The sequence below is a fragment of the Pannonibacter anstelovis genome, from assembly GCF_036881715.1.
In the GTDB taxonomy this organism is placed as follows: Bacteria; Pseudomonadota; Alphaproteobacteria; order Rhizobiales; family Stappiaceae; genus Pannonibacter; species Pannonibacter anstelovis.
On sequence record NZ_JBAKBF010000009.1, the window covers coordinates 56,803 to 113,327 of the forward strand.

Sequence of the window (56,525 nt, forward strand, 5' to 3'; positions counted from 1 at the left end):
GATAGATTTCCGGCGGCGGGGTGAGCACGGTCACAACGCCCAGTTTGCGCATCACGTCGCCGCCCAGACCGGCAATGCGCATCTTGAGGCCGGCCAGATCATCCAGCTTGGTGACCGGATTCTTGAACCAGCCACCAGCCTGCGCACCCGAACCGCCCGCATAGAACGGCTTCACGCCGAAGGGGGCATAAGCCTCGTCCCACAGCGCCTGCCCGCCGCCATAGGCAATCCAGCCCGACAGTTCGGTCTGCTCCAGACCGTAGGGCACGGTGGTGTAGTACATCGCGGCGCGTACCTTGCCCGCGTGGTAATAGGACGCCGTATGGCCCATGTCAGCCGCGCCGCTGGATACGGCACCGAACACCTCGAAGGGAGGCACCAGTTCACCGCCGCCGTAATAGGTAATCTTCACCTTGCCATCGCTCATCGCCTCAATGCGCTTGGCAAGCTTTTCGGCCCCGGTGCCCACACCGGGGAAGCCGCGCGGAAAACCGCCAACGAGCTTGAGGTTCAGCGTTGCCTGCGCAAGGGCGGGTGCAGCAAGGGCAGGTGCAGCCGCAGCCGCAAGCGCGCCCGTTTTCAGAAAATCACGGCGTTTCATTGATTAACCTCCCGGCGGGCTCTGAGCCCGAAGCAGAATTTCCACCTCTGATCGTAGACTGCATCAAGGCCGGTTGACCAGATGGCCCTGATCTTTTTACCGGCTCTTTCAGGGTGCATGGGTCATGCAGGCCCTCACCTCAGTTCTGTTTCAGGCGGGTCTTCTGGGCGTGTTCGATGTGGCGGCGGGCGGCGGTCTCGGCTGCATCCAGATCGCGCGAGGCTATGGCCCGCACGATGGCGGCGTGCTCTTCAATGGCCGTTTCACGCCGTTCGGGCGTATCCAGCGTCGAGCCCGCCATCAGGATCATCGACAGGCGCAGGTGGTCGATCTGGCCGACGAGATAACGGTTGTGTGAGGCGAGATAGATGCGCCGGTGGAACTCCCGGTTGGAGCGCACCATGGATCTTTCGTCGGCCACCCGCTGCCGGTCCGCCTCGACCAGTTCGGTCAGGATCTCGATTTCGGCGTTGGAGGCGTGCTGGGCGGCAAGGCGGGCGGCTGTGCCTTCCAGCACCTCGCGCATGTAATAGACCTCGGAAATCTGCCGGTGGTCCAGAGTCGGGATCACCATGCCCCGGTTCGGCTCGTGAATGGCAAGCCCTTGTGCTTCCAGCCGCTTCAGACCTTCGCGGATCGGAGTGCGGCTGACGCCGAAAATCTCGGCAAGCTCTGCCTCGCGCAGGCGGTCTCCGGGCTTCAGCGTCCGGTCCTCGATGGCTTCCACCAGCCGGCGGTAGATTTCAGCACCGTTCAGCCGCTCATCCTGCCGCTCGCGGTTTCCGAAGACCTCGTCTTCGTCAATGGGTCTGCTCTTGTCCATGTATCTTCATGCGCCTCAGGCTGAGGGGCGGTAGAGGCGTCCGCCGATCACCGGCTCGCGCGCCCCCGTCGTATGCGGATAGCTGGTGGGAAGACCTGCCATGAACCGGGCGCCAAGGAAAGCCATTGCCTGCGCTTCCAGGGCATCGCCGTCAATGCCATGCACATCAGAGCTCACGACTTCCGCATCCAGCCGCTGCGCCAGTTCCGCCATGATGGTCAGATTGCGCCGCCCGCCGCCGCAGACGATCCAGCTTTTCGGCGTGCGCGGCAGCAGCGCGGCGGACCGGGCCACAGCCTCTGCCGTGATGGCTGCGAGCGTTGCCGCGCCATCCAGCCAGGACAGACCCTCGACCCATTTCAGCGAGAAGGCATTGCGGTCCAGCGACTTGGGAGCCGGCTGGGCGAAATAGGGATGGCGCAGGGCGATTTCCACCCGTGAGGCTTCCACATGCCCTGCCCCGGACCATCGTCCGTCCCGGTCGAAATCACCGAGACCGGACAGCCGGATCCAGTCGTCCAGCAGCGCATTTCCCGGCCCGATGTCAAAGGCCATCAGATGCTCACCGCCGATATAGGTGAGATTGGACACTCCGCCGATGTTGAGGAAGCAGAGCGGCTGCTTCAGGCCTGCGGCCAGTGCCCGGTGATAGACAGGCACCAGCGGCGCGCCCTGCCCGCCTGCTTCCATATCCGCCTGGCGCACATCGCCCACGACCGGCAGCCCCAGCACATCGGCCAGCTTCTGCGGGTTGCCGAGCTGCACGGTCTCACCTGCAGCCGGATCATGCCAGACAGTCTGGCCATGGAAGACGACCAGATCCGGCTTGCGCTCCAGCCGCGCCAGAAAGGTAGCAATGGCAACCGCATGATCGCGCGTCACGGCCTCGGCCAGCCCCGGCCAAAGATCCCGGCGGGATGGGCCTGCCGCGATGGTCGCTAGAATGGCGGCGCGGGTTTCGGGAGCATAGGCTTCGGTCTCTGCTGGCCCTGCCGACAGCAGCCGCTCACCATCTGTCGTGATCAGGGCCATGTCGATGCCATCAGCAGACGTGCCGCTGATCGTGCCAAGCACTGTAATCGGATCCATGGCTGAAACTCCGGTTTGCCGGCGCGGGGGCGGCACCACCGAAAGCTGCCGTTCTGCGCGCCGCTCAGGCTGCGCGGTATTCCGCGCTCGCAATCATGATGTCGGACAACGTTGCATAGGCCGCCATCCACGCCGACCGTACCTCAGGTGTGAAGGCTTCGCCAAGGTGGCTCTCAAGTGTCCACATCAAAGCCTCCCCTGCATCAAGATAATGAACAGCGCAGACACCATAGGTTACGTGACGCTTGGCGAGGGCCTCCAGCTCAGGCAACAGCATCTGCAGGTTGGAGAGCATGGCAACCACCGCAGAAAGTGCTTCCAGCAAATGCACCTCCTGCAAAGGCAGCGCAGTGCGGAACAAGGGGCGCAAGGAGGGCGAAAGTTCAAAGAACCGGCAATAGAAACCCGAGATAACGGCAGGCCCCTGAGGACGCAGCCGGTCGAAGCTTTCCTGCACGAGCTGTATCTGCTCAGGCGACACCTCAACCTCCCGGAATTGCGCGCGCACAGCATGCATCATAACGGCGCCGTTTGCGCGTAATGGTATTACCCCATTATCAATATTAAAAACCTTGCCCGCAAACAAGCGGCGGAACCGCAAAATTGGCACCACCGCCGCAAATTAGTATTTTCAGCTTTAGCTTATCACATCAGGCGTAGGCATTGCCCACGTAACGCCGCACGAGGGCAAAAGCCCGCTTGGCATGAGCAATCACCCGTGCCTCGTCTTCCGGAGGCAGCGCAATGGCATCAAGCGCAGCGGTGAACGTGCGCCAGTGCAGCCCGCGCCCTTCCGGATGGCCTGCAAGATGGCGGGCGCCATGGCTTTCCGACAGACCAAGCTTTGCGGCAGCCTTCAACAGGAAGGCCGCGCCAAGGTTGGAGCCTTCAGCCACATAAAGCCAGCCCATGGCAGCAGGTATGTCATCCCCCGGCCCAGCCTCGTCCGCGTCCCGTTTCACCTGCGGCAGCGGGGCGCCGAGATCGGCCAGATCCCGCGCCACGAGATGCAGGCGGCGGCGGCCGTCCAGATCCGGCAGCAGCTGGGCAAGGGCGGGCATGCGGTAGATGCCGTCCATCACCGAGTGAAACCGGTACTGCACCTCGAGAAAACGGATGTAATTGCCGATACTGCCGAAGGGATCGCGGCTCATGATGTCCTTGTCGAGGCCATCGTGAATGTCGTGCGTTGCCTGCTTCAGCATCTTCGCCCGGCTGCCGGGTTCGATGGAGGCGGGTTCGATATTCTCAGGAACATCGTGGGTATGCGCGTCCATGTGTTTCTCCTGGGGTTTGATCAGGCGCCTTCAGTCCTCTCTGAAGGCCCGGGCGATCTGGTCGTTGAGGGGTTTCAGGAAATAGGAAAGCGCCGTGCGCTCTCCGGTCTGGATGAAGGCCTCCGCCGGCATGCCGGGGACGAGGCCCAGCCCGTCAAGGCGTGCAAGTTCCGCACGCGGGATGCGTATGCGCACGAGGTAATAGGTCTGGCCCGTGCGCTCATCCTCGCTGAGATCTGCAGCGACACGGTCCACCTCGCCATTGAGCTCCGGTGTCGTGCGCTGATTGAAGGCGGTCAGGCGGAGCAGGGCTTTCTGGCCAAGCACGATCTGATCGATGTCAGGCGGATTGACCCGCGCTTCCACTGTCAGCTCGTCATTGCCGGGTACGATCAGCATGATCTTGTCGGCCGGGGACACGACACCGCCGACCGTATGCATCGCCAGCTGATGCACCGTGCCGGACTGGGGCGCCTTCAGTTCGATGCGCGCCAGCTTGTCTTCCGCCGCGATTTTGCGCTCCACCAGTTCGCCAACCTGCACGTCGATGTCGCGCAGTTCGTTGCCCGCTTCCGCCCGGAGATCCTGCTCAAGCTGCAGGATCTGCAGCCGCGTCTCGGCAATGCGCCCGGCCGCCTGCGCCTGATAGGCCACGGCCTCGGCCCTGTCGGCGCTGACGGTTGCCGCTTCCCGCTCCAGAGCGTTGAGCCTCTGGGCTGAAACAAGCCGCTGATCATAGAGGCCCTGGAGCTTGGCAATCTCGTCCGCCAGGATGGCAAGGGACCGGTCAAAGGCCTCCTGCTGGCTGCGGAAACCGCTGACCTCATGCTCCAGCTGGGCGATCCTCTCTTGCAGCTGGGCCCTGTTGCCATCCCGCGCCTGCCTGCGAATGGCAAAGAGGCGCATTTCGCTGGCCATTGCTTCGGCGGCCAGCGGCTCGTGCGCACGGGCGAGAAGCTCGGGCGGGAACTGGAGTTCAGGTAAGCCATCGCGCTCGGCCACCAGCCGGGCCTGGCGGGCGGTCAGTTCGTCAAGGCGCTTGGACACGATGGCAAGCGCTGCACGCTCCTGCGTTGCATCCAGCCGCAGCACGGTCTCACCGGCCTCGACATAGGCCCCTTCGGTCACCAGAAGCTCGCCCACGACGCCGCCGGTCGGATGCTGCACCGCCTTCACATAGCTGCCGACAACAAAGGTTCCCGGAGCCACCACAGCGCCTGCAAGGGTGGAGGCCGTGGCCCAGCTGCCAACCCCGGCAGCCAGCAGCACGGCGACAGCTCCACTTGCCAGCATATGGCGGCGCAGCGACCGGGCGAGCGAATAGGACGATGCCGCACTCATTCCGCCGCCTCCTTGTCTTCGCCCGCCTCAGCAGGCGCTTCTGCCTGCACGCTGGCCTGAACGCTGGCCTGTGCGGCCACCACTTTCAGCGGCGGTTGCAGGCGGGCAGACATGCTGCCGAAACCGGCGCCCGGCTGCTTGGCGGCTGGAGCGCCCTTGAGCACACGGGAAAGCACCTCGTCACGCGGGCCGAGGGCCTTCATCCGGCCTGCCTCCATCATCAGCACCTGATCCACGGCACCCAGCGCGCTGGGGCGGTGAGCCACGACAATGGCGATGCCGCCGCGCTCGCGCTGGCGCTTCATCACCTCCACCACGGCGGCCTCGCCCTCCGCATCGAGATTGGCGTTCGGTTCGTCCAGCACCAGCAGGAACGGGTTGCCATAGAGCGCCCGCGCAAGGCCGATGCGCTGGCGCTGGCCACCGGAGAGCCCGGCGCCGTCATGTCCGATGCGGGTCTGGTAGCCCTGCGGCAGGCTTGTGACGAAGCCATGCACCCCGGCAGCTTCCGCCGCTGCGATGATCGCTTCCGGCGCGGCATCGGGATCAAACCGGGCAATATTCTCCGCCACCGTGCCCTCAAACAGCTCGGCCTGCTGCGGCAGATAGCCGGTGTGCCGGCCAAGCGCCTCCAGGCCGTATTGATCGAGTGCTGCCCCGTCCAGCCGCACATGGCCGCGCAGCAGCGGCCACACGCCGGTGAGGGCGCGTACCAGCGTGCTCTTGCCGGAACCGGAAGCCCCGATAATGCCCAGCGCGCTGCCTGCCGCCAGCCGGAACGAGATGTCCGTCACGGTTGGCAAAGTCCCGCCGCCTGCTGCGGAAGGCGGCGCGATGACGAGCCCCTCGGCTCGCAGTTCACGGCTGGGCGCAGGCAGATCAAGCACCGGCGCCGCTTCCTGAAAGACCGGCTCCAGCTTGCGCAGGCGTGCCCAGCCCTGACGTGCTGCCACAAAACTGCGCCAGCTGCCAATCGCCGAATCCACCGGAGCCATGGTGCGGCCCATCATGATGGACGAGGCGATCATCACGCCGGCCGAGGCTTCCTGCTGGATCACCAGCCACGCCCCAACCGCAAGGATGGCCGATTGCAGCGCCTGCCGGACAGCGCGGGATATGGCGCTCATGGTGCCGCTGGTGTCACCAGCGCTGCGGTTGGCGGCAAGGTAGGCAGCGTTCTCCACTTGCCAGCGGTCAGAGATGCGGTGGGCAAAGCCCATGGCCTGGAGGCTTTCGGCGTTGCGGCGGGTCTGTTCGGCAAGGCTGGAGCGGGCAGCACCGCGTTCGGCAGCAACCCGGGAGGGCTGGCGCGCTGACACATCGGCAAAGACGGTGATCGCCACCATGATCATGGTACCGGCCAGCGCAGTTACCCCAATCCAGAAGTGAAAGAGAAAGCAGATGGTGAGATAGACCGGGATCCACGGCAGATCGAACAGGGCTGCCGGGCCGGGCGTTGCGAAGAAGGAGCGGACCGTGTCGAGATCCCGCAAGGGCTGCAGGCCATCCCCCTGCCCGCGCGACATCAGCGGCAGCCGCGCAATGGCGCGCATCACACAAGCAGAAAGGCGCGCATCGGCGCTTTCGCCAAGGCGTAGCAGCAGCCGGGCGCGCAGGCTGTCCAGCAGCGCCTGAAAGCCGAAGAGACCGGCGGACAGCACGCACAGGGCAACCAGCGTCGGGATGCTGCGGCTGGCAAGCACCCGGTCATAGACCTGCAGCATGAACAGCGAGCCGTTGAGGGCGAGCAGGTTGAGGACGGCACTGGCGCAGAACAGCGCCACCACCACCCCTCTCAACGGAAGGCCAGCGGCCCCGGCATTGCGCCGGGGCCGCAAGCCATGCTGGCAGGATGCCAACATGGGGGTCAACCGGTCAGGCGAACAGGAAGTCGGATGCGTCGATGACGCTCGAACTCACGCCCGCCAGCGTCACCGAGTTGCCGCCGTAGGAAATGACGGTATCGGAACCGGAAGCGGCCACAGCCAGGTCGCTGTAGGCCGTGGCCCCCCAGACAGACACATCCAGCGTGTCCGTACCATCCTGATAGCCATAGGTGCCGGTACCGCCCGCGGTCACAGTGTCATTGCCGCCAAGGAAAATGAACGTGTCGGCGCCGCTGAAGCCAACGAGGACATCATCCCCCGTGGTATCGATGATTTCGGTGCCAACGGCACCCAGGTAGTTGTAGATCCCAGAGAGGGAATCCTTCGAGAAATAGTAGATGGCGTAGTCAAAGAGATCCCGACTGCCAGCCAGCGAGTAGTCCGGGTCTGCATAGATCGTCAGCTCCGCATCAACAGCAAAGCCGCTTGCGGAGGATTCACTGTAGTTGGAGCCGAGGACCACGGTATCGACCGTCCCGGTCAGGTTGCCCTGGCTGTACTGCATGTCACCGCTCATGACGACGCCGGAGCCACCGGTTGCACCGCTGCCCCACTGGTCGTAAACAGCCGTGCTGGACGGAGCGGTGGTGATGCCGGACGAGGCGGACCAGAAAGAACCGTAGCTTGGGGTGAAACTTGCAAGCCAGTCGGCAAAGAAGCTCACCATGTCGAAAGACGTTCCGTTCAGTTCGATAGTCGCAGCCATTTCAATCTCCTTGGTTGGCTGTGGCGTGCCGCCCGTTGCGGGAGCGGCGGTTTCCTGGCCGGGCTGCCACCCGGCCAGGAATGACGGGCGGAAGGGATGCCTTCCGCAAAAAGTCAGAACTTCACATTGAACCGCGCCTGCAGGGTGCGCCCGGCCGCTGCCATGGAACTGTTGGCCGGGACGTAGGCCACATCCGTGACGTTGTTGGCTGAAAGATGCAGCGTGGCGTTCTTGTTGACCTTGTAGGAGCCGTAAAGATCCAGCGTGGTGTAGCTATCGCTGTATTCGGTGAGCATGCCGGTATCCACGTCCAGCACCGCCGTCTGGCTGGGCGTCACATGGGTGACACGCGCACCAAGGCTGAGCTTCTCCTCAAAGAAGCGCAGTCCCGCGTCACCCGTCACCTTGAAGCGCGGCGGGATGTTGCCGTTCCAGGCGAAAACGCTGCCACTGGTCACATCCGTGCCGTTGCTGAAGACTTCGGTCTTGCCCGGCCAGTTGGTGGACAGGAAGGTCGCCGAACCGCCAAACCAGAAACGGCCGGCATCATAATTGGCTTCCACCTCCACACCACGGGTGCGGGTGATGCCATCCATGTTGACGAAGCTCGTATAGGTCCTGGCAGTCTCCTGCGAGGCATAGATGGTGCCGAGGACGATGTAGTCGTCGATTTCCCGGTAGAAGGCGGCCGCCTTGATCCGCAGCCGGTCACGCTCCGTGATCAGGCCGTTCGTTATGATATTGGCGCCGATTTCATAGGTTTCCGCCGTTTCCGGGCGTAGCCATGGATTGGGCGCAGTCTGAGCCGGCTGACCATCGCCAGGCTGAAAACCGCCGCTCATGAAGGCTTCGGTGATGGTGGGCGGACGGTAGGTCTGATTATAGCTGGCATAGGGCTTGAACCAGTCAACCGGAACGAATTCCAACGTCACCGAGGGCAGCAGCTTGCCGCCGGAACGGTCGATCTCCTCGTCGTAAATGACGTCCTCGCGGACGGCTGCAGTCGAGGATAGAACCGAACCCTCCTGAACCCAGGTTCCGCTGGAATTGTATGCGCCACAGGGATTGGAATTCCATGTGGCAAACCATTCGGTTCCCCGGCGCCTTAGGGCTGAGTTCCTGGAATTCCGCAATCTAAGATAAGTATCATAAGTCGACGATCCGACAGGGTAAGCTTGCTGAAAAGTAGCAACGCACCCTGCACGCACAACCGCCGCCGGAGTTATAAGCTTGCCGAAGTTATAGTAGCGGGCGGTACCTTTCAGCCGGTACCAGTCATAGCGCAGGCCGCCGGACACGTTGAACCAGCGGACGGGTTCAAGCTTGCCATTGAGGAAGATGCTGGCCATGTCGCGGCGGCCCGGCGGGTTGAACACGCCATAATTGTCCGCATAGTAAGGCGTCTGCGAGATCGACGTGCTTGAGGCAGACTTGTTGGCCACATCACGGAAGGCCTCGACGCCATAATTGAGGGCAAGGCCACCAAGAGGTGTGTTGGCCGTGCTGGTGTTCTGCAGGGTGATGCCGAAACTGGTCAGGCTCTTGTCGATTTCCGTTTCGGGAGACAGGTTGCCACGGGCATCACGAGTTTCCAGAACGGAAGAATCGTTGAGCCAGAGGTTGGCCTTGAAGTCGACCCACTCGCTGTCCGGATCCCAGCCGAAGTTCAGGGAGCCGCTGTCATTGGTGTTCTCGAACCGGCTGATATCGCTATACGCACCGCCGGCGTTGCCGCCGACGCTGTAGGCATAATCATTTTGCTGATGCATCCAGGATGCCGAGGCCCTGATGTCCTCATGCTCCATTTCCAGCTTCAGCATGGAGCCCCAGGTGTCCCGCCCGCGCAAGTCCTTGCGGATGCCATTGGAATCGACCGTTGAGGTTGCTTCGCCCATCCGGCCGGCGCGGTATTCATTCAGTTCTGTCTTGCTGAGGCCCATGGTCAGGGCAAAGACGTCCGACAGCCGGGCGGAGCCGATGACAGATGACTGAAGATTATACCCATTGCTGCCGGTGGCCACATCGGCCTCCGCCCCCCACGACTTGCCGTCCTGAATGATGTCAGCGGCGCCAACCGTACGGAAATCGACGGAACCGGCCAGCGTGCCCGTGTTACCAGCCGTTGCACCAGGGTTCTTGTCGATTTCAACCTGGCGGATGAAAGCGCCATCGACAACGGCCGTACCGCCTGCGCCGATGCTGGAGGAGCCGTAACGCCCGCCGTCCTGCGCATTCTGCCGCGCCCCATCAATGGAGACGGCAACGCGCCCGGAATCCTGTACGCCGCGCAGGTTAGGGGAAACCGTTGGGAAACTGGCAACGCCCTCGCCTGCATAGGCACCGGCAACAGCATTGAACGCCTCCCGGATATCGCGCACGCCCGCATCGCGGATGGCCTCCCCCGAGACCACGGCAACACTCGACGGCGTGTCGTAGACCCAGTCGGGCGCGCCCATGTAGCCGCTGGAGCCCTCGCCCGTCAGCGTCACCGTCTCAAGCTGCGTGGCGCCACCTGCCCCATCCCCGGCAGCACCGGAAGAGGTCCGCGCCGCACCGATCACCGCTGTGCCGTCAGCCGTTATGCGGAAGGGAACACCGGTCTCCTGCAGCATCCGGCCCAGCGCCTCCCGGGGCGTCATGGCACCCTGCACGGCCCGCGTCGTCACTCCATTCGAAGCGCTGGCGGCGAGCGTCACCTGCAGCCCGGACTGGCGGCCAAAGGCACTGACTGCACTGGCCAGCCCCTGCGCGGGAATGCTGAAGTTCCGCACCGCAGCCGTCTGCGCCTGTGCCGCCCCTTGCGGCACCAGCAAGCTCACACCCGCAGTTGCCAGCGGTATCACGGCGATGGTGGCCAGAAGCCTTGCACGATACTGGGAAACGGCTCTGTTCCTGAGAACAGCAGCCCCGAACTCTCTACTCGAAAACATGCCTGCCCTGTCTTTTGTCGTCCCGGCGCAGCCCCTCCGGCGCTGCGCTCCCGACCCTAAAGACGAACAGGCTTGTCAAATTTCTCAGGATTTCACGCCCTCAGGCAAAAATATGAGAATAAAATTCATATTTCTTTTTCAACGGCCGGAAATCAGCCGGATATAAGGGGAAACGGAGACCACTTCGCCGTCAAACGGCTCCACCAGTGCACGCAGGGCACGGTCCGGGTCGCGCAGGTCATAGAAGCCCGTGACGTGCTGGCGTCCGAGCGCCTCATCGGTGAGCCTGACCCAGCCGGGATGATAACGGGCAATTTCCTCCAGCACCGAGCTGACGGTGGCATCCACCACATAAAGGCGGCCCTGACGCCAGGAGCCGATATCTTCCGGTGCGATCTGTCGGGTGACGAGCTGCCCCGTGGCCCTGTCTATGCTCAGCATCTCGCCCGGCACGAGCATCTGCTCCTGCACCCTGCCGCCCACGCTGACCTTTGCCCGGACAGACCCTTCGGCAAGGCTGACATCAATCATGCCGGTGGTGACACGCACATCGAAGGATGTGCCAAGCACCGTTATCCTGACTTCTCCGGCAGCAACGGTGAAAGGCCTTGAAGGGTCTTTCACGACGTCGAAATAGGCATCGCCTGCCAGCAGTTCCACGCCCCGGTCACCGGCGCTGAAGCCGGTGGCAATGGCGCTGGCGGCGGCCAGGGTCACCTGCGAGCCATCCTCCAGCATGACGGCACGCTGCTCGGTCTTCGCCGTGTAATGGTCTGCTTCAAGACGCAGCAGCAGCACCGGCCCAGCCGCAATGGCAAGGCAGGCTGCCATGGCCCCGGCCACGGCAGACAGCATGGCCCGGCGCCAGCGGCGTGGTTCGCCGGCGCGGCGCGCCTGCGGCCCGCTTCGGCGAGGAGAGGCAGTGACCGCTGCGATAGGGGAAGGGGCGGCTTCAGCGACGACGGTTTCTTCGGCAGCAGAAACCGCTACAGCTTGAGATCCATCCAAGGATCCGGCCAATGATCCAGTCTGTTCTGCCGCATGGCCCAGAAGATCCCAGGCGCGGCTCACACGCTGAAAGGCAGCTGCATGCGCAGGAGCTTGCGAGCACCAGAGTTGAAAGGCCTGCCGAAGGGCCTCGTCTTCAGGCGCCTCCCGCAAGCGCACGAGCCAATCCGCCGCCGCTTCAAGCAGTGCTGGTTCCCTGATGTCCCCGGTCTGGTTCACTGGCATGTTGCGCGCGTCTCTTCCCGGAACGGCACTGCCTGCCGCGCCGGATGCCCCTTACTCCTACCAAGACGAGCGAGCCGCAAGAATTTTTCAGAATGACTCCAAAAAATCACGTTTCAGGCTCCAGCAGGGCTGCCAGAGCCGCCAGTGTCCGGGTGACATGGCGGTGCACAGTGGCAGTGGACAGGCCCAGATGAGAGCCGATCTCATCCAGCGTGTAGCCGCCAAAGCGGTGCATTTCCAGCGAGGTACGCACCTCGGGCGGCAGCGTGGCTAGATACTCCGAGATGCGGCGCAGATTCTCGCAGAACAGGGCGTCCTGCTCCGGCGTCTGCACATCCTGCGGCTTCGTCCAGTGCGGCAGGTCCGCCGGTTCCTCACGTGATTCGAGCTGGCGGCGGCGGCGGATGTCGAAGGCAAGATTGCGGACAATGCGGAAGAGGTAGGCCCTGAGGGACGAGGCAGGCGGGCTGTTTTCCGGCACGAAGCGGATGAAGGCCTCCTGCACCACGTCCTCGGCATCGGCACGCGAACCCAGCAGCCGGGTGCCATAGTCGATCAGGGCACTGCGATGTGCCAGATAGGCAGCATACCGGCTATCGCTTTCCCTGAGAGGCATGGACCTGTTCATTCACCTGCGGCCGGACGGCCTGCTTCAAGACTTGCACCGCGGAGCGGTTTCCGGGACCGGCGTGCCGGGCATCAGCATACAGGCAGCAGTTGCCATGCGGCGGCTTGCCTTGCGCACCAATACCTAACTCTTAAACTCATCTTTTAGCAAGTCACCTGCAGGCCGCAAACCGGAACCATGCAACTTGTGACCAGAAGGGCCGCAGGATAACAGTATGCCCGGCATCTTTCAGGGGAGGGACGAATGAACGGCGAAGAATTCCGGCACTGGTCGCGGCGGGCAGCGGATTGGGGCGCGGATTACAGGGCTGGCCTCAGGGACCTTCCCGTTCGTGCGCAGACTGCTCCCGGCGAAATCGCCGCCCGTATTCCCGCTTCCCCGCCCGAAGAGCCGGAAGCGATTGAGGCGATCTTCCAGAGTTTCGAGGCCGATATCCTGCCCGGCATGACCCACTGGCAGCATCCGCGTTTCTTCGCCTATTTCCCGGCCAATGCCGCGCCGGTATCCGTTGTTGCCGAATATCTCGTCAGCGCCATGGCCGCGCAATGCATGTTGTGGCAGACCTCACCGGCAGCAACCGAGCTGGAAGGCCGGGTGACGGACTGGTTCCGTCAGGCGATTGGCCTGCCCGCAGAATTTTCCGGCACGCTGCAGGATACGGCCTCCTCCGCCACTCTGGCCGCCGTTCTGACCCTGCGTGAGCGCGCCCTTGGCTGGCAAGGCAACAGCAAAGGCCTTTCCGGCCAGCCGCGCCTCCGGGTCTATTGCTCGGGCGAGGTACACACCTCCATCGACCGTGCGGTCTGGTTTGCAGGTCTTGGCGCGGACAATCTGGTGCGCATCCCCATCGAAGGGCCTGGCCGGGCGATGAACCCTGAGGCGCTGCAAGCCGCCATCACAGCCGACCGTGAGGCCGGATATCTGCCGGCCGGCATTATCGCCTGCGTCGGCGGCACGGGGTGCGGCGGCACGGACGATATCCGCGCCGTGGTGGAGATTGCCGCCCGCGAAGACCTCTACCTGCATGTGGATGCTGCCTGGGCGGGCTCTGCCATGATCTGCCCGGAATTCCGTGAGCTGTGGGATGGCATTGAGGGCGCGGACAGCATCGTCATCAATCCGCACAAGTGGCTGGGTGCCCAGTTCGATTGCACGGTGCAGTTCCTGCGTGATCCTTCCCAGCAGGTGCGTGCCCTTGCCATCCGGCCGGAGTATCTGAAGACATCCGGTCAGGATGAAATCACCAACTATTCCGAATGGTCCGTGGTGCTGGGCCGCCGTTTCCGGGCATTGAAGCTCTGGTTCCTGATGCGCGCCCATGGCCTCACCGGCCTGCGTGAGATGATCCGCAATCACGTGGCCTGGTCAGTGGAACTGGCACAGACACTCGGCGGTGAGCCCGACTTCGAGATCGTCACCGAGCCCATGCTCTCGCTCTTCACCTTCCGCTACCGCCCGGCGCATCTCTCCGGCGATGAGGAGGCGATTGCCACCGCCAACCGGGCGCTGCTGGAAGCCATCAATGCGGACGGGCGGATCTACCTCACCCAGACGCTGGTGGACGGCCGCTTCGTCCTGCGCTTCCAGGCCGGCCAGTTCGAGACCACCCGCGATGACGTGATGCTGGCCTTTGATGTGATCACCGGCCTTGCGCGCAAGGGAGTGTGAAACTGGCCCTAACTGACAGCCCGCTCCAGCGTCGAGGTCACCCACTTGTTGAGGCTGACCCCGGCGCGGCGGGCGGCAACAGTCAACGCCTTGTGCAAGCCCGGATCAGCCCGGACGACAAATTGCCCCGAAAACGGCTTTTCCGGCTCCTCACCGCGCTCGGCACAAAACGCCAGATAGTCCTCGACGGACTCTGCAAAAGCCTGCTTCAACTCGGCGGCCGACTCCCCCTGAAAGGTAATCACGTCACGCAGGTTCATCACTTCGCCATGAAAGGTTTCAGCTTCTTCATCGAACTCGACAACAGCTTCGTAGCCTTTGTAGTGCATCATCGTCATGGCAATATCTCCGCTTCGGTCAGGAAGCGCCGGACAGATTTGACCGCGCCCTTGTCCGTCTCTTTTTGAGGATGGGGCCGGTGAAACACTGCACGCACGCCGTTCAGGGCGATGCGCACCCGCGACCCATTGCCCTCCGATATCTCCGCCCCGCAAGCGGCCAGCATGGCCTCGATTTCCCGCCATACAATTCCGGCACGCACAGGATCGGCAAAGACGGCTTCAAGGGTTGCCTGATGCTTCCTGCTCAACTCCATGTGATATCACTTTTCAGTATCAATGCAAGTTTCCTAACAGGATAGCGTATCTCACAGCTTCAGGCGATTCCCCCTCACCCCGGCAAATGGAAGGTCTGGCGGAAATAGCGGCGGATGGCGGCCATGGCGGGGGTGAATTCGGCGTTCTTGCGCCAGGCAAGGCCGACATCCATGGAAGGCACGGGATCGCGCAGGTTGATCGTCTCGATGCGCCGTCCCTCCAGCGACCAGGGGCGGTGCACCATGTCGGAGAGGATGGCAACGCCCTGATCATTGGCGACGAGCGACCGTACCGCTTCCACGGACGAGGTGCGCAAGGTGATACGCGGCTGATAGCCGGACTGGCTCCAGTATTTCAGCGAGCTGTGCGAAGCCTCGTCCACCGTCAGCATGATGTAGGACTCTTCCGCCACTTCCCTCAAGCCCACCGACGGCGCGGACAGCAGCCGGTGCTGGCCCGGCACCCAGAGGCGGCGGGCCGAGCTCATCAGCTTTTCCGTGGTCAGCTCCGGATTGAGAATGTTGGAGGTCAGCAGAACGGCAATGTCATGCCGGTTGGTCAGCAGCCCCTCCTCGATGGACTCCCGGTTCATCTCCAGCAGCTGAATTTCAAGCCCCGGCAGGCGGCGGCGGATCCGCTCGATATGAAGGGGCAGGAAATAGCCCATGACCGTATATGTGGCAGCCACCGTCAACCGCCCGGTCAGCTCGCTGCCAGTCAGCGATAGATGCGTCGCCTCCTCCACCTTGCGCAGGATTTCATAGGCGTGGGAGAGGAACTGCCGCCCCGCCTCCGTCAGCTCCATGCCGTGGGATACGCGCTCGAACAGCGGCGAGCCGACAATCTGCTCCAGCTCCTTGATCGCCGTCGTCACCGCCGACTGCGAAATCGACAGATGAATGGCGGCCTGCGACACCTGCCCCTGCTCTGCCGTCGCCACAAAGTAGCGGATCTGCCTCAGGCTGATCGACATGATTGCACCCCTCCCGTATTTTCCAATCACACCTCATCTGATTTTCAGATGAGAGCGCCTTCATCTTGAGCAGTGAGTTGTCGAACTCTGCCCATGAACCGGCATCTTATTGATTTCTATTTTCTAATTCCCCAGCTGCATGGGCAGCATTGTTCTTCTTTTCAGATAGAGAAGCGCAAAACATAAAAATTTTCAAACGCTCTTTTTTCGCCTAGCGTCATCTCTGACGAAAACAGAGGCACCCCACCTTCCTGCTCAAAAGGCAGGCAGGCGGTGAAAGGGCGGACATTGGCACTCGAAGCTGTCGACATCAATTGTGATCTGGGAGAGGGCTTCGGCCGCTGGCGCATCGGCGATACCGAGGATGCAGCGCTGATGGGCCTGATCAGCTCGGCCAACATTGCCACCGGCTTTCATGCAGGCGATCCCAACCTGATGGACCGCACCGTCCGCATGGCCGTGGAGCATGGCGTCGGCATCGGCGCGCATCCCGGCTACAACGACCTCAAGGGCTTTGGCCGCCGCCGGATCGACGGCACGGCGCGCGAGCTGCTGAACGACATCATCTATCAGGTCGGCGCGCTGCGCGAATTTGCCCGCCGCCATGGCGCCAGCCTGCAGCACGTGAAGCCGCATGGCGCGCTCTACATGGAGATGGCGGTCAACACCGAACTCTCCCAGCTGTTCATGACCTACATGCAGACCGTGGCGCCGAACGCCTTCGTTTTCTGCATGTCGGGCTCGGCCACGGAAACCGCCGCGCTTGAGGCGGGCCAGCCGGTGATCCGCGAGTTCTATGCCGACCGGGATTATGACGACAGCGGCTCCATCGTCTTCACCCGCGACGTGGGACGCCCCGACCCGGAAGCCATTGCCCGCAAGGTGGTGCGCGCCTGCCAGGAGGGCGTGGTGACGACCGTCACCGGCACCGACATCAAGGTGCCGTTCGAATCCATCTGCTTCCATTCCGACACGCTCGGCGCGCAGGAAATCGGCCTGGCCATGCGCGAGGGCCTGAAGGCCGCCGGCATCAAGATCATTCCCGTCTCTGAACTCGCAAAAGAAACCTTCCGGAGAAGCGCATGAGCAAGATCGAGATCAGATCGCCCCTTCCGGGCATCTTCTACCGCAAGCCCTCCCCCGAGGCCGCGCCTTTCGCGGAAGATGGTGCCAGCGTTGGCGAGGCGGATGTGATCGGCCTCATCGAGGTGATGAAGACCTTCCACGAGATTCCGGCTGGCCTGTCCGGCAGCAACATCACCTTCCACGTGGAAGATGCCGAGCCGGTGATGGCGGGGCAAGTGCTGGCAGAGGTTGACGCATGACGATCCGCTCCCTCCTTGTGGCCAACCGGGGCGAGATCGCCGTCAGGATCGTCAAGGCGGCAAAGGCCATGGGCCTGCGCACCGTGCAGGTCCACTCCGCTGCCGATGCGGACATGCTGGCGGTGAAGCTTGCGGATGAGGCCATCGATATCGGCCCGCCCTCCGCCGCCAGGTCCTATCTCAACATCGAGCGCGTCGTAGCCGCCGCAAAGGAGGCCGGCGTTGATGCGATCCATCCGGGCTACGGCTTCCTGTCCGAGAATGCCGCCTTCGCGCAGGCCGTTACAGATGCGGGACTGATCTTCATCGGCCCCAGCGCCGAAGCCATCAGCCTGCTTGGCGACAAGGTGAAGGCGCGCGAAGTGGCAGCCGCCGCCGGTGTGCCGACGGTGCCGGGCAGCGATGCTCTGATAGCAGATATCGATGCAGCCCGCGCCGTCATTGCCCGCATCGGCTTTCCGGTGATGATCAAAGCCGCAGCAGGCGGCGGCGGGCGCGGCATCCGCATTGCCGCCAGCATGGAAGAGTTCGAGCGCCAGTTCCCGCTTGCCTCCGCCGAGGCAAAAGCCGCCTTTGGCGATGGCGGGCTCTATATCGAGAAGGTGATCGAGCGCGCCCGGCATGTGGAGGTGCAGATCCTGGGTGACGGCGAGAATGCCATTCACCTGTTCGAGCGGGAGTGCTCGTTGCAGCGCCGCCGCCAGAAGGTCTGGGAGGAAGCCCCCTCCTCCACCTTGCCCGGTGATATCCGCGATGCCCTCTGCGCCAGTGCTGTCGCACTCGCAAAGTCGGTTGGCTACAAGGGCGCGGGCACCGTCGAGTATCTCTATGACGAGGACGCAGGCGCTTTCTATTTCATCGAGGTGAACACCCGCATCCAGGTGGAGCATCCGGTGACCGAGATGATCACCGGCGTTGATCTGGTGCAGGAGATGATCCGCATTGCAGGCGGCGGAAAGCTGAGCCTGCGGCAGGAGGACATCCGCCTATCGGGCCATGCCATCGAATGCCGCATCAATGCGGAAGACCCGGCCCGCAATTTCGTCCCCGGCCCCGGCACCATCTCCAGCCTGAGCGTGCCGGAGGGCGAGGGCATCCGCTTCGACACCATGCTCTACGAGGGCTACACGGTGCCGCCCTTCTACGATTCCCTGCTCGGCAAGCTGATCGTGCATGGCACGGACCGGGCGGCCTGCATGGCCCGGCTGGAACAGGCCCTCAAGGGCCTGAAAATCGGCGGGCTGGCAACCACCGTGCCGCTGCATCTGGCCCTGTGCCGCGATGACAGCGTGAAGACGGGCGCCGTTCACACACGTTTCCTGGAACCCTGGCTCGAAGAGAGCTTCCAGCCGGATGCCGGACTTGAGGAGGTTGCGTAATGGCGATGCGTTACACATTCGGCGGTGACGAGCACCTCTTCGTGGAATGCAGCGAGGACATGTCCCTCGATGCCTTCTTCCAGTCCCTGTCCATGACCAATGGCATCCGAGATGCGGGCATCAGCGGCGTCACGGAAATCTGCCCGGCCAATGCCTCGTTTCAGGTGAAGTTCAATCCGGATGTGATCCATCCGGACGACCTCATGCGCGAGGTGAAGGCCATCGAGGCCGCCGCTGCCAAAGCCGAACCAGTGATCCGCACCCGCATCGTCGAGATCCCGGTGTTCTACAATGACCCGTGGACACATGAGACGCTGATGCGTTTCCGCGAGCGTCATCAGGACCCAACGGGCACCGACCTCGACTATGCCGCCCGGATCAACGGCTATGACACGGTGAGTGATTTCATCACCGCCCATTCCGGCTCGCCCTGGTTCGTCTCCATGGTGGGCTTCGTCTCGGGCCTGCCCTTCATGTACCAGATGGTGGAGCGGCAGCGGCAGATCGAGGTGCCGAAATACCTGCGCCCGCGCACGGACACGCCCCGGCTGACCGTGGGCCATGGCGGCTGCTTCGGCTGCATCTATTCGGTGCGCGGCGCAGGCGGCTACCAGATGTTCGGCATCACCCCCATGCCGATCTACGACCCGGCGCAGGAGACGAGCTACCTCAAGGACTTCATGGTGTTCTTCCGCCCGGGCGACATCGTCAAGTTCAAGCCGGTGGACCGCGATGGCTACGACACGGCGGTGGAGGAGGTGGCCAAGGGGCACTTCACACCGCCGGTCCGCGAGGTGAGCTTCGACCTCACCGAATTCAGCAAGGACATCGACGGCTACAACCAGAAACTGGAGGGCGTCCTCTATGGCGATTAAGGTTCTCCATCCCGGCCTCGCCACCACGGTTCAGGACCTCGGCCGCCCCGGATATTTCCATCTCGGCATCCCCATTGGCGGGGCCATGGACCGGCTTGCCATGCGGGCGGCCAACCTGCTGGTGGGCAATGACGAGGGAGCTGCGGGTCTTGAGGCGGTCTTCATCGGCCCCAAGCTGGAGTTCACCCGCGATGCCACCATCGCCGTCACCGGTGCGGACATGCCGGTGAAGCTTGACGGCGAAGCCAGGCCCGGCTGGACCGCCTTTGCGGTGAAGGCCGGACAGGTGCTCAGCTTCGACTTCCTGAAATCCGGCGCCCGCATCTGCATCGCCGTGTCGGGCGGCATCGACGTGCCGCTGGCGCTCGGCAGCCGCTCCACCTATGCCATCGGTGCCCTCGGCGGCTTCAACGGCCGGGCGATTGCCGCCGGTGACGAGCTGCCGGTGGGAGACGCCGGAGCCAGCACGGCCGGGCGGACCATTCCGGAAGACCTGCGCCGCAAGCCGGGCACCCCCGCGGAGCTGCGCGTGCTGCCGGGGCTCTACTGGCACCGCATCACGGAAGAGGCGCAGCAGGCCTTCTTTGCCGATGAATGGAAGGTGGCTCCGGAAGCCGACCGCATGGGCTACCGCTTCCGCGGCGGGCGCCCGCTGGATTTCGTGCCGCGCCAGCCGCCCTTCGGCGCAGGCTCCGACCCGTCCAACATCGTCGACAGCTGCTACCCCTATGGCTCCATTCAGGTGCCCAGCGGCAGCGAGCCGATCATCCTGCACCGCGATGCGGTGTCGGGCGGCGGCTACTTCATGGTGGGCACGGTGATTTCGGCGGACATGGACCTGATCGGCCAGCTGCAGCCGAACACCCCCACCCGCTTTGTCCAGGTGGACATGGAGGGTGCCCTGAAAGCCCGCAGGGAACGGGCAGAGCTGATCAGCCGCATCAGGGCGCTTTTCTGACTTCGCATAACAAAAACAAGACGCAACCTTTCAACCGGGGAAGACAACATGACACGCACTGCCTTCAAGGGGCCTCTGGCCTCAATGATCCTGCTTGCCTCGATGGCCCCGTCTCTGGCCGAGACCTGGTATCCCTATGATGCCACCGAGATCACCCCTGCCTTCTTGGCAGACGGCAAAGCCTCTGACGTGAAATACACGCCGCTCGAAAAGGCCAGCCAGCCTTACAGGATCTGCGTCTCCTTCCCGCACATGAAGGATGCCTACTGGCTGGGCGTGGACTATGGCGTTGCCGAACAGGCGAAGGACCTCGGCGTCAAGATGACGCTCGTGGAAGCAGGGGGCTACACGGAGCTCGCCAAGCAAATCTCGCAGATCGAGGATTGCGTCGCCGGCGGGGCGCAGGCTGTTGTGATCGGCGCCATTTCCTATGACGGGCTCAACAACCTCGTCACCGAACTGGCGGCCAAGAAGATCCCGGTCATCGATGTCGTAAACGGAATGTCCTCGCCGGATCTGACCGCCAAGTCCCTCGTTTCCTTCTACACCATGGGCTTCGAGACCGGAAAATACCTTGCCGCCAAGCACCCGAAGGGCAGCGATCCGGTGAAGGTGGGCTGGTTCCCCGGTCCGGCAGGCGCCGGCTGGGTGGAAGCGGCCAACAAGGGCTTCATGGACGCGGTGAAGGACTCCGGCCTCACCATTCTGGACCCCAAATATGGCGACACCGGCAAGGAAGCCCAGCTGAAGCTGGTGGAAGACGTGCTGCAGGCCGAGCCGGACGTGCGCTACATCGCCGGAACCGCCGTCACCGCCGAAGCCGCGCAGGGCCTCATCCGCGAGCGCGGACTGAAGGGCAAGGTGGATCTTCTCGCCTTCTACATGACACCGGGCGTCTATGAGGGCATCAAGCGCGGCTTCATCGCCGCCGCCCCCGCCGACTCCATGGTCATCCAGGGCCGCATCGCCATCGATCAGGCCGTCCGCGCCCTGGAAGGCAAGGAGCTGATCAAGCACGTGGGTCCGAAGATCTTCGTGGTGGATGGTGACAACATCGCCACAGTCTCCAAGACCAGCATCCTGCCCCCGGACGGCTTCAAGCCGGTGTTTACGGTGGAGTGATGCGGATGGTGAGGCGCCATTGGTGACATTGCGCCTCACCGCCCCTCAATGACCAGCGGATTCATACATCAGGTTCGAACTCCGCCCGCAATGACGCATTTGCTTTCCGGGAAAACGCCTGCCGCCCCCCTCCCCCTGGTGGGGAGGAGGGCTGAAGCGCCGTGGCAGAGGAACAAATCCTCCCGATATCCACACAGCCCGGAAGACACCACAGGCACAGTCCTGAAGGAGAATGGCAGATGTCCGTGAACCGGAAGCCGCTCGTCGAGATGACCGGGATAGCCAAGCATTATCCCGGTGTGAAAGCTCTTGATGGCGTGAATTTCACGCTGGAAGCGGGGGAAGTACATGTGCTGTTCGGCGAGAACGGCGCGGGCAAGTCCACCCTCATCTCGGTCCTGGCGGGCGTGAACCAGCCCAGCGCCGGAGAGATCCGCATTGACGGGGAGCCGGTGCATTTTGTGGGCGTGCGCGATGCACAGGCCGCAGGTGTCGGTGCGGTATTTCAGGAATTCTCGCTGGTGCCCACCATGACGGTGGCCGAGAACATCTATCTGGGCGACGAGCCCCGGCGCGGCCCCTTCATCGACCGGCGTGCCATGCGGCGCGAAGCCCACGCCCTCTTCGCCCGCCTCGGCTTCGAGGTAGACGTGAGCCGCCGGGTGCTGTCGCTCTCCCGCGCCGAACAGCAGATGGTGGAAATCGCCAAGGCGCTGCACCGCAAGGCGCGCATTCTCATTCTGGACGAGCCCACAGCCTCACTGACCGAGCGCGAGACAGAACGGCTCTTCGCCTTCATACGCTCTGCCGTGACCGAAGGCGTGGGTGTCGTCTACATCTCCCACCGCATCCAGGAATTTCAGGCCATCGCCAGCCGCATCACCGTGCTGCGCGACGGGCGGCTGATCGGCACGGTGGATGCCAAAGGCATCAGCGAAAAGGCGCTGGTGGAGATGATGACGGGCCGCCCGGTGGACGAAATCTATCCGGCCATCACCCGCGCCGCCGTCCCCAAACCGGTGCTCTCCATCCGCGGCCTTCATGCCTGGGGGGTTGCGGGCGTGGATCTTGATATCCGCGCAGGCGAAGTGCTGGGCGTCGCCGGGCTGGTCGGCTCGGGCAAATCCCGCTGCTTCCGGGCCATGCTGGGCCTCAACCGCATCGAGGCGGGCGAGGTGCGGCTGAAGGGCCGGGATGTGACGGGGCAGCCGGTGCGCCGCCTGCTGCGTGAAGGCATCTTCTACCTGCCCTCGGACCGCAAGAGCGAAGGCCTGGTGCTGGGCGCCACCACCCGCGACAACCTAAAACTGGCGCTGATGGACCGGGCGGACATGCGCAGCGCCGCCGGTCTGCTCTCCCCCTCCCGCCTGTCGGCGGAGGCGGGCCGCATTGGCCGGAAGGTGGATCTGGCGGATGCCTATATGGGCCGCATGGCCTCCAGCCTCTCCGGCGGCAATCAGCAGAAGATCCTCTTTGGCAAGGGTTTTGCCGAAGACCGGGAGATCTACATCTTCGACGAGCCGACCGTCGGCGTCGACATGGGCACGCGCGCCGCACTCTACCGCATCATCAAGCAGGTGGCGGAAGCGGGGAAGGCGGTCGTCGTCATCTCCTCGGACCTGCATGAAGTGATGCACCTCGCCCACCGGCTCATCGTCTTCTCGCAAGGGCGCATCTCCGCCGAATTCGATCAGACCCAGATTTCCGAGGCGGCGGTTCTGCGCGCCTTCTTCAGCAACGAAAGGCATGCCGCATGACGCTCGACGCCGGGACCGCCCCCATGGCGGCCAGAACGCTGCCCAGCCGCGCAGGCTCGCTTGCGCGGGAGACGTTCCTCCGAACCGGAGTTCTGCCCCTGTTCATGACCGCCGCCGTGGTGATTTTCACCCTCGCCTCTCCGCAGTTCCTGACGCTTGGCAATCTGACCAATGTGGCGCGCCAGTCGGTGTACCTCATCCTCGTGTCGCTGGGGCAGATGACCGTGCTCATCACCGGCGGCTTCGACCTTGCGGTGGGCACCGCCATCGCCATGACTTCGGTCGTCTCGGCCATGATCATGGTGCATCTGGGCGGCCTCTTCCCCGATGCCGGATGGCTGGTGATCCTGCCCGGCCTTCTCGCCGGTCTCGCCGCCGCGCTGGCCATTGGCATGGTCAACGGCTTCGGCGTTGCCAAATTCGGCGTCTCGCCCTTCATCATGACGCTGGGCGTGCAATCGGCCGGCGCGGGCGCCGCCCTGTTTCTGACCGGCGGCGTCCCGGTCGGCAACCTGCCCTATGAGTTCGGCGACCTCTTCGGCTTCGGCCGGGTGGCGGGCGTTCCGGTGCCGGTGCTGGTGGCGCTCGTTGCCATTGCGGTAATGTGGGTGCTGATGAACCGCACCCGCACGGGTGCCCGCATCTATGCCATCGGCGGCAACATCAAAGCGGCGCAGCTGTCCGGCATCAACACCGCACGCACGCTCTTCATCGCCTATCTCATCTGCGCCGCCCTTGCCTCCATCGCCGGCATCCTGCTGACGGCCCGTGTGGAAAGCGGCGAGACCAATCTGGGCGGCACGATTGCCATGGAATCCATCGCTGCCTGCGTCATCGCCGGGGTGTCGCTGCGCGGCGGCATTGGCCGGGTGGAGAATGTGGTGCTGGGCGCCTTCTTCATCGTGCTGGTCCAGAACGGCATGAACATCATGCAGATCGGCTCCTACATGCAGATGGTTCTGCTGGGCGGGCTGCTCATCCTTGCCGTGGTGGCGGACCAGTACCGCTACCGCATGCTGACCGGCGGGCGGTAACGCCCGTCCGGGACGGGAGGGGGCGGCACCACCGCACCATACTGGCCGTTCCCTCCCGGCCTCCCTTTCGCCTTCAGGTTCCTCAGAACGACGCCGGGGTATTGACCCACAGGAGCACGGTCTCGCCGTCGCTGAGATTACGCCAGGAATGCGGGCGGCGGCTTTCGAAATAGAAGGAATCGCCCGCCTGCAGGGTGATGAAACGGTCCTGCTCCAGAATGATCTCCAGCGCTCCCGACAGCACATGGACGAATTCCTCCCCCTCATGGGCATAGGCGCCTTCGCTGGATGCGCCGGGGGCGAGCACGAAGCGGTGGCATTCCATCTGGAATGGCCCTTCCGCCAGCACCTGAACCACCACCCCCGAAGCCGTGGGCGGCCAGCTGGCCCAGGTGCCGCTGCGCACCAGAGATTCGCCCGTACCTCCGCCCTGCGTGCCCGTAAGGGCTGCCAGCGTTGTGCCGAAATGGCCAGCCAGATCGCGCAGCGCCTTCAGTGACAGGCCCTGCGAGGTTCGCTCGAAGGTCGACAGAACGGAGGATGAGACCGCGATGGCGGCGCTCACCTGCCCAAGCGTCTGCCCGGCCTCGCGCCGCAGATGCCTGAACTTCGGCCCCAGTTGCGGTACAGCGGCACGGCGGACGGCCTTACGCTGCCGGGATGGCTTACCCGCCGTCTCCGCCAGCCCCTCGCGGATGGCTGCCGGATTGATCCCCTTTTCCTGCCGCAGCCAGCTGATCTTCTTCAGCTGCTCCACATGCGCCTCGCTGTAGAGCCGCTGCCCTTTGTCCGTGCGCAGCGGCTCGATCAGGCCCTGGCTCTCCCACAGCCGCAGCGTGGACGCAGATACGCCGGCCATGCGCGCCGCTTCGGCGATCTTGAAACGCACCGGTTCTGTCATAGCCTTGGCCGCTCCGCTGTTCGAATCCACGAGCCACTAAGAAGTGGCATGAACGGGATTGCAACTCTACAGAAAAAATGTAGAGTTTTGATCCGGTGGTGCGGACTGGCAATTTTTGCCATGTTTCCCTGTCTGGAGATGAAGATGCAGAATTCACAGATCGCGGCCCGGCGGGCTGCTGCCATTTCACGCGGTGTCGGCGTGACGACGCAGGTCTATGCCCACAAGGCCGAAAATGCCGAGATCTGGGATGTGGAAGGCCGCCGCTACATCGACTTTGCCGCAGGCATTGCCGTGGTCAACACCGGCCACCGGCATCCGAAGGTGATCGAGGCCGTGAAGGCGCAGCTCGACAGCTTCACCCACACCTGCCACCAGGTCGTGCCTTACGAGAACTATGTGGCGCTGGCCGAGAAACTGAATGCCGCCGTGCCCGGCGATTTCGCCAAGAAGACCATCTTCGTCACCACCGGCGCCGAGGCGGTGGAAAATGCCGTCAAGATTGCCCGCGCCGCCACGAACCGGCCTGCCGTCATCGCCTTTACCGGCGCCTTCCATGGCCGCACTTTCATGGGCATGACGCTGACCGGCAAGGTGCAGCCCTACAAGGCCGGTTTCGGCGCCATGATGCCGGATGTTTTCCACGTGCCCTTCCCTGTGGAGCTGCATGGCGTTTCCATAGAGGATACGCTCTCCGTGCTCGACAAACTGTTCAAGGCGGATGTGGACCCGGCCCGCGTCGCCGCCTTCATCATCGAGCCCGTGCAGGGCGAGGGCGGCTTTTATGAAGTGCCGCGCGCCTTCATGGAAAAGCTGCAGGAGATCGCCCGCAAGCACGGCATCCTGCTGATTGCCGACGAAGTGCAGACCGGCTTTGCCCGCACCGGCAAACTCTTCGCCATGGAGCATTACGGCGTGGTGCCGGACATCACCACCATGGCCAAGGGCCTCGGCGGCGGTTTCCCGATTGCCGCCGTCACGGGCCGGGCCGAGATCATGGATGCCCCTGCACCCGGTGGCCTCGGCGGCACCTATGGCGGCAACCCGATTGGCGTTGCCGCAGGTCTTGCCGTGCTGGAAGTAATCGAGGAAGAGGGCTTGTGCGAGCGCGCCGTCAACCTCGGCAACCGGCTGAAGCAGCGCCTCTCCGGCCTAGCCGCCAGCGTGCCGCAGATTGCCGACGTTCGCGGCCCCGGCTTCATGAATGCGGTGGAGTTCAATGTTCCGGGAACCTCCACCCCCGACGCAGAGTTCACCAACCGGGTGCGCGAAAAGGCGCTGGAGCGCGGCTTGATCCTGCTCACCTGTGGCGTCTACGGTAACGTCATCCGTTTCCTTGCGCCCGTCACCATTCCCGATGATGTGTTCAGCGAGGCGCTGGACATTCTCGAAGCTGCGCTCCTCAGCGCGAAGGAAGGCTGAACCATGACGATTTCCAACTCTCTCCTGTCCCGCCTGAAGGATGCTTCGCTCGCCACGGACAAAGCCTATATCAACGGCTCCTGGCGCTCGGCCAGCGAAAGCGGCGCCACCTTCGAGGTCACCAACCCGGCCAATGGCGAGGTCATCGCCACCCTGCCGGACATGGGCCGCGAGGAAACCGCGCAGGCCATCGACGCCGCCCATGCTGCGCAGGCTGCCTGGGCCGCCCGGACGGGCAAGGACCGGGCAGCCGTGCTGCGCAAGCTCTTCGATCTGATGGTGGCCAATGCGGATGATCTGGCCACCATCCTGACGATGGAAATGGGCAAGCCCTGGGCCGAGGCGCGCGGCGAGATCCTCTATGGCGCCTCCTACATGGAGTGGTTCGCCGAAGAGGCAAAGCGCGTCTATGGCGACACCATCCCCGGTCATCAGCCGGACAAGCGCATCATCGTCATCCGGCAGCCCGTGGGTGTGGTGGCGGCCATCACGCCGTGGAATTTCCCCAATGCCATGCTGGCGCGCAAGCTCGCCCCGGCGCTGGCAGCCGGCTGCGCCATGGTGTCGAAGCCCGCCGCCGAAACCCCGCTGTCCGCCCTGGCCCTCGCCGTTCTGGCAGAGCGCGCCGGCCTTCCGGGCGGGCTCTACAACGTGATCCTGGGCACCGATGCACCGGCCATCGGCCAGGAGTTCACCAGCAACGCCAAGGTGCGCAAGCTCACCTTCACCGGCTCCACCGAGGTTGGCCGCATCCTGATGCGTCAGGGCGCGGACAACATCATGAAGCTGGGGCTGGAACTGGGCGGCAACGCGCCCTTCATCGTCTTCGAGGACGCTGATCTCGACGCCGCCGTCGAGGGCGCCATGGTCTCGAAGTACCGCAACAACGGACAGACCTGCGTCTGCGCCAACCGCATCTATGTGCATGCGGATGTCTACGACGCCTTCGCCGAAAAGCTGGCGGCCAAGGTTTCGGCCATGAAGGTGGGCGATGGCTTCGAGGAAGGCGTCAATGCCGGTCCGCTGATTGATGACGCCGCCCTTGCCAAGGTCAACGATCACATCGCCGACGCCACCTCCAAGGGCGCCAAGGTGATGCTGGGCGGCAAGGCGCACCAGCGCGGCGGCCTGTTCTTCGAGCCGACGGTGCTGACCGACGTGACCCCGGCCATGAAGATTGCCCGCGAGGAAACCTTCGGCCCGGTCGCCCCGCTCTTCCGCTTCAACACCGAGGCGGACGTGATCGCCATGGCCAACAACACGGAGTTCGGCCTCGCCTCCTATTTCTACTCCCGCGATGTGTCGAAGATCTTCCGCGTCGCCGAGGCGCTGGAATATGGCATGGTCGGCATCAACACCGGCCTCATCTCCACCGAAGTCGCCCCCTTCGGCGGCATCAAGCAGTCCGGCCAGGGCCGCGAAGGCTCCCGCTACGGCCTCGAGGACTACACCGAAATGAAGTACCTCTGCCTCAGCATCTGAGAATAGCGGCAGACTGAAACACAAATCCCCCGAAGCTGGCGGGCTTCGGGGGATTTTGCTGTTTCGCTCAAATGTTGTCCGCCGAAACCTGGCATTCAGGCGGCGCGAGCCCGCCCAAGGCCCAGACACACTCGAGGTCAACGCCTCAGCGCGAGAAAAACTGCGCCCGGCAAGTCTATTTCGTTGCCTGAACTGTCTTGGGTGATTTCGCAGGGGGAAGAAATGGCGCGCCCGAAAGGATTCGAACCTCTGACCCCCAGATTCGTAGTCTGGTGCTCTATCCAGCTGAGCTACGGGCGCGCAGTGCCTGTGTGAGGCAGTGTCCGGTTGCTGGCCTTCTGGATAAACCGTTGAAGGAACCGGACAGCTGTTCGTTCACCGCGTTGCCGCGGCGGCTGCGAACGAGGCGGTATCTACCGGCCTCCCGGCCGGAATGCAAGGGGCGTTTTTGAGTTTTTTTATCAGGCACCGGAAAACCCCAGTCTCTTGCGGAAAAATGACGGGCAAGCCGCTGTGCATGGCGGTGGATAACATATCCGGCAAAGGGCCCTGCGGCCGCGCTTTCGCAAAAACTTTCAACCTGATTTGCTCGAGAGACCGGAACAGCATCCACACCGCCGTGATGACTGACGCCTCGATCCGCCAAACACTTGCCGCTGAATACCAGGACGCAGAGAGACCGACGGGTCTCAGCGGGTCAGGATTGTCGAAAGCCTGTCACGCCTCCGGCGCGGCGCGCTGGGGCAGCTGGATACAGAAGGTGGTGCCGGGCCCTGTATCTTCCAGAACGAGGCGGCCGCCATGGGCGCGCACGATCTCAAGGGCGATGGCAAGCCCAAGGCCAGTGCCGCCGTTCTTGGCACCGCTCTGGAAAGCCCGGAACAAACCGGCCCGCACGGCAGGCGGAATGCCGGGCCCTGTATCCCTGACGCGGATGAGGCAGTCGCCATCAATCAGCGCCGCCTCAATGGTCAGGCGGCAGACATGGGCGGCATCTGCGCCCGCTTCCATCGCCTGCACGGCATTGCGGCACAGGTTCACCAGCGCCCGGAACAGCTGCTCCGGATCTGCCTCCAGCTCGAAGCCTTCGGCCACGCGGCTCTCGAATTCGATGTCCGGATGCTCGGCAAGCGCCAGCAGCTCCGCAACGTCGCTCACCACCCGTTCGAGGCGGATCAGACGGCGGCGCGGCGGCTCTTCCCGTGCCTTGCCATAGGCCATCACGGCCTGGGTGTAGCCCACCGCACGGTCGAGCGTTGCCAGGATCTTCGGCACCAGCCGCTTCACAGTCGGATCGGGCACATGCTCGATACGCTCCATGAACAGCTGCGCTGAGGCCAGAAGGTTGCGCAGGTCATGGTTGATCTTGGACACGGCAAGACCAAGATCAGCCAGCCGCTGCTTCTGGTGCAGAGCGCGGGAGAGTGCCGTCTGCATGTCCGCAAGCCGCTTCTCCGCATCACCGATCTCGTCATCACGCCCGCCCGGCACAATGATCCGCGCCGTATCTTCGGGGTCTTCGGCAAAGCGGGCCATGGACGCCGACAGCCGCTGAAGCGGGCGCACAAACATCCAGCGCAGCGCCAGATAGACGAGGCTTGCCGTAATCACCGAGATGATCAGCGTCAGCCCGAGAATGCGCCCCGAGAAGGCCAGCATGTCCTTGCGCAGCATCGAAACCGGAAGAACGATATCCACCTTCTGCACATCATCTCCGGCGCTGGAGCCCATCGGCAGCGGCTGGCTGACACGCATCAGGCCGGAGCCATCGGAGAACAGCACCGCAACGCTGTCGCGGATGGCACTCCAGGGCGTCTCTTCCTCCATGTCGATGACATAGCGGATCTCCTCCGGCAGGCCACTCATGGCGATCAGGCTGCGGCGGCCCTTATGGGTGAGAGAGATGGCAACGGCGCCCGTCACCCGCATCAATTCTTCCTGAAGGCGCGGTGCAATGGTGTTGGTTTCGGACAGGACGGCGGCAGCCACACCGGCGGTGTTGAGCTTATCCTTCAGCCAGGTGTTACGGAAATTGGCAACTGACGGCACATAGACAAAGACTTCCGACAGCATGACAAAGAGCACTGTCAGGAGCAGAAGCTTGGCAGACAGGCCCGCCGAGCGGCGGCGGACAGCGCCACCTGCGGGGACAGAAGCAGACGCGGGGGCAGACGTGGGGGCAGACGCGGGCTGGACGGCAGGCAGCCCCTCTCCGGCGGGCGGAACGGCCCCTCCGGGCACCATGGGCGGCTGTTCGTGCTTCATCACTCTGCTCCAGCGCCCCTCATCCGCCCCAAGCACCTGCTTCAGCTTTATAACCCGGCGCAAGCGGTATGTCAGCTACCCCGCCATCAAGCCATTGCGGCGCGGCGATTCCCCCGGGCTGGCCGGCAGGCACAGGAATCAGATGCGCGGCAGAACCTGAGCCAGCTGTGCAAATCCTGCCCCCTTCGGCCCGCAGGCAGGGCAAAGCCATGCAATGGCGCCGGAAAAGGCGGTTCTGCGTTGACTCACCGCCAGAGCCCTCGTATAAGCGCGCTCGACTCGGACCGGCATCCGGCCTGTCTCATGGAGCAGGCTTGCCTTGTGGCGGCAGGATGCATCCAGCCTCAAGTTTCAAATAAAAGGGCCGCGCGACGGCGCGGAATAGAAAAATGAAGCGTACGTATCAACCCAGCCGCCTCGTCCGCAAGCGCCGTCATGGCTTCCGCGCACGTATGGCGACCAAGAATGGCCGTCTGGTCCTGTCCCGCCGCCGGGCAAAGGGCCGCAAGAGCCTGAGCGCCTGATAGCGCCCCGCAGCGGCGCTTCGGACCACCCTTTCGAGGCTCTGGATTTCAGAACGCCGCAGCACATGAAAACTCTTAAAAAGCGCTCCGAGTTTCTGGCCGTCGCCAAAGGTGGACGGACAGACCGGCGCGCTTTTGCGTTACAGGGCCTGAAGCGCGCCGATGAAGGTCCCGCCCGCGTCGGCTATACGGTGACCAAGAAGACCGGCAATGCGGTCGAGCGGAACCGGATCAAGAGACGGCTGCGCGCGGCTGTTGCGCAACTTGAGGACGAAGCCGTACCATCCGGTGCGGATTTTGTGATCATCGGACGCCGTGCCGCACTGAATCAGCCCTTTGCAGATCTGGTCAGAGAGCTTAACTCAGGGCTCAAGCCTGCCCTGGAGCGCAAGGGCAACGGATCATGGCAGGGCCGCCGTGACAACCGCAAGCCAAAGGCTGGCGGGCAGACACAAGGCAAGGAACCCGCACAGGGGTCAGGACAGAGACAGGGGTAACCGCAGCTCATGGCTGACAACCGCAACACATTCATCGCCATCGCGCTGTCGCTGGTGGTCCTTCTCGGGTGGCAGTATTTCATTGCCAAGCCGCAGCTGGAGCAGGCTCAGCAGGCCGCGCAGCAGCAGGCCGAGGCACAGCAGGGCGGCACGCCGGTACCCGGCACAACGCCCGGAGCCGCACCCGGCAGCACCGCTGCCGGCGTTCCGGGCTCTGTCGGGGAAGCTGCAGGCCCTCTCAGCCGTGAGCAGGCCATTGCCGCCACGCCGCGCGTCACCATCGAGACGCCGCGCCTGACCGGCTCCATCAGCCTGACCGGTGCACGCGTCGATGACCTGCGCCTCAAGGATTACCGGGAAACCGTCGAGAAGGACAGTCCGCTCATCACCCTGTTCTCGCCCCGCGGCACGCAGGGTGCTTACTATGCCGACAACGGCTGGGTGAGCGAGCCCGGTGCACAGATCGCCCTGCCCGGCGCAGACACCGTGTGGAGCGTTGCAGGTGAAGACAAGCTGACCCCCGGCACTCCGGTGACCCTGACCTGGGACAATGGCCAGGGCGTGGTGTTCAACCGCACCTTCTCGATCGACGAGAACTACATGTTCAAGGTCACCCAGTCGGTGACCAACAACTCGGGCAGCGGCCTGACGCTCTATCCCTACAGCCTGATTGTCCGCAACGGCACGCCGCACACCGCAGGATTCTACATTCTGCATGAAGGCTTGATCGGTGTTGCCGGTGACGAGGGCCTGCTGGAAATCAAGTACAAGGATCTTGCCGAAGAGGGCAAGAAGACCCCCGCAAAGTCGGATCGCGGCTGGATCGGCATTACCGACAAGTACTGGGCGGCAACGGTTGCTCCCGCTCCGGGCACGAGCTTCCAGCCGAGCTTCAGCTACAACAAGGCGACAGACAACTTCCAGGCTGACTACCTTGGCGATGCGCTGACCATCGCGTCAGGGACCACGCAGGAAGCCAGTACCTACCTGTTTGCCGGCGCCAAGGAAACCAAGCTGCTTGCCTCCTACGAGGAGAGCATCGGCATTGACCGTTTCGACCTGCTCGTCGACTGGGGCTGGTTCTACTTCCTGACCAAGCCGATGTTCTATGTCATCGACTGGCTGTTCCATCTGGTCGGCAACTTCGGCATCGCCATCCTGCTGGTGACAGTTCTGGTCAAGGCCATCTTCTTCCCGCTGGCCAACAAGTCCTATGTCTCCATGAGCAAGATGAAGCTCGTGCAGCCGCAGATGATGGACATCCGCGAGAAATACAAGGACGACAAGGCCAAGCAGCAGCAGGCGCTGATGGAGCTGTACAAGACCGAGAAGATCAACCCGCTGGCGGGCTGTCTTCCGGTTCTGATCCAGATCCCGGTGTTCTTCGCACTCTACAAGGTGCTGTTTGTCACCATCGAAATGCGCCATGCGCCGTTCTTTGGCTGGATTCAGGACCTGTCCGCCCCGGATCCGACAACGGTCTTCAACCTGTTCGGCCTGATCGACTGGACCCCGCCGAGCATGCTGATGCTGGGCATCTGGCCGATCATCATGGGCATCACCATGTTCCTGCAGATGAAGATGAACCCGGCGCCGACCGATCCGGCCCAGCAGATCGTCTTCACCTGGATGCCTGTTCTGTTCACCTTCATGCTGGCCTCCTTCCCGGCCGGTCTGGTGATCTACTGGGCCTGGAACAACAGCCTGTCGATCACCCAGCAGTACATCATCATGCGCCGCCAGGGCGTGAAGGTGGAGCTTTGGGGGAACCTCAGGGACACATTCAAGCGCAAGAAGGGCGAGCCCGAAGCGCAAAAGAAGAGCTGATCCCGCTTTTCAGAACCAAAGATCAAAGGGCCTGCCACACGGCAGGCCCTTCTGTTTGCAACATGCTCAACCTGCGCTCGACGGCGCAGCCGCAGCCAGCTAAAAGCACATCATGACTGACTTGCCCGAATATACCGACGAACAGCTTGAAGCCGGCCGGCTGATGTTCAACCGCCCCTGGACGTTCCAGACCAGCGTTGCCGACATGCGCCAGCTTCCGGCCTCGCGCGGCACCGAAATCGCCTTTGCCGGACGCTCGAATGTCGGCAAGTCCAGCCTTATCAACGCGCTGACCGGCCGCAAGGGCCTTGCCCGCACGTCCAACACGCCGGGCCGCACGCAGATGCTGAATTTCTTCGGCGCCGAGGGCGCGAGCGTCACCGTGGTGGACATGCCCGGCTATGGCTATGCCCAGGCGCCGAAAGACATGGTGGATGCCTGGACGAAGCTGGTGTTCTCCTACTTGCGCGGGCGTCCGAACCTGCGCCGTGTCTTTCTGCTGATCGACAGCCGCCACGGCATCAAGGACAATGACCTTGAGACCATGCAGCTGCTCGACAAGGCAGCCGTCGTCTATCAGGTGGTTCTCACCAAGGCAGACAAGATCAAGCCCGGCCAGCTGGCCACGCTGATAACGGCAACAGCGGAGATCCTGCGCAAGCGGCCTGCGGCACATCCGGTGCTCATTCCGACTTCGTCCGAAAAGGGACTGGGCATCGACCTCTTGCGTGCGGAAATCTGCGCGCTGCCCTGAGAGCGTGCCGGAGCACGGACCGGACTGAAGCTTTCGTGTCCGGTTACGCGATCCGTTGAGATACACGGCCAAACCGGCTATAGACGCTGCAAGCCCTTGCTTCCGATCAGAGGCTTCAACGTCCTTTCCCGCCACCGCAGCAGCGAGTGTTCCCGCCCATGAGCACCCCGGACTTCAGCAACAACGCCCATATCATCGCCCAGGCCCTGCCCTACATGCAGCGCTATGACAAGCGGCGTATCGTGGTGAAGTACGGCGGCCACGCCATGGGCGATGCGGACCTGGGCAAGGCCTTTGCTGCCGACATCACCCTGCTGCGCCAGTCCGGCGTGCATCCGGTTGTCGTCCATGGCGGCGGCCCGCAGATCGGCAACATGCTGAAGCGCCTGAACATCGTCAGCGAGTTCCGCGGCGGCCTGCGCGTTACCGATAAGGCGACCGTGGAAATCGTCGAGATGGTGCTGGCCGGCTCCATCAACAAGGAAATCGTCCAGCTTATCAACGCCGAGGGCGGCCGTGCGGTCGGCCTGTGCGGCAAGGACGGCAATCTGGTGACGGCCACCAAGCTGACCCGGACCGAGATGGACCCGGATTCCAACATCGAGAAGATCCTCGATCTCGGTTTCGTCGGCGAGCCCGCGCATGTCAATCCGGTGATGCTGGATCTGATGCTGAAGGAAGACCTGATCCCCGTGGTGGCCCCCGTAGCGCCCGGCACGGATGGTGAAACCTACAACATCAACGCAGACACCTTCGCCGGCGCCATCGCCGGTGCGCTGCATGCCTCGCGCCTGCTGTTCCTGACCGACGTGCCGGGCGTGCTTGACAAGGAAGGCAAGCTGATCAAGAATCTCACCGTCGCCCATGCGCGCGAGCTGATCGCCGACGGCACCATCTCCGGCGGCATGATCCCGAAGGTGGAAACCTGCATCGAGGCGCTGGACCGCGGCGTCGAGGGCGTGGTCATCCTTGACGGCAAGGTCAAGCACGCTGTCCTGCTGGAACTCTTCACCGACCGCGGCGCCGGGACCCTGATCAGCAAGTGACAGACACCACCTCCACACCCAGCGAGGGCCAGGGTGCCCACCGTCATGATCTTCGGGCCTTCACAGGGGTGGAGGCCTGGGTCTTTGATCTGGACAACACTCTCTATCCGGCGGAAATCGATCTGTTCTCGCAGATCGACGTCCGCATATCCGACTACATCGCGAAGCTGCTGGACATCGGCAGGGATGCTGCACGGGTGAAGCAGAAAGAATTTTACCGCGACTATGGCACCACCCTGCGCGGACTGATGATGCAGCACAAGATCGATCCGGATGATTTTCTGGCCTATGTGCATGACATCGACTATTCCCCGCTGAAGCCCGACCCGGCACTTGGCGCGGCGATCAGCCGTCTGCCGGGCCGCAAGTTCATCTTCACCAATGGCGACCGCCCCCATGCAGAACGCACGGCGGCCGCACTGGGCATCAGCGATCATTTCGAGGACATCTTCGACATCGTCGCCGCAGGCCTGATGCCGAAGCCGAACCTCGAGACCTATCAGACCTTCATTGCAAAGACCGGTGTCGCACCCGCAAGGGCTGCCATGTTCGAGGATCTGCCGCGCAACCTCGTGGTGCCTCACAAGCTGGGCATGCGCACGGCGCTGATTGTGCCGAAGGAGACACGGGAAGTCTTCCGCGAAGAGTGGGAAATGGAAGGCCACGATGCCCCGCATGTCGACTTCGTGACGGGTAATCTGGCAGGTTTCCTCGAAGGGGTTCTGGGCGCAATTGAAGCGTGAGGCACTGGACCGGGGGAGCTTCGCCGGTTTATTGATGTAAACTCAATAATCCCGCAAGCCGCCCCGGCCTGCCGAACCCATCGTGTGAACCCATGGTCTCCCTGCGCGCCCTGCATGCCTTTGCACTTCTCGCCCGCAATGGCCGCGCCGCGCAGGCGGCAGATGACCTTGGTATTTCGCCTTCGGCCCTGTCGCATCTCCTGCGCAAGCTGGAAAGCGAGCTGGGTGCAACGCTGGTGCTGCGCGACGGGCGCGGCCTGTCTCTCACCGAAGAAGGAAAGCGCCTGGCCGCCGGACTGGGCGATGCCTTCGAGCGGATCGAATCCGCCGTAGACGGGTTCCGCCGCCGGGGCCGGACGGAGCTGCGCATCAGCACTGTCTCCACCTTCGCCACCCGCTGGCTTATCCCGCGGCTGCCGCAGTTTCAGACCGCGCAGCCCGATGTGGAGCTGCTGCTTTCCGCCTCAACCCGCGTCGTGGACCTCGACCGGGAGAATTACGACTGCGCCATCCGCCTTGGCCGTGGCGACTGGCCAGGCATCGACGCAACGCTGCTGTGGCGCGAGCATCTGGCCGTCGCCATGGCCCCGCGCCTGATGCGCGAAGACGCTGGCTTCGAAGCAACCCTGCCCGGCATCAAGCTGCTGCACAGTGCTTCCCGGCGCGATGACTGGTCCCGCTGGCTGGCCCATGCCGGGCTGAAGCTGCCCGACGCCAGCTCCGGCATGGTGCTGGAGAGCCGTGACCTCGCCATTCAGGCCGCCATTGCGGGCATGGGCGCCATCGTCATCGACCGGCGCTTCGTCATGCTGGAACTGGCGGCCGGGCATCTCGTTATGCCCGACTGGCCGGTGCTGCAGCTGGACAGTGGCTACTGGTTCGTCCGCTCCCCCAACAGGCCCCTCTCCCGTCCCATCTCCGGCTTCCGCGACTGGCTGATCGGCACCTCGGCAGCAGATGCCGGGTAAGTTTCATGTTGCAGACAGCAGCACCAGAATAGCCGCGACGATCAGCACGCAGCCGGTGATCTCGCGGCCATTGATGCGCTCCTTGAAGAAGAACCAGGACGCAATGAGGGTGAAGACAAGTTCCACCTGCGCCAGCGCCCGCACATAGGCAACCTGCTGAAGCGTCATCGCCGTGAACCATCCCGCAGATCCTGCGACACCGGCAAGCCCAACCCACACCGCCTGCCGCCAGTGGCGGATGGAGGCCGCGAGCTGATCCGGCTCGCGCCAGGCCATGTAGAGCCCCATGGCCACCGTCTGCATCAGGGTGACCACTGCAAGGCTGTAGGCCGCCTGCATCAGATAGCCAGGGCCTTCCAGCGACAGGGAGGCCATGCGGTAGAGAGCTGCCGAGCCACCGAAGAAAGCGGCAGAAGCCAGACCAATGAGCGCCGGACGCCCGGTCAGCGAGGCTACGATTGCCCGGGCCGTCAAGGGCACCCGTGCCATCGAAATGAGGATTACACCGGCAACGCCGATACCGATCGCAACTGCCGTCAGTCCCGTTACGTGCTCCCCAAGGATGACCACACCGAAGATCGCTGCCTGCACCGGTTCCGTCTTGGAATAGGCCGTGCCAACCGCGAAATTACGGAAGGAAAAGAGATGAACAAGCAGGAAGGTCGCGATGATCTGGGCAAGGCCGCCGAAGGCGGCTGCCAGCAGGAAGCGGCCGTTCATATCCGGAAAGGGCATGCCGAAGGCCAGATACAGCAACAGCACATAGGCAAGGGCAAAGGGGAAGCCATAGGCGAATCGCACCAGCGTTGCCCCGCTGGTGCCAAGACGGCCTTTCAGATGCTTCTGCAGCGCCGAACGCAGGTTCTGGCAGAAGGCGGCAAAGAGAGTGATGGGAATCCAGAGTTCCATGTGAGGCGGCCTGTGGGCTTGAGAAGATGCGGGAGAAACCGTCTTCAATGTCGCCTGTTTGCGCCCTTTGCGCAGTTGAGCGCTTCTCAAGCCGCATGAACCATTGACTCAAGCCCCGCACCCGCCTTTTATCCGGCGAACCCTAAACGACCCCTCTGCGGAGCCGATCATTTCCATGTCCACCGATCTCGTGAAACTTGCCGCCACCATTGACGCCGCCTTTGAAGACCGCGCCAATATCGACACGCACACGACGGGTGACGTGCGTCAGGCCGTTGAAACTGCCCTGAACCTGATGGACCGCGGCCAGTTGCGCGTGGCCGATAAGCAGGACGGCGGCGACTGGGTGGTGAACCAGTGGGCCAAGAAAGCCGTGCTGCTCTCCTTCCGCCTCAACCCCATGGACGTCATCAAGGGCGGCCCCGGCGATGCGACCTGGTGGGACAAAGTCCCGTCCAAGTTTGACGGCTGGCGCGGTGTGGACTTCGAGGAAGCCGGCTTCCGCGCTGTTCCGGGCTCGATCGTCCGCCGCTCGGCCTTCATCGGCAAGGGCGTGGTTCTGATGCCCTCCTTCGTCAACCTCGGCGCCCATGTGGGTGAAGGCACGATGGTGGACACCTGGGCCACCGTCGGCTCCTGCGCCCAGATCGGCAAGCATGTGCACCTGTCCGGCGGCGTCGGCATCGGCGGTGTTCTTGAGCCGCTTCAGGCTGGCCCTGTGATCATTGAAGACAACTGCTTCATCGGCGCCCGCTCGGAAGTCGTGGAAGGCGTGATCGTGCGCGAAGGCGCAGTGCTGTCCATGGGCGTCTTCATCGGCGCTTCCACCAAGATCATCGACCGCGCCACGGGCGAAGTCTTCATCGGTGAGGTTCCGGCCTATTCCGTCGTGGTGCCCGGCTCCATGCCCGGCAAGCCGCTGCCGGACGGCACCCCCGGCCCGAGCCTCTATTGCGCCGTCATCGTCAAGCGCGTCGACGCCCAGACCCGCGCCAAGACCGCCATCAACGAGCTTCTGCGCGATTGATCTCAGGTTCTTTGAAACCACAAAGCTCGAAAGCTGCTTAGCTAACGGTCACAGCAAGCCCAGGATTTTAGATCCTGGGCTTTTTTCTTGAGCGGAACGTCCAGAGAACCCGCATCAGGCCCGATGAAAACAATCTGGATACACGCGGAGGCTGTACAAACTGTTGCAATCCCGCTTCTTAGCCCGGCGCGGTCCATATTTCCTTCAAGCCTGCAAGACCTCCCGGCACTGCCCGGGCTTGCGCCCAAGTTGATCAAGTGAGCTTCGGCAAAACTGCCGTAGCGTACAAAAGCGGCACCCGCTCAAAAATAGGGCACACACCAAACTTGATGCACTGAAACCCATTATACTTTCTAAAAATTCGGCAAACAAAGAATGAAAACGATATCATATTTACAACTATCGATAATAAACTCAATCAACCCCACCTAATTTGAGATATTCTTTTAAAATTTACCATATTAATACATCGCAACTCTAAGTTATCGTAATAACTTCGGATGATTTATATTTCATTATTCATATTTCTTTAACATAGAATCAGCGATTTACATCGCGGGCATTGTACTGGAGACTAGCAGATGCATCTCTCAATCAGGAATCTCTTAATTACGCTGACAATTCTGATGCTTACCCTTACCGGTACACTGGCGGTGGTCGCACTCCGCGGCACGGATCAGCTGAACGGCAATCTGGTTGACATCAAGGACAACTGGCTGCCAAGCGTGCGGTATCTGGGGGAGATGAACACTGCAACCGCCGACTACCGGATCAATGGTGCAAATCACGTACTGGCTCAGAGCCCAGAGGAAATGGGCCACGCCGAACGCCGCCTGCAGGAAGAAATGCAGAAAATCGAGACGGCGAAGCGGAGTTACGAGCCTCTGATTGCCTCTGACGCAGAACGCAAGCTCTTCATGGACTTTCAGAATGCATGGCAACAATATGAGAAGCTGAACGTTACGCTCCTCACTATCTCGCAGGCGGGCGACAAGGCAAAGGCAGTTGCGCTGTTTCAAGATGACATGCGTGTAGCCTACAACACTGCATCAGATCTGCTTGGAAACCTGACAGAACTGAATGTCAGAGGCTCCGAGAACGCAGGAACAGAGAGCCAGATTGTCTACTCCAGCGTAATGTCCACCACGATTGTCAGCGCCGCCGTGGCCGGCATCATCGGCTTGGCCTGTCTTTACTTCGTTGTCTTCCAGGTGACAGGTCCCCTGAACCAGATCACCGAAGCGATGCGTCAGGTGGCGTCTGGTGCACTGCAGACCTACATTCCCTTTGCGGACAAGAAGAACGAGCTTGGCGGCATGGCAGGTGCGCTGGAAACCTTCCGGGACAACCTGCTTGAAACCGAGCGCCTGCGCGCCGAGCAGCTGGAAACCGAGCGCCTGAATGCCGAGAAGCTGACCAGTGAGCGGCATGCGATCGCAAACAGGTTCGAGGCGACCATGGGTCAACTGGCCACGTCCTTTGTCCGCTCGTCGAACGAAGTCGCCGAAGCTGCCCGCAACCTCTCGGCAACGGCGGAAGAGACTTCCCGTCAGGCGCAGGTGGTTGCAGGCGCGGCTGAGGAAGCCTCAATCAATGTCCAGACGGTTGCTTCCGGCGCGGAAGAGCTCTCTGCCTCGATCCGCGAAATCTCCTCTCAGGTTGCCCGGTCCGCCCAGATTGCGAATGATGCCGCCGTGGAGGCAGAGACAAGCAGCCGCAACGTCCAAAATCTGTCGGCTGCCGCTCAGCAGATCGGTGAAGTTGTTGAGCTGATCACGAGCATCGCCGAGCAGACCAATCTTCTGGCGCTCAACGCCACGATCGAGGCAGCCCGGGCAGGCGAAGCCGGCAAGGGCTTTGCGGTTGTTGCCTCCGAAGTCAAGGGACTGGCCAGCCAGACCGCCAAGGCGACAGAGGAGATCAGCCAGAAGATCGGCGAAATCCAGTCCTCGACCAACACCACGGTGGAGTCGATTTCACGCATCGTCCGCACCATCGGGCATATTCAGGAAGTGGCTCAGGCAATTTCTGCTGCCGTCGAGGAGCAAGGGGCAGCAACCAGCGAGATTGCAGCCAACACCCAGCGCGCCGCCACGGGGGCCGATGACGTGACGCAGAACATCGCCGGTGTCGGCACTGCCGCAGAAATGACCGGCGCCGCCTCCACTCAGCTGATGACGCTCTCCTCTGATCTGAATGACCAGTCCGGCACGTTGCAGCGGGAAGTGGTTGAATTCGTCAAGACCCTCCGCCAGGGCTGACCTCAAGCAAAAGGCCCCTGCCGGAGAGCTCTCCGGCAGGGGCTTCTTTTATTTCCGAAGAGGCTCAGCGCAGCGGCGGATGCCGCACGGCGGTGAAAGACTTGGTGAGGCCGAAGAACTTTTCCTTCTCCATCACCGCATCCGGAAACAGATAGCGCATCTGCCGCAGGTCCAGCATACGGGCGTCTTCCAGCGAGGCCATGGCCTCGTCGATATTCGCAGCCTTCGGATAGAAGCCGGTCGTCCGCGCCAGATGAATGCGGTAGCGCACCGGGTCCGGCAGCCAGTGCAGGAACAGGCTGCGGGCATGCGGCTCGATGGGGAAGGAGAAACTGGGCGTCTGAATGGCATAGCTGCGCGCCACACGGCCTGCCTCACGCGCAAAGGCCTTCTTGTTGGACCAGGAGCCCACATGCTCGATGACCGAGTTAGAGAAGGCGAGGTCATAGGCCCCGTCGGCCACGCCGGCGAGGTCACAGGCATTGCCCTGCGTCATGCGCACATTGGGCATGTCGGTGGTGTTGGGATCGCTGTCCGGAAACAGGTTGACGCAATCAACTGAGAGATTGGCAAAGTCGAGCTCACTCTTCCACACGTCCCAGAAGCCGCGCGTGCCCCCCATATCAATGATCCGGCAATGGCCTTTCACTGCGATATAGTCGTCAATGATGCGGGCAAGCGACTGCACACGCTTCTTGCGGAACGAATTCTGCGTGGAAACCGGCGATACATCGAGCAAGGGACAACTCCCGGATCTGGGCACAGCAAAGGCTCTGCAGTCCCGGCCAGTGCCGGGACCTAATGACGGGAACTATGACAGGCTACTGATAATTGCCGATTAACGCGGGGGAAGAATGCCGCCGCTTCAGCCCGCGAAATAGCTGTCGAGGAAGCGGCGGTAGACGGCGGCGAGCTGGTCGAGGTCGGCGACCGGGGTGCATTCGTCCACCTTGTGCATGGTCTGGCCGACAAGGCCGAATTCCACAACCGGGCAGTAGTTCTTGATGTAACGGGCATCCGACGTGCCGCCGTTGGTGGTCAGATCCGGGCGGCGGCCTGTTACCGCTTCCACTGCATCAGCCAGCGCCGAGATCAGCGCCTCATCGCGGGTGAGGAAGGATTCGCCCGCATCGCGGCGGAAGTCGAGGCTGTAGCGCAGGCCCGGGCGGGCCGCAGCTGCCAGCGTCTCCTGCAGCCTGGCCTTCAGCGCGTCCAGCGTCCATTCGTCGTTGAAGCGGATGTTGAAGCGCCCCTCGGCGCGGGCCGGGATGACGTTGAAAGCCGGATTGCCCACATGCAAGTTGACGATCTCAAGGTTCGAGGGCTCGAACCGCTCGTTGCCCTCGTCCAGAACCAGCGCATCCAGCGCGCTCATCAGCGCCAGAAGGCCGGGGATGGGGTTGTCGGCGAGCTGCGGATAGGCGGCGTGGCCTTGCGTGCCCTCCACCGTGACGATGCCGGAGAGATAACCACGGCGGCCGATCTTGATGGCATCTCCAAGCGCTGCCGGATTGGTCGGCTCGCCGACGATGCAGGCATCAAACACGTGGCCTTGCTCCTTCGCCCAGGCAAGAAGCTTCGACGTGCCATTGACTGCTGGGCCTTCTTCGTCGCCGGTGATGAGGAAGGAGATGGTGCCGCCGAAGGCCTTGCCGCGCTCTTCAATGAAGCCCAGTGAAGCAGCGGCGAAGGATGCGATGCCGCCCTTCATGTCCACCGCGCCGCGCCCGTAAAGCACACCATCGCGGATCTCGCCGCCGAAGGGATCATGCTGCCAGTCGCTTTCCGCACCTGCCGGCACCACGTCCGTGTGGCCGGCAAAGACGAAATGCGGTGCCCCGCTGCCGATGGTGGCGAACAGATTTTCCACGTCCGGCGTATCCGCGTCGGAGAAGGTGACGCGGGAGACGGTGAAACCTGCCTCACCCAGCAGACGCTCCAGAAACGCCAGCGCACCGCCTTCGGCGGGTGTGACGGACGGGCAGCGGATGAGATCGCGGGCGATGGCGGCGGCGGGGGAAAGAGCTTGGGTCATGGTAGGAGTCCTAGCCCCGCTTGGGGGCATGGGTCAATCCGTGCCGCTTCAGCGGCGGCGGTAATAACTGTCGGGCTGCGGGCCGTAGCGGTTCGGGCCTTGCGCACTGGGCAGAAAGCCAAGCGTCAGAACCGCAAAGAAATTGATCACCGGCACGAAGGCAACCAGCGCGAAGAAGCCGGGCAGCCCCACATCCTGCAGCCGCTTGATCAGCAGCGCCATCTCGAACCAGGTGACCACGACGAACAGCACCGGAAACAACGGGTTGGACCCCATGAAGTCACCGAAGGTGAGCGAAGCGAGGTCCACATCATCCGGCAGCGAATTCATCCACATGTTGGCGGCGATGGCAATGATCACCCAGTTGAAGGCAAGCCCATACCAGTAGACCTTGCGTGAAACGCGGCCGATCGGGCTGAGCAGCAGCCAGCGGATGCCGGGGCTCAGCTGGGCAGGGGGAAGTCCGGAAACCATTGTTGCTCCAGCGGGTGTGGACATGTCCTGACGTGGCAGGTACTGCGGCCAGCTGCGGGGATCAAGCAAAAGCAGCAGTACTTTACATATGTAGGTGCAGAATGGAAAATTTCGGTATCTCCTACCGGAAAATACGATTGGCGGCTTGATATTTTCGCGTCACTGTCGGCGCGAAGGTCTGCAACGCAGGGAGGAGAAACCGGCGATGGAAGAGGCCAATATCGAAAACCCAGGCGGCTCGTCTCCGCAGACGGCTCCGGCGCACCGGCCGGACCCCAAGGTGCGCAAGATCAGCGCCGCCGACATCATCACCGCCCTCGGCAAGGGCCTGCGCGATTTCCGGCGGGCGCCGCAGTTCGGCCTGTTCTTCGGCGGCCTCTATGCGCTTGGCGGCATCCTGGTGCTGCTGACGGCATCGGCGCTGCACATGAGCTATCTCAGCTATCCGCTGGCGGCGGGCTTTGCCCTCGTCGGCCCTTTCATCGCCTGCGGCCTTTATGAGGTGAGCCGGCGGCTGGAGCAGGATGCTCCGCTCACCTGGGGTGGCGTGCTCGGCGTCATCTGGGCACAGCGCAGCCGGGAAATCGGCTGGATGGCCTTCGCCGTTTTGTTCGTGCTGATCATGTGGATGTATCAGGTGCGCCTGCTGCTGGCGCTGTTCCTCGGCTTCCAGTCCTTCGCCAGCTTCCCCGAATTCATCGACACGGTGATCTCGACACCGGAAGGCCTGATGTTCCTGCTCACCGGCCACATTGTCGGGGCCATCCTGTCGCTGCTGCTGTTCTCGCTGACTGTCATCTCCTTCCCGCTGCTGCTCGACCGGGACCGGGACTTCATCACCGCCATGATCACCAGCGTGCGCACTGTTGCCACGTCCCCACTGCCGATGATCGGCTGGGGCATCGCGGTGACGCTGACGCTGATCGTCTCGATGGTGCCCTCGTTCATGGGCCTCATCTTCACCCTGCCCATCCTCGGCCACACGACCTGGCACATCTACAGGATCGCGGTGGAACCGGAGGCGGGGTGAGGGATCAGGCTTTCTCCCGGAGCAGCGGAGTGTTCAAGCGCTTTCTCACTCCTCGCCATCATCCCCTTCATCCTCCACAGCCGCAGAGCGGGCGTGCCATTCAGTGTGGGAGGCGATATCAGTGGCGGCGGGGCGGTAGTCGACGCGGGTGAGATAGAGCCCGTCCGGCGGAGCGACGGGACCGCAGGCCTTGCGGTCACGGGCAGCAAGCGCTTGCCGCACGGTATCTGCCGTCCAGCGCCCTTCCCCCACCAGCCTTAAGGTGCCCACCATGGAGCGCACCTGATTGTGCAGGAAGGAGCGGGAGGAGCATTCCGCAATCACGAAGTCCCCTTCCCGGCGGACACTGAAGGTCTCCAGCGTCTTTTCAGGGCTCTTCGCCTGGCAGCGGGTGTGGCGGAAGGTCGTGAAGTCGTGGTGGCCGATGAAGACCTGGCTGGCCTCGTGCATGGCATCCACATCCAGCGGCTGTTTCACGTGCCAGGCCAGCCCCTTCTCGAAGGTCAGCGGCGGCAGGCGGTTGAGGATGCGGTAGCGGTAGGCGCGGCGGATGGCGGAAAAGCGGGCGTCGAAGCCCTCATGCATCTTTTCGCAGGCCAGAATAGCAACCGGGTCCGGCTGGCAATGGAAGTTCATCGCCCCCATCACGGTTTCGGCTGGCCAGTCCTTCTCCAGATCCACATGCGCCACCTGACCCGTCGCATGCACGCCCGTATCCGTGCGCCCGGCCCCGCCAATGGCCACCTCTTCACCGCAGAAGGCCTTCACGGCACGCTCCAGCACCGCCTGCACGGAGGGGCCATTGGCCTGCCGCTGCCAGCCGCAGAAGGGACGGCCGTCATATTCGATGGTCAGCTTGTAGCGGGGCATCGGCCTACTCGAATTCCCTGATCTATTCGAATTCCTGGAAGGGCGTTGCGAAGCTCACTTCCACCGGCAGCTGCGTGCGCCCGGCATCCGTCAGCGCCAGCGCCATGAAAGCAGCCCCTGCATAGGGCGCCTGCACCTGCTTTGCCAGCCCGGCATCAAAGCCGAAACGCGGATAATAGGCAGGCGGGCCCAGCACCAGAACGAGATCCTCGCCCTGCGACCGCAGTTCCTCGAGCCCGGCAGTGATCAGCGCCGAGCCGATCCCAAGCTTCTGCACCTCGGGCAATACGGAAACGGGCGCGAGGCAGGAGATTTGCAGCCGGTGGCCAGCGCCAGCCCCGGTCACCCGGCTGAAGGCAACATGGCCGAGAATGCGCCCGTCATCGCCTTGCGCCACCAGCTCCACCAGCAACGCACCGCAGTGGCGGAGGTTGTGCACCAGCTTTGCTTCCACGGGCTGGTTGAAGGCAGCGGTGATGACACCGGCCACCTCCTTCTCGTCAGCCTCAGTGACAGGACGGACCGTGAAGACGGGGCTGTTCTGCGCTGCAGTCATCACCGGATGCTCCCTCAATCTCAACAAACGCCGCTCAACCAACCAGCTCGCCAGCGGCAAGCTTGGCACCGCGCTGGAACTCTTCGCCGCCCATCGGCTTCTTGCCCGCACGCTGCACGTTGACAAGGCGCACCGCGCCGTCTCCGCATGCAATTACCGGAGCGCCATCCGCGGACAGCACTTCGCCCGGCGCACCCTGCCCTTCGGCAAGCGCAGAGCGCAGCACCTTCACCCGCTCGGCCGTGCCGGAGATCACCGGCTCGCACCAGGCGCCGGGGAAGGGCGAGAGGCCGCGAATGTGATTGTGAACCTCATGGGCAGGCCGCGTCCAGTCGATCCGCGTCTCAGTCTTGCTGAGCTTCTTCGCGTAGGTGACGCCCTCTTCCGCCTGCGGCACCTGCGCCAGCGCATTGCGCGACAGGGCAGCGAGCGCCCGCACGATCAGATCGCCGCCCAGCGCCGAAAGGCGGTCATGCAGATCACCTGCTGTCATGTCCGGGGTAATCGCAACGGTTTCGGACATGCAGACGGGGCCGGTGTCCAGCCCCTCTTCCATGCGCATCACCTGCACGGCGGTTTCCGTGTCACCGGCCATGATCGCCCGGTTGATCGGGGCAGCCCCGCGCCAGCGCGGCAGGATCGAGGCGTGAATGTTGAGGCAGCCCTCGCGCGGGGCATCCAGAACAGCCTTCGGCAGCAGAAGGCCATAGGCGACGACCACAGCCACATCCGCATCATGCCCGGCAAAGACGGCCTGTTCTTCAGTGCCCTTGAGGCTGAGCGGGGTGAAGACCGGGATACCCAGCGCTTCTGCCGCTTCATGCACGGGAGACTTCTTCAGCTCCATGCCACGGCCAGCAGGGCGCGGCGGCTGGCTGTAGCAGGCCACGACATCATGCCCCTGCCCCACGATTTCCATGAGGGCCGGCACGGAGAAATCGGGCGTACCCATGAAGACGATGCGAAGTGTCATGCGCTGCTTCCGAAAATCTGGGCGGGGCCGCGATGGCCCGGAAAATGCGAACGGCCCGCAATGGGCCGTCTGCCGTGTCAGGGCTTGCCAGTGATGCGGGCCTGTTTCTGGAACTTCTTCACCACCCGGTCGCGCTTCAGCTTCGACAGGTAGTCGATGAAGAGTTTGCCGTTGAGATGATCCAGCTCATGCTGGATGCAGGTGGCAAGCAGCCCGTCAGCGAGGATTTCCTGCTGCGCGCCTTCCCGGTTCTGAAAGGTCACGCGCACGGAGGCTGGGCGCTCCACGTCATCGTAATACTCGGGGATCGACAGGCAGCCTTCTTGATAGACCGACAGCTCCGGCGAGGACCACACGATTTCCGGGTTGATGAAGACCATGGGCGCCTTCGGCTGGTCTTCCTTGGCCACATCCAGCACGAAGATGCGCTGCAGCACCCCGATCTGACTTGCGGCAAGACCGATGCCCGGTGCGTCATACATGGTGTCCAGCATGTCGTCGGCCAGCTGGCGGATGTCATCGCCAACGGCGGCAACAGGCGCGCAGACCTGCCGCAGCACGGGATCGGGAAGGGTGATGATGGTGCGTTTCGTCATGTGATCCAGATAGGCAAAGGCGGTTAGCCGGTCAACGCGTTTCCTCAAGGTTTCAGCTGTTGATGGGCGTGTTTCGGTCTTCTGTGCCCTCCGTGCCCGCCACGCAAGGCCAAGGCTGCCCCCACACCCGAATCGTTCTATGTTTGTTTCATGCAAGACACAGTTTTCACCTTCGGCACCCGACCTGTCAGCCTGCTGGAAGCCAGCGTTCTCGCCGCGCTTCTATTGCTGGCTTTTATCACCCTTCTGGTGGTCAGCGCCCTGCGCCAGATCAAGGCGCGGGCCACGAGCGAGGCCATTGCGGCAGACAGGATAGAGGAACTGGAGGAGCATCTGGCCCGGATGCTGCGCTCGCAGGGGGAAATCACCGGACGCATGCAGACCATGGCCGAGGTGTTCTCCAGCCGGCAGGGCGACATGATGCGCGCCGTCAACGAGCGGCTGGATGGCATGGGCCACAAGCTTGGCCTCTCCATGGCCGATACCACCCGGCAGACCCACGATGGCCTGCGCCAGCTGCATGAACGGCTGGCGGTGATCGACCGAGCGCAGAAGACCATCACCGATCTCTCCGGTCAGGTTGGCCAGTTGCAGGCGATCCTTGCCAACAAGCAGACGCGCGGTGCCTTCGGGCAAGGGCGGATGGAAGCCATCATTCAGGACCAGTTGCCGCCGTCCGGCTTCAGCTTTCAGGCCACGCTCAGCAGTGGCTCACGGCCTGACTGTCTGGTGCACATGCCCAACGGCGCGCCGCCGCTGGCCATTGATGCCAAGTTTCCGCTGGAGGCCTTCAATCTCCTGCGCAAGGCCCAGTCGGAAGAGGAGCTGAAACAGGCTCAGGCGCAGTTCCGGCGGGATTTCACCAAGCACATTCAGGACATCCGCGAGCGTTACCTCATTCCCGGAGAAACGCAGGATACGGCCTTTCTCTTCGTGCCATCGGAAAGCGTCTTTGCCGAACTCAACGAGAATTTCGAGGATCTGGTGCAAAAAGCCCACCGGGCCCGCGTCGTCATCGTCTCCCCATCGCTGCTGATGCTGTCCATCCAGGTCATTCAGGCGGTGCTGCGCGATGCCCGCATGCGCGAGCAGGCCCATCTCATTCAGGCCGAAGTCGCCCATCTCACCGCCGATATCGCCCGCCTCAACGACCGCACCGGCAAGCTGCAGGCGCATTTTGCGCAGGCCAGCAAGGACATCGACCAGATCCTCATCTCCACCGACAAGATCTCAAAGCGCGGCCGCAGGATCGAGGAGCTGGATCTTGGTGAAGTGCGTGGCGAGGCTGTGTCTTCTTCAGGAGAGCGTGTACGGCTGATGGCGGGGGATGAGTAGAGGCGGCCCACCCGCCGGAAATAGCTGGCTCCAGGCTGGAAACTGGCTCTGAGTCACCCCGGCCAAGCGCAGCGCGAGCCGGGGGCTACTCGCTTGCAGAGAGATGCCAGTGTCCGGAGCTGCGCGGCAGACACCAGCCCGGTACACGCTTCTCCGCCAGGCTTCAGTTTCACCGCTCAACGAGCGAGTGGTCCCCGGGTCTGCGCTTCGCTCCGCCCGGGGTGACCGCCTGAGTGAACAGGAAGGCAGCGCACCCCCGCAATCTCCTTCCCCTCAAAGCCGCCGGATCGAGGTCAGCGCGCCGTATTCCTTGGCGCCGATGCGGGCAAGAGCAGCATCTAGGGGTTCCTGCGAAACGGTCATGGTGTAGCCGTTCGCATGGGTCAGGAGAACGGGGCTGCTGAGCACACCCACATGTCCGCGCCAGAAGAGCAGGTCTCCGCGCCGCAGATCCTGCGGCAGAGGGCCACCTTCCGTGAAATCCAGACGCTCGCCCGCCTCGGCTTCCTGCATGTCACTGTCACGCGGCAGGGCGTGGCCGGCAAAAGACGCGCAAAGCTGGATCAGCGCCGAACAGTCGAGCCCCAGCGAGGACTTGCCGCCCCACAGATAGGGCGTGCCCAGAAGGCTTTCGGCAATCGCCACCCAATCCGGCTCGAAGCTGCCAACCGGCACCAGATGCCCGGCCACCACAGCCGATCCATCGGAAAGAAGCGCATAGGCCAGACCGCGCGTCTCCGCCTGACCCACAACACGCACCTTCGCACCGAGAGACAGATGCCCAAGAGCGGGAAAGCGCAGGTCCGCGCCCGGATAGCGGAAGGTGCGCAGCGCCCGCACCACATGTGTGGCCTCTTCCACCGGCGCCAGCGCATCGGAAGGAAGCCAGCCGACATAGCCGTCGCCGTCCAGCTGCCCCCACGCCCAGCCTTCCGCTGTGGTCTCATAGACCATCACCGTTTCGCCATGGAGCGCCTGCGTATCCAGTCCGCAATCAGGGCGCGGCTCCTTGCGCAGGGCCACCACATCCGCCGCAATGCGCAGGCGCTCGCCATCGGCAAAGCGGCGCGGGCTTACACGTCCCTCATAGGCGCGGGCGGCAAGATCCGGGCGCACGGGATGGCGGCGGCGGTCGAGCGTGTCAGACATGGATGGCCCTCAATGCAAATCGAAACAGGAAGATCAGCGCGGCAGTTCCTTGGCCTTTTCGGACACCAGATCGCCCAGCCGGTCAAGATAGAGCGCGCCTTCAACGGTGCGGGTGATGATGACGTTGCGCTTGTCGGCCTCGTCACGCTTGCGCGAGAGAAGCCGCATGCTGCCCAGCGTGTCCAGCGCACGGGTGATGGCGGGCTTGGTCACGTTCAACTTTGCCGCCAGCCCGCGCACGGTGTGCGGAGGCGGCTCCAGATAGACCGTGAGCAGGATCGTCATCTGACGGGCGGAGAGATCCTGCTCCCCGTCGCGCACCAGTTCCAGATTGACTTCGTGCCACAGCCTGAGCGCCTGCGAGGCGCGGATCTCCACTGCCATGTAAGGCGCTTCCCCGAATCCTGTTCAGATCCGGAGAAGAGCACGAAATCGTTTCGGATGCGTTATTTACCTGCGCCGTAGCGCGCTTCCAGCAGGGAGAAGAGCGCACGGATTGCCTGCGCCTCGCCGCCATAGGGTTTGCCGGGCCGCTCGATCGGAGTCCAGGCGAAGATATCGAAATGCGCCCAGGCTTTGGCTTTTGCCACAAAGCGGGACAGGAACAGCGCCGCCGTCACCGACCCGGCAAAGCCGCCGCCGGACTGGTTGACGTTATTCATGTCGGCACATTTGCTGTCGAGATACTTCATGTAAGGCTGCCACAGCGGCAGACGCCACAGCGGGTCATTGACCTTCACCGCATGTGCGGAAATCTCGCCCGCCAGCGCCTCATCACCGGTGTAGAACGGCGGCAGATCCGGGCCCAGCGCCACACGCGCAGCACCGGTCAGGGTCGCCATGTCGATCAGCAGATCCGGCTCTTCCTCATCAGCCAGCGTCAGCGCATCGGCGAGCACGAGACGGCCCTCCGCATCGGTATTGCCGATCTCGATGGTCAGGCCCTTGCGGCTCGGCAGGATGTCGCCGGGACGGAAGGAGTTGCCCGAGACGGCATTCTCCACTGCCGGAATGAGCACGCGCAGACGCACCGGCAGGCGGGCATCCATGATCAGCGAGGCAAGGCCCAGCACATTGGCCGCCCCGCCCATGTCCTTCTTCATAAGCAGCATGGAACTGGAGGGCTTGATGTCGAGGCCGCCGGTGTCGAACACCACGCCCTTGCCAATCAGCGTGATCTTGGGATGGCTTTCCTCACCCCAGGTGCAGTCAATGAGGCGCGGCGCACGGGGGCTGGCGCGGCCCACCGCATGGATCATCGGGAAGCCCTCTTCCAGCAGGGCCTCACCGCTGATGACACGGGACGCCCCATCATGAGCGCTGAACAGAGCGCGGGCCGCGCCTTCCAGCTCGTCCGGACCCATGTCGTTAGACGGCGTATTGACCAGATCACGGGTGAGTGACACTGCGCGCACGATCCGGGCCACCCGGCTCAGCACGGCTTCATCGGCAACGCGGAAGCGCGGCAGCGGCTTGGGCATTTCGGAGCGGTAGCGGTTGAAGCGGTAAGCGGTCAGACCGATGGCGACGAGTGCCGTTTCCGCATCCGGGAAACCGTCCGCCAGCACGTAGTCCCCTTCCGGCAGGGCGTTCGCCAGTGCGCCCGGCGCAAAGGGATCGATCAGGCCATTGTCACCGAAACCGAAAAGAACAGCGGCCTGGGTGCCATCGGTGGCCGGAACCAGCAGGACAGACCCTGCGGCGGCTTTATAGCCCTGCAGGCTGGCCCAAGCCTCCGCAGTCCCGCCAATCCGGGCCAGAACATCGGGCAAAGTCGCCGGGGTTACGGCCTCAACCGGCACTGGCGTCAGGCTCGTATCGCTAGGCAGAAGAGCATGAGGCATATTCATTTCCTTCCAATGTTCCTCAGGATTAGCACAAGTGGTAATGCCCCGGGCCAGTTAATGCAATCACGTGCAAATGCTTCCAGACATTAAGCTTTCGCAATCTGCGGCAGGTTAACCATGCATTAGGGTTAACAAGCTATTGCTGTCATCTGGTCAATTCGGCGGACCTCGCCGCAGGAGCAGGTCGCACAGGGAGCTGTCCATGGAACAGGCTGAGAAACTCCGGACACGGCATCGCGCAGCAAAGGCTGGCCGCATTGCCATGACCGCCCTCGCCGTGATCCTGGTCGCGGGCTGCAACTCAACCCGGCAACAGACCAGCACCAACTCCTCTGCAACCTCTGCAGCTTACGTACAGCCCGGGTCTGCCGAGGCCATGCGCGAGGTTTCCGCATGGTCCAGTGCCTATCAGCGCAATCCGGATGACCGGCAGGTGATCATCGGATTTGCAAATGCCTTGCGCCGCAACGGGCAAACCGAGCAAGCCATGGCGGTGCTGCGCACGGCCATCATCAAGCACGGCTCGGACCGCGAAATTGCGTCAGCCTATGGCAAGATCCTGGCCATGAACGGGAACCTGCAGGAAGCCCTGAATGTGCTTCAGAATGCCCAGACACCTGCGACCCCGGACTGGCGCCTGCTCTCCGCAGAGGGCGCCGTACATGACCAGATGGGCAATCCTCAGAGAGCCCGGGCGCTTTACAATCAAGCCCTGAAGATCGTCCCGGAAGAGCCGACCGTGCTCAACAATCTGGGCCTTTCTTTCCTGCTGGCCGGTCAGGCACCGGACGCGGAATACTATCTGCGCCGTGCGGCTGCGAGCCCGCGCGCTGATAGCCGCATCCGTCAGAACCTTGCGCTGGCGCTGGGGCTGCAGGGAAAATTCGCTGAGGCCCAGCAGGTAGCTCTCAATGAGCTGGACCCGCAGCAGGCTGAGGCCAACATCGCCTATCTGCGGGCCGTTCTCGCCGCCCAGAATCCCCGGCGGGGCAATCCTCCAAGACAAGGCTGAGCGACGCGGCCAAGCAACGCCGCTGTCAGCGGAAAGTGTCCATCACCTGCATGATCGCCGGCCCCATGATCACGGCAAACAGGACCGGCAGGAAGAAGATGATCATCGGCACGGTCAGCTTCGGCGGCAGGGATGCAGCCAGCTTCTCGGCTTCCTGCATGCGCTGTTCGCGCACATCATCGGACATGACCCGCAATGCCTGACCAACCGGCGTTCCGTAGCGCTCGGCCTGAATGAGCGCCATGGTGACGTTCTTCACAGCCGGAACGCCTGTACGGGCCGCCAGATTGAGATAGGCCTGCCGCCGCTCCTGCAGGAACGAGAGTTCGGCATTGGTGAGGGTCAGTTCTTCGGCAAGCGGCACTGACTGGACACCGATTTCTTCTGCCACGCGGCGGAAAGCTGCCTCGATGGACATGCCGGATTCCACGCAGATGAGCATCAGGTCCAGTGCATCCGGCCAGGCACGGCGGATGGACTGCTGCCGTTTGGTGATAATGTTCTTCACATAGAGATTGGGCAGAAAAGCCCCCACTCCGCCAGCGAAGAGCGCAATGCAAAACTTGGTCAAGGGCGGCAGAGACGGCGGCATGACCGCAAAGCCGTAGAACAGCACCAGCAGGAAAAGCACAACAGGCACCACGAGCCTGGAAAGCACGAACGTATAAAGCGGTGCAGGGCCGCGGAAACCGGCCATGCGCAGCTTGTCATTCGTCTGCTCGTCGGCAAAGGCCGTCTTGAGGTTGAGCCTGTCCACCAGATTGCGGACACGGTCCTTCGGCTGATTGCGCAAAGAGACCCGGGTCTCCGCCTTCTCTGTTGCCAGGCGGGCTCTTTCGCGGGCACGCATCTTCTCGCGTTCCAGAGCAACCGACTTCATCCGGCTCTTCAGGCCATCCCGCTCCAGCACAGGCAAGACCAGTGCGAACACAGTGCCAGCGACCGCAACCATCGTCAGCACAGCGATGAGAACCTGGGTGTCAAGGAAGAAGCCGAAAAACGTCATGTCTTCCCCCTAGAAGTCGAAATTGATCATTTTGCGCATAACAAGAACGCCCATCATCATCCACACGGCACTGCCTGCAAGGATGTAATGGCCTCCTGTCGTGGTAAAAAGCAACATGATGTATTTCGGTGCGATTGTATAAAGAATCATGGACACGATGATCGGCAAGGATCCGATAATCGCCGCAGAGGATTTTGCCTCCGCGCTGAGGGCCTTGATCTTTCCCTTCAACGACTTGCGGCCGCGCAAAACCTTGGCGAGGTTGCTGAGCGCTTCGGAAAGGCCGCCACCGGCCTGCTGCTGAATGGCAACGACGATCGAGAAGAAGTTGGCTTCCGGTAAAGGAATTCGCTCCGGCATACGGGCGACGGCGTCCGTCAAGGAGATGCCCATGACCTGAGCCTCGACGATCTTGCGGAACTCGGTCGCCACCGGATCCCGCGATTCCGCAGCCACGATACGGATGCAGTCTGTCAACGGAAGTCCTGCACGGACGCCGCGAACAATAATGTCCACAGCGTTGGGCAGTTCGTCGATGAAACTGTTGAGACGCCGTTTGCGCCGCATATTGAGATAGAAGCGCGGCACACCCAGAGCACCGACGAAGCCGAGAGCCAGTGCGATCCACACTGATCCACCCGAGATGATCAGTCCCAGGAACAGCAAGACAGCGGAACATGCCGCGCTGAAGTACAGGAAATGCTTGCGCTCCCAGTCGAGACCCGCCTGTTCCAGCCGCGCGGCAAGTGTCAGGCTGCTGGCTTTCTTCTGCCGCGCCTTCTGCTTGTCCTCGAATTCCTTCAGCTGGTCCTGCACCGATCTCCGGCGCCGGTCCGCATCCCGCTGCGGACGGCGGTCGGCTACAGAGATTTCCCGCGTTGCGATAGTCTCAAGACGCTCCTTGCTCTTGCGCGATCCGTTGAGCAGCGGTTCCAGCAGCACATACAGAACGCCGCCGATGCTCAGGGCAACAAGGAGCGCTGCCGCAAGGTTCACCGTCTCCGGGCTCAGGGTGACGCCGAAGATCTCCATCAGCCCATCTCCGGCGCTTCGGAGGCATCAAGTGCGGCTGCCAGGCGCTGTTCTTCGCCGTAATACCGGGCACGGTCCCAGAACCGCGGGCGGCCGATGCCGGTGGACCGGTGGCGGCCGAGAATGCGGCCCTGCGCATCTTCGCCCAGGATATCGTACAAGAAGATATCCTGGGTGATGATCACATCGCCTTCCATGCCCATCACTTCAGTGACGTGGGTGATCCGGCGGGACCCGTCACGCAGGCGCGCTGCCTGCACGACCACGTCGACAGAGGAAACGATCATCTCGCGCAAGGTCTTGGAGGGCAGCGAAAAGCCGCCCATGGTGATCATGGACTCAAGACGAGACAGGGCTTCGCGCGGTGAGTTGGCGTGCAGCGTACCCATTGAGCCATCATGGCCGGTGTTCATCGCCTGCAGCAGATCGAAAGCTTCGGGTCCGCGCACTTCGCCGACGATGATGCGTTCCGGGCGCATGCGCAGACAGTTCTTCACGAGATCGCGCATGGTGATTTCGCCTTCGCCCTCAAGGTTCGGCGGCCGGGTTTCAAGCCGGACCACATGGGGCTGCTGCAGCTGCAGTTCGGCAGAATCCTCACATGTGATGATGCGTTCGGAAGTGTCGATATAGGCGGTGAGACAGTTCAGCAGCGTTGTCTTGCCCGAGCCCGTGCCGCCAGAGACCAGCACGTTGCAGCGCGACCGGCCGATGATCTGCAGCACCACTGCGCCTTCCGGCGAGATCGATCCGTAGCGGACAAGCTGATCGAGTGTCAGCTTGTCACGCTTGAACTTGCGGATGGTGAGGGCTGGCCCGTCGATGGCAAGCGGCGGTGCAATGACGTTGACGCGCGAGCCGTCCGGCAGGCGGGCGTCGCAGATCGGGCTCGATTCATCGACACGGCGGCCCACCTGGCTGACGATGCGCTGACAGATGTTCATCAGCTGCGCATTGTCGCGGAAGGCAATGCCCGTCTTCTGCATCTTGCCGCCGGTTTCGATGTAAACCGTGTGCGCACCGTTGACCATGATGTCGGCAATGTCGTCACGTGCCAGAAGCGGTTCCAGCGGACCGTAGCCCAGAACGTCGTTGCAAATGTCCTCAAGCAGATCTTCCTGCTCGGAGATGGACATGACCACGTTCTTCAGCGCAATGATGTCATTCACCACGTCGCGGATTTCATCGCGCGCATCTTCCGGCCCAAGGCGGCTCAGCTGCGACAGGTCAATCGCCTCAACGAGCGCGCTGAAAATGGTGGCCTTTGTGGCGTAATACTCGGCCGAGCGTTTGCGCAGCCGGTCTTCCGCCGGCGGCTCTGCCGGCTGTGGAGAGGTCTGAGCGGCAGCCCTTGAAGACGCCGCCGGAACATCCCGAAGATCGTTGATCAGCTGAGATGCCTGATCCGGCGCACGCGAAACAGGTGCTGCCGGACGGATCTGTCCGCCCTGCTCCGTTCCGCTTGCTGGGGTACCGCGCCTGCCAAACATCTGCAGCTCTTGCTCCTGCGGCTCTCAGGCCGTTACTTGCCCTTCCTGAGCAGATCCATAAGGGCCGCCACCGGTGAGCGCCGGCCCCGCTTGATTTCGCCCCGGCCCGAGACCGAATGGGCAACTTGAGAAATCAGGTCATTCACCGCATGGCGGGAATCCAGCTCGCCAATCATCTGGCCATTGTTGGCCGCGGTTCCGAACAGATGCGGATCAAAGGGAATAGCGGCCAGAACCGGCAGATTGAGGGCCTTGGCAAATTCTTCCGGCTTGATTTCAGGCCGCTTCGGCAT

At 63.0% G+C, this 56,525-nt stretch carries 54 protein-coding genes and 1 tRNA gene (2 of these 55 only partly in view); 23 read left to right on the forward strand and 32 right to left on the reverse strand.

The window, feature by feature from the left end:
* The 11 genes from V6L75_RS14555 to V6L75_RS14605 all read right to left on the reverse strand — a co-directional run.
* Positions 1-601, reverse strand: partial view of a TRAP transporter substrate-binding protein gene (locus V6L75_RS14555; RefSeq protein ID WP_334252211.1) — the 5' portion only. Its footprint begins 482 nt before the window's first position; only the first 601 of its 1,083 coding nucleotides appear in the window; it begins with the start codon at positions 599-601; its stop codon lies off the left edge, out of view.
* A gap of 139 nt (positions 602-740) precedes the next feature.
* Positions 741-1,358 (reverse strand): GntR family transcriptional regulator, encoded by a 618-nt coding sequence (locus V6L75_RS14560; RefSeq protein WP_334252341.1) that lies wholly within the window; start codon positions 1,356-1,358, stop codon positions 741-743.
* An 81-nt stretch (positions 1,359-1,439) separates the two neighbouring features.
* On the reverse strand, positions 1,440-2,513 hold the full coding sequence (locus V6L75_RS14565; protein ID WP_334252212.1) for an anhydro-N-acetylmuramic acid kinase: 1,074 nt from the start codon (positions 2,511-2,513) through the stop codon (positions 1,440-1,442).
* A gap of 64 nt (positions 2,514-2,577) precedes the next feature.
* On the reverse strand, positions 2,578-3,114 hold the full coding sequence (locus tag V6L75_RS14570; protein ID WP_334252213.1) for a globin domain-containing protein: 537 nt from the start codon (positions 3,112-3,114) through the stop codon (positions 2,578-2,580).
* A 49-nt stretch (positions 3,115-3,163) separates the two neighbouring features.
* Positions 3,164-3,790 (reverse strand): biliverdin-producing heme oxygenase, encoded by a 627-nt coding sequence (locus V6L75_RS14575; protein WP_334252214.1) that lies wholly within the window; start codon positions 3,788-3,790, stop codon positions 3,164-3,166.
* 30 nt (positions 3,791-3,820) lie between these two features.
* Positions 3,821-5,131: an HlyD family type I secretion periplasmic adaptor subunit gene (locus tag V6L75_RS14580; RefSeq protein ID WP_334252215.1), complete on the reverse strand. Its 1,311-nt coding sequence runs from the start codon at positions 5,129-5,131 to the stop codon at positions 3,821-3,823.
* Positions 5,128-6,993 carry a type I secretion system permease/ATPase gene (locus V6L75_RS14585; protein ID WP_334252216.1) on the reverse strand — a complete coding sequence of 622 codons (1,866 nt, stop codon included), beginning with the start codon at positions 6,991-6,993 and terminating at the stop codon, positions 5,128-5,130. The genes V6L75_RS14580 and V6L75_RS14585 overlap by 4 nt, the downstream gene beginning before the upstream one ends.
* 13 nt (positions 6,994-7,006) lie before the next feature.
* Entirely contained in the window at positions 7,007-7,723 is a 717-nt protein-coding gene (locus V6L75_RS14590; protein ID WP_334252217.1) for a hypothetical protein, read from the reverse strand.
* Between the two features lie 113 nt (positions 7,724-7,836).
* Positions 7,837-10,653 (reverse strand): TonB-dependent receptor, encoded by a 2,817-nt coding sequence (locus V6L75_RS14595; RefSeq protein WP_334252218.1) that lies wholly within the window; start codon positions 10,651-10,653, stop codon positions 7,837-7,839.
* Positions 10,654-10,791: 138 nt separating this feature from the next.
* A complete protein-coding gene (locus V6L75_RS14600; protein WP_334252219.1) occupies positions 10,792-11,886 on the reverse strand; it encodes a FecR family protein in 1,095 nt (364 codons plus the stop codon).
* A gap of 106 nt (positions 11,887-11,992) precedes the next feature.
* Positions 11,993-12,502, reverse strand: a complete 510-nt coding sequence (locus tag V6L75_RS14605) for an RNA polymerase sigma factor (RefSeq protein ID WP_334252220.1) — start codon at positions 12,500-12,502, stop codon at positions 11,993-11,995.
* Positions 12,503-12,757: 255 nt separating this feature from the next.
* On the opposite strand from V6L75_RS14605, the gene V6L75_RS14610 reads away from it, so the two are divergent.
* Positions 12,758-14,182, forward strand: coding sequence for a pyridoxal phosphate-dependent decarboxylase family protein (locus V6L75_RS14610; RefSeq protein WP_334252221.1), 1,425 nt, complete (start codon positions 12,758-12,760; stop codon positions 14,180-14,182).
* An 8-nt stretch (positions 14,183-14,190) separates the two neighbouring features.
* Here the strand turns inward: V6L75_RS14610 and V6L75_RS14615 are convergent, their stop codons facing one another.
* The 3 genes from V6L75_RS14615 to V6L75_RS14625 all read right to left on the reverse strand — a co-directional run bounded on the left by V6L75_RS14615 (position 14,191) and on the right by V6L75_RS14625 (position 15,751).
* Positions 14,191-14,520: a type II toxin-antitoxin system HicB family antitoxin gene (locus tag V6L75_RS14615; RefSeq protein ID WP_334252222.1), complete on the reverse strand. Its 330-nt coding sequence runs from the start codon at positions 14,518-14,520 to the stop codon at positions 14,191-14,193.
* The gene (locus tag V6L75_RS14620; RefSeq protein ID WP_334252223.1) at positions 14,517-14,777 is read right to left on the reverse strand and encodes a type II toxin-antitoxin system HicA family toxin; all 261 of its coding nucleotides are present in this window, start codon (positions 14,775-14,777) and stop codon (positions 14,517-14,519) included. The genes V6L75_RS14615 and V6L75_RS14620 overlap by 4 nt, the downstream gene beginning before the upstream one ends.
* Positions 14,778-14,851: 74 nt before the next feature.
* Positions 14,852-15,751: a LysR family transcriptional regulator gene (locus V6L75_RS14625; protein ID WP_334252224.1), complete on the reverse strand. Its 900-nt coding sequence runs from the start codon at positions 15,749-15,751 to the stop codon at positions 14,852-14,854.
* Between the two features lie 288 nt (positions 15,752-16,039).
* Between V6L75_RS14625 and V6L75_RS14630 the strand changes: the two genes are divergently transcribed.
* The 8 genes from V6L75_RS14630 to V6L75_RS14665 all read left to right on the forward strand — a co-directional run bounded on the left by V6L75_RS14630 (position 16,040) and on the right by V6L75_RS14665 (position 24,201).
* Positions 16,040-16,837 (forward strand): 5-oxoprolinase subunit PxpA, encoded by a 798-nt coding sequence (locus V6L75_RS14630; protein WP_334252225.1) that lies wholly within the window; start codon positions 16,040-16,042, stop codon positions 16,835-16,837.
* Positions 16,834-17,076 (forward strand): acetyl-CoA carboxylase, encoded by a 243-nt coding sequence (locus V6L75_RS14635; protein ID WP_334252226.1) that lies wholly within the window; start codon positions 16,834-16,836, stop codon positions 17,074-17,076. The genes V6L75_RS14630 and V6L75_RS14635 overlap by 4 nt, the downstream gene beginning before the upstream one ends.
* Entirely contained in the window at positions 17,073-18,455 is a 1,383-nt protein-coding gene (locus V6L75_RS14640; RefSeq protein WP_334252227.1) for an acetyl-CoA carboxylase biotin carboxylase subunit, read from the forward strand. The genes V6L75_RS14635 and V6L75_RS14640 overlap by 4 nt, the downstream gene beginning before the upstream one ends.
* Complete coding sequence (locus V6L75_RS14645) at positions 18,455-19,330, forward strand: 5-oxoprolinase subunit B family protein (protein WP_019963365.1); 876 nt, start codon at positions 18,455-18,457, stop codon at positions 19,328-19,330. The genes V6L75_RS14640 and V6L75_RS14645 overlap by 1 nt, the downstream gene beginning before the upstream one ends.
* Positions 19,320-20,288, forward strand: coding sequence for a 5-oxoprolinase subunit C family protein (locus V6L75_RS14650; protein ID WP_334252228.1), 969 nt, complete (start codon positions 19,320-19,322; stop codon positions 20,286-20,288). The genes V6L75_RS14645 and V6L75_RS14650 overlap by 11 nt, the downstream gene beginning before the upstream one ends.
* A gap of 48 nt (positions 20,289-20,336) precedes the next feature.
* Positions 20,337-21,410, forward strand: coding sequence for a TMAO reductase system periplasmic protein TorT (torT, locus tag V6L75_RS14655; RefSeq protein ID WP_334252229.1), 1,074 nt, complete (start codon positions 20,337-20,339; stop codon positions 21,408-21,410).
* Positions 21,411-21,649: 239 nt separating this feature from the next.
* Positions 21,650-23,167, forward strand: coding sequence for a sugar ABC transporter ATP-binding protein (locus tag V6L75_RS14660; protein WP_334252230.1), 1,518 nt, complete (start codon positions 21,650-21,652; stop codon positions 23,165-23,167).
* The gene (locus V6L75_RS14665) at positions 23,164-24,201 is read left to right on the forward strand and encodes an ABC transporter permease (protein ID WP_425498797.1); all 1,038 of its coding nucleotides are present in this window, start codon (positions 23,164-23,166) and stop codon (positions 24,199-24,201) included. Before V6L75_RS14660 ends, V6L75_RS14665 begins: the two co-directional genes overlap by 4 nt.
* Before the next feature lie 82 nt (positions 24,202-24,283).
* Here the strand turns inward: V6L75_RS14665 and V6L75_RS14670 are convergent, their stop codons facing one another.
* The gene (locus tag V6L75_RS14670; protein ID WP_334252231.1) at positions 24,284-25,102 is read right to left on the reverse strand and encodes a MerR family transcriptional regulator; all 819 of its coding nucleotides are present in this window, start codon (positions 25,100-25,102) and stop codon (positions 24,284-24,286) included.
* A 144-nt stretch (positions 25,103-25,246) separates the two neighbouring features.
* Between V6L75_RS14670 and V6L75_RS14675 the strand changes: the two genes are divergently transcribed.
* Positions 25,247-26,524 (forward strand): 4-aminobutyrate--2-oxoglutarate transaminase, encoded by a 1,278-nt coding sequence (locus V6L75_RS14675; protein WP_334252232.1) that lies wholly within the window; start codon positions 25,247-25,249, stop codon positions 26,522-26,524.
* 3 nt (positions 26,525-26,527) lie between these two features.
* A complete protein-coding gene (locus V6L75_RS14680; protein WP_334252233.1) occupies positions 26,528-28,006 on the forward strand; it encodes an NAD-dependent succinate-semialdehyde dehydrogenase in 1,479 nt (492 codons plus the stop codon).
* Between the two features lie 223 nt (positions 28,007-28,229).
* On the opposite strand, the gene V6L75_RS14685 is transcribed toward V6L75_RS14680, so the two are convergent.
* Both V6L75_RS14685 and V6L75_RS14690 read right to left on the reverse strand, forming a co-directional pair.
* Positions 28,230-28,306, reverse strand: a tRNA-Arg gene (locus V6L75_RS14685).
* 417 nt (positions 28,307-28,723) lie between these two features.
* A complete protein-coding gene (locus V6L75_RS14690) occupies positions 28,724-30,271 on the reverse strand; it encodes a sensor histidine kinase (RefSeq protein ID WP_334252234.1) in 1,548 nt (515 codons plus the stop codon).
* Between the two features lie 389 nt (positions 30,272-30,660).
* Between V6L75_RS14690 and rpmH the strand changes: the two genes are divergently transcribed.
* From rpmH to V6L75_RS14725, 7 genes are all read left to right on the forward strand, one after another.
* Positions 30,661-30,795 carry a 50S ribosomal protein L34 gene (gene rpmH / locus V6L75_RS14695; protein ID WP_026355454.1) on the forward strand — a complete coding sequence of 45 codons (135 nt, stop codon included), beginning with the start codon at positions 30,661-30,663 and terminating at the stop codon, positions 30,793-30,795.
* Between the two features lie 65 nt (positions 30,796-30,860).
* Positions 30,861-31,292: a ribonuclease P protein component gene (gene rnpA, locus V6L75_RS14700; RefSeq protein WP_334252235.1), complete on the forward strand. Its 432-nt coding sequence runs from the start codon at positions 30,861-30,863 to the stop codon at positions 31,290-31,292.
* Positions 31,293-31,301: 9 nt separating this feature from the next.
* Complete coding sequence (gene yidC, locus V6L75_RS14705) at positions 31,302-33,119, forward strand: membrane protein insertase YidC (protein ID WP_334252236.1); 1,818 nt, start codon at positions 31,302-31,304, stop codon at positions 33,117-33,119.
* Between the two features lie 112 nt (positions 33,120-33,231).
* Entirely contained in the window at positions 33,232-33,873 is a 642-nt protein-coding gene (gene yihA, locus V6L75_RS14710; RefSeq protein ID WP_334252237.1) for a ribosome biogenesis GTP-binding protein YihA/YsxC, read from the forward strand.
* Between the two features lie 158 nt (positions 33,874-34,031).
* Positions 34,032-34,919, forward strand: a complete 888-nt coding sequence (gene argB / locus V6L75_RS14715) for an acetylglutamate kinase (RefSeq protein WP_334252238.1) — start codon at positions 34,032-34,034, stop codon at positions 34,917-34,919.
* On the forward strand, positions 34,916-35,662 hold the full coding sequence (locus tag V6L75_RS14720; RefSeq protein WP_334252239.1) for a pyrimidine 5'-nucleotidase: 747 nt from the start codon (positions 34,916-34,918) through the stop codon (positions 35,660-35,662). Before argB ends, V6L75_RS14720 begins: the two co-directional genes overlap by 4 nt.
* Positions 35,663-35,754: 92 nt before the next feature.
* The gene (locus tag V6L75_RS14725) at positions 35,755-36,630 is read left to right on the forward strand and encodes a LysR substrate-binding domain-containing protein (RefSeq protein ID WP_334252240.1); all 876 of its coding nucleotides are present in this window, start codon (positions 35,755-35,757) and stop codon (positions 36,628-36,630) included.
* A 3-nt stretch (positions 36,631-36,633) separates the two neighbouring features.
* On the opposite strand, the gene V6L75_RS14730 is transcribed toward V6L75_RS14725, so the two are convergent.
* Positions 36,634-37,539, reverse strand: a complete 906-nt coding sequence (locus tag V6L75_RS14730; protein ID WP_334252241.1) for an EamA family transporter — start codon at positions 37,537-37,539, stop codon at positions 36,634-36,636.
* A gap of 175 nt (positions 37,540-37,714) precedes the next feature.
* Here V6L75_RS14730 and dapD point away from each other — a divergent pair, with 175 nt between their 5' ends.
* Together dapD and V6L75_RS14740 are read left to right on the forward strand one after the other, a co-directional pair.
* Positions 37,715-38,566, forward strand: coding sequence for a 2,3,4,5-tetrahydropyridine-2,6-dicarboxylate N-succinyltransferase (gene dapD, locus V6L75_RS14735; protein WP_334252242.1), 852 nt, complete (start codon positions 37,715-37,717; stop codon positions 38,564-38,566).
* 581 nt (positions 38,567-39,147) lie between these two features.
* Complete coding sequence (locus V6L75_RS14740) at positions 39,148-40,827, forward strand: methyl-accepting chemotaxis protein (protein ID WP_334252243.1); 1,680 nt, start codon at positions 39,148-39,150, stop codon at positions 40,825-40,827.
* Between the two features lie 64 nt (positions 40,828-40,891).
* Here V6L75_RS14740 and V6L75_RS14745 read toward each other — a convergent pair whose 3' ends face one another.
* From V6L75_RS14745 to V6L75_RS14755, 3 genes are all read right to left on the reverse strand, one after another.
* The gene (locus V6L75_RS14745; protein ID WP_334252244.1) at positions 40,892-41,566 is read right to left on the reverse strand and encodes a class I SAM-dependent methyltransferase; all 675 of its coding nucleotides are present in this window, start codon (positions 41,564-41,566) and stop codon (positions 40,892-40,894) included.
* 126 nt (positions 41,567-41,692) lie between these two features.
* Complete coding sequence (dapE, locus tag V6L75_RS14750; protein WP_334252245.1) at positions 41,693-42,862, reverse strand: succinyl-diaminopimelate desuccinylase; 1,170 nt, start codon at positions 42,860-42,862, stop codon at positions 41,693-41,695.
* Between the two features lie 48 nt (positions 42,863-42,910).
* Positions 42,911-43,336: a DUF805 domain-containing protein gene (locus V6L75_RS14755; protein WP_334252246.1), complete on the reverse strand. Its 426-nt coding sequence runs from the start codon at positions 43,334-43,336 to the stop codon at positions 42,911-42,913.
* A gap of 205 nt (positions 43,337-43,541) precedes the next feature.
* Between V6L75_RS14755 and V6L75_RS14760 the strand changes: the two genes are divergently transcribed.
* A complete protein-coding gene (locus V6L75_RS14760; protein WP_334252247.1) occupies positions 43,542-44,366 on the forward strand; it encodes a DUF2189 domain-containing protein in 825 nt (274 codons plus the stop codon).
* Between the two features lie 45 nt (positions 44,367-44,411).
* Here V6L75_RS14760 and truA read toward each other — a convergent pair whose 3' ends face one another.
* The 4 genes from truA to def all read right to left on the reverse strand — a co-directional run bounded on the left by truA (position 44,412) and on the right by def (position 47,361).
* Positions 44,412-45,236: a tRNA pseudouridine(38-40) synthase TruA gene (truA, locus tag V6L75_RS14765; protein WP_334252248.1), complete on the reverse strand. Its 825-nt coding sequence runs from the start codon at positions 45,234-45,236 to the stop codon at positions 44,412-44,414.
* Positions 45,237-45,258: 22 nt separating this feature from the next.
* On the reverse strand, positions 45,259-45,792 hold the full coding sequence (locus tag V6L75_RS14770; RefSeq protein WP_334252249.1) for a GNAT family N-acetyltransferase: 534 nt from the start codon (positions 45,790-45,792) through the stop codon (positions 45,259-45,261).
* A 34-nt stretch (positions 45,793-45,826) separates the two neighbouring features.
* Entirely contained in the window at positions 45,827-46,765 is a 939-nt protein-coding gene (gene fmt / locus V6L75_RS14775) for a methionyl-tRNA formyltransferase (protein WP_334252250.1), read from the reverse strand.
* Positions 46,766-46,842: 77 nt separating this feature from the next.
* Entirely contained in the window at positions 46,843-47,361 is a 519-nt protein-coding gene (gene def / locus V6L75_RS14780; protein ID WP_334252251.1) for a peptide deformylase, read from the reverse strand.
* Between the two features lie 150 nt (positions 47,362-47,511).
* Between def and V6L75_RS14785 the strand changes: the two genes are divergently transcribed.
* Positions 47,512-48,696, forward strand: a complete 1,185-nt coding sequence (locus tag V6L75_RS14785; RefSeq protein WP_334252252.1) for a DNA recombination protein RmuC — start codon at positions 47,512-47,514, stop codon at positions 48,694-48,696.
* A 273-nt stretch (positions 48,697-48,969) separates the two neighbouring features.
* On the opposite strand, the gene V6L75_RS14790 is transcribed toward V6L75_RS14785, so the two are convergent.
* The 3 genes from V6L75_RS14790 to V6L75_RS14800 form a co-directional block, all read right to left on the reverse strand.
* Complete coding sequence (locus tag V6L75_RS14790; RefSeq protein WP_334252253.1) at positions 48,970-49,845, reverse strand: C40 family peptidase; 876 nt, start codon at positions 49,843-49,845, stop codon at positions 48,970-48,972.
* Between the two features lie 33 nt (positions 49,846-49,878).
* A complete protein-coding gene (locus V6L75_RS14795; RefSeq protein ID WP_055454923.1) occupies positions 49,879-50,229 on the reverse strand; it encodes a MarR family transcriptional regulator in 351 nt (116 codons plus the stop codon).
* A 62-nt stretch (positions 50,230-50,291) separates the two neighbouring features.
* Positions 50,292-51,689, reverse strand: coding sequence for a leucyl aminopeptidase family protein (locus tag V6L75_RS14800; protein WP_334252254.1), 1,398 nt, complete (start codon positions 51,687-51,689; stop codon positions 50,292-50,294).
* Positions 51,690-51,894: 205 nt separating this feature from the next.
* Here V6L75_RS14800 and V6L75_RS14805 point away from each other — a divergent pair, with 205 nt between their 5' ends.
* A complete protein-coding gene (locus V6L75_RS14805) occupies positions 51,895-52,704 on the forward strand; it encodes a tetratricopeptide repeat protein (protein ID WP_334252255.1) in 810 nt (269 codons plus the stop codon).
* Between the two features lie 25 nt (positions 52,705-52,729).
* Here V6L75_RS14805 and V6L75_RS14810 read toward each other — a convergent pair whose 3' ends face one another.
* The 4 genes in view from V6L75_RS14810 to V6L75_RS14825 are tightly spaced (at most 32 nt apart) and all read right to left on the reverse strand, a layout consistent with a single transcriptional unit that may run on beyond the window.
* Positions 52,730-53,710: a type II secretion system F family protein gene (locus tag V6L75_RS14810; RefSeq protein ID WP_334252256.1), complete on the reverse strand. Its 981-nt coding sequence runs from the start codon at positions 53,708-53,710 to the stop codon at positions 52,730-52,732.
* A gap of 9 nt (positions 53,711-53,719) precedes the next feature.
* Positions 53,720-54,742 carry a type II secretion system F family protein gene (locus tag V6L75_RS14815; protein WP_334252257.1) on the reverse strand — a complete coding sequence of 341 codons (1,023 nt, stop codon included), beginning with the start codon at positions 54,740-54,742 and terminating at the stop codon, positions 53,720-53,722.
* Positions 54,742-56,232 (reverse strand): TadA family conjugal transfer-associated ATPase, encoded by a 1,491-nt coding sequence (locus V6L75_RS14820; RefSeq protein ID WP_334252258.1) that lies wholly within the window; start codon positions 56,230-56,232, stop codon positions 54,742-54,744. Before V6L75_RS14820 ends, V6L75_RS14815 begins: the two co-directional genes overlap by 1 nt.
* Before the next feature lie 32 nt (positions 56,233-56,264).
* Positions 56,265-56,525 carry the end of a CpaE/TadZ family protein gene (locus V6L75_RS14825; protein ID WP_334252259.1) on the reverse strand. It continues 1,032 nt past the right edge of the window, so 261 of the gene's 1,293 nt are visible here — the last part of the coding sequence; its start codon lies off the right edge, out of view; its stop codon occupies positions 56,265-56,267.

Bases quoted from the DNA above. Each gene is read 5' to 3' on its own strand.
- V6L75_RS14565 (WP_334252212.1), bottom strand. From the start codon at position 2,513: ATGGATCCGATTACAGTGCTTGGCACGATCAGCGGCACGTCTGCTGAT.
- V6L75_RS14575 (WP_334252214.1), bottom strand. From the start codon at position 3,790: ATGGACGCGCATACCCACGATGTTCCTGAGAATATCGAACCCGCCTCC.
- V6L75_RS14580 (WP_334252215.1), bottom strand. From the start codon at position 5,131: ATGAGTGCGGCATCGTCCTATTCGCTCGCCCGGTCGCTGCGCCGCCAT.
- V6L75_RS14585 (WP_334252216.1), bottom strand. From the start codon at position 6,993: ATGTTGGCATCCTGCCAGCATGGCTTGCGGCCCCGGCGCAATGCCGGG.
- V6L75_RS14590 (WP_334252217.1), bottom strand. From the start codon at position 7,723: ATGGCTGCGACTATCGAACTGAACGGAACGTCTTTCGACATGGTGAGC.
- V6L75_RS14595 (WP_334252218.1), bottom strand. From the start codon at position 10,653: ATGTTTTCGAGTAGAGAGTTCGGGGCTGCTGTTCTCAGGAACAGAGCC.
- V6L75_RS14600 (WP_334252219.1), bottom strand. From the start codon at position 11,886: ATGCCAGTGAACCAGACCGGGGACATCAGGGAACCAGCACTGCTTGAA.
- V6L75_RS14605 (WP_334252220.1), bottom strand. From the start codon at position 12,502: ATGCCTCTCAGGGAAAGCGATAGCCGGTATGCTGCCTATCTGGCACAT.
- V6L75_RS14610 (WP_334252221.1), top strand. From the start codon at position 12,758: ATGAACGGCGAAGAATTCCGGCACTGGTCGCGGCGGGCAGCGGATTGG.
- V6L75_RS14615 (WP_334252222.1), bottom strand. From the start codon at position 14,520: ATGACGATGATGCACTACAAAGGCTACGAAGCTGTTGTCGAGTTCGAT.
- V6L75_RS14620 (WP_334252223.1), bottom strand. From the start codon at position 14,777: ATGGAGTTGAGCAGGAAGCATCAGGCAACCCTTGAAGCCGTCTTTGCC.
- V6L75_RS14625 (WP_334252224.1), bottom strand. From the start codon at position 15,751: ATGTCGATCAGCCTGAGGCAGATCCGCTACTTTGTGGCGACGGCAGAG.
- V6L75_RS14635 (WP_334252226.1), top strand. From the start codon at position 16,834: ATGAGCAAGATCGAGATCAGATCGCCCCTTCCGGGCATCTTCTACCGC.
- V6L75_RS14640 (WP_334252227.1), top strand. From the start codon at position 17,073: ATGACGATCCGCTCCCTCCTTGTGGCCAACCGGGGCGAGATCGCCGTC.
- V6L75_RS14645 (WP_019963365.1), top strand. From the start codon at position 18,455: ATGGCGATGCGTTACACATTCGGCGGTGACGAGCACCTCTTCGTGGAA.
- V6L75_RS14650 (WP_334252228.1), top strand. From the start codon at position 19,320: ATGGCGATTAAGGTTCTCCATCCCGGCCTCGCCACCACGGTTCAGGAC.
- torT (WP_334252229.1), top strand. From the start codon at position 20,337: ATGACACGCACTGCCTTCAAGGGGCCTCTGGCCTCAATGATCCTGCTT.
- V6L75_RS14660 (WP_334252230.1), top strand. From the start codon at position 21,650: ATGTCCGTGAACCGGAAGCCGCTCGTCGAGATGACCGGGATAGCCAAG.
- V6L75_RS14665 (WP_425498797.1), top strand. From the start codon at position 23,164: ATGACGCTCGACGCCGGGACCGCCCCCATGGCGGCCAGAACGCTGCCC.
- V6L75_RS14670 (WP_334252231.1), bottom strand. From the start codon at position 25,102: ATGACAGAACCGGTGCGTTTCAAGATCGCCGAAGCGGCGCGCATGGCC.
- V6L75_RS14675 (WP_334252232.1), top strand. From the start codon at position 25,247: ATGCAGAATTCACAGATCGCGGCCCGGCGGGCTGCTGCCATTTCACGC.
- V6L75_RS14680 (WP_334252233.1), top strand. From the start codon at position 26,528: ATGACGATTTCCAACTCTCTCCTGTCCCGCCTGAAGGATGCTTCGCTC.
- V6L75_RS14690 (WP_334252234.1), bottom strand. From the start codon at position 30,271: ATGAAGCACGAACAGCCGCCCATGGTGCCCGGAGGGGCCGTTCCGCCC.
- rpmH (WP_026355454.1), top strand. From the start codon at position 30,661: ATGAAGCGTACGTATCAACCCAGCCGCCTCGTCCGCAAGCGCCGTCAT.
- rnpA (WP_334252235.1), top strand. From the start codon at position 30,861: ATGAAAACTCTTAAAAAGCGCTCCGAGTTTCTGGCCGTCGCCAAAGGT.
- yidC (WP_334252236.1), top strand. From the start codon at position 31,302: ATGGCTGACAACCGCAACACATTCATCGCCATCGCGCTGTCGCTGGTG.
- yihA (WP_334252237.1), top strand. From the start codon at position 33,232: ATGACTGACTTGCCCGAATATACCGACGAACAGCTTGAAGCCGGCCGG.
- argB (WP_334252238.1), top strand. From the start codon at position 34,032: ATGAGCACCCCGGACTTCAGCAACAACGCCCATATCATCGCCCAGGCC.
- V6L75_RS14725 (WP_334252240.1), top strand. From the start codon at position 35,755: ATGGTCTCCCTGCGCGCCCTGCATGCCTTTGCACTTCTCGCCCGCAAT.
- V6L75_RS14730 (WP_334252241.1), bottom strand. From the start codon at position 37,539: ATGGAACTCTGGATTCCCATCACTCTCTTTGCCGCCTTCTGCCAGAAC.
- dapD (WP_334252242.1), top strand. From the start codon at position 37,715: ATGTCCACCGATCTCGTGAAACTTGCCGCCACCATTGACGCCGCCTTT.
- V6L75_RS14740 (WP_334252243.1), top strand. From the start codon at position 39,148: ATGCATCTCTCAATCAGGAATCTCTTAATTACGCTGACAATTCTGATG.
- dapE (WP_334252245.1), bottom strand. From the start codon at position 42,862: ATGACCCAAGCTCTTTCCCCCGCCGCCGCCATCGCCCGCGATCTCATC.
- V6L75_RS14755 (WP_334252246.1), bottom strand. From the start codon at position 43,336: ATGGTTTCCGGACTTCCCCCTGCCCAGCTGAGCCCCGGCATCCGCTGG.
- V6L75_RS14760 (WP_334252247.1), top strand. From the start codon at position 43,542: ATGGAAGAGGCCAATATCGAAAACCCAGGCGGCTCGTCTCCGCAGACG.
- truA (WP_334252248.1), bottom strand. From the start codon at position 45,236: ATGCCCCGCTACAAGCTGACCATCGAATATGACGGCCGTCCCTTCTGC.
- V6L75_RS14770 (WP_334252249.1), bottom strand. From the start codon at position 45,792: ATGACTGCAGCGCAGAACAGCCCCGTCTTCACGGTCCGTCCTGTCACT.
- fmt (WP_334252250.1), bottom strand. From the start codon at position 46,765: ATGACACTTCGCATCGTCTTCATGGGTACGCCCGATTTCTCCGTGCCG.
- def (WP_334252251.1), bottom strand. From the start codon at position 47,361: ATGACGAAACGCACCATCATCACCCTTCCCGATCCCGTGCTGCGGCAG.
- V6L75_RS14785 (WP_334252252.1), top strand. From the start codon at position 47,512: ATGCAAGACACAGTTTTCACCTTCGGCACCCGACCTGTCAGCCTGCTG.
- V6L75_RS14790 (WP_334252253.1), bottom strand. From the start codon at position 49,845: ATGTCTGACACGCTCGACCGCCGCCGCCATCCCGTGCGCCCGGATCTT.
- V6L75_RS14795 (WP_055454923.1), bottom strand. From the start codon at position 50,229: ATGGCAGTGGAGATCCGCGCCTCGCAGGCGCTCAGGCTGTGGCACGAA.
- V6L75_RS14800 (WP_334252254.1), bottom strand. From the start codon at position 51,689: ATGCCTCATGCTCTTCTGCCTAGCGATACGAGCCTGACGCCAGTGCCG.
- V6L75_RS14805 (WP_334252255.1), top strand. From the start codon at position 51,895: ATGGAACAGGCTGAGAAACTCCGGACACGGCATCGCGCAGCAAAGGCT.
- V6L75_RS14810 (WP_334252256.1), bottom strand. From the start codon at position 53,710: ATGACGTTTTTCGGCTTCTTCCTTGACACCCAGGTTCTCATCGCTGTG.
- V6L75_RS14815 (WP_334252257.1), bottom strand. From the start codon at position 54,742: ATGGAGATCTTCGGCGTCACCCTGAGCCCGGAGACGGTGAACCTTGCG.
- V6L75_RS14820 (WP_334252258.1), bottom strand. From the start codon at position 56,232: ATGTTTGGCAGGCGCGGTACCCCAGCAAGCGGAACGGAGCAGGGCGGA.